31 protein-coding genes and 3 pseudogenes are annotated in these 45,782 nt (G+C 58.0%); 17 read left to right on the top strand and 17 right to left on the bottom strand.

Annotation, left to right across the window (positions count from 1 at the left end):
* The coding region (locus ACZYSM_RS24740) for a beta strand repeat-containing protein (protein ID WP_489075571.1) at positions 1-3,052 on the bottom strand (3,052 nt) is incomplete at its 3' end.
* Positions 3,053-3,141: 89 nt separating this feature from the next.
* Positions 3,142-3,531, bottom strand: coding sequence for a PilZ domain-containing protein (locus tag ACZYSM_RS24745; protein ID WP_489075573.1), 390 nt, complete (start codon positions 3,529-3,531; stop codon positions 3,142-3,144).
* 641 nt (positions 3,532-4,172) lie between these two features.
* Here ACZYSM_RS24745 and ACZYSM_RS24750 point away from each other — a divergent pair.
* From ACZYSM_RS24750 to ACZYSM_RS24760, 3 genes are read left to right on the top strand one after another with little or no spacing between them, the layout of a single operon-like run.
* Entirely contained in the window at positions 4,173-5,531 is a 1,359-nt protein-coding gene (locus ACZYSM_RS24750) for a TolC family outer membrane protein (RefSeq protein ID WP_489075575.1), read from the top strand.
* A gap of 18 nt (positions 5,532-5,549) precedes the next feature.
* Positions 5,550-7,712: a type I secretion system permease/ATPase gene (locus ACZYSM_RS24755; protein WP_489075577.1), complete on the top strand. Its 2,163-nt coding sequence runs from the start codon at positions 5,550-5,552 to the stop codon at positions 7,710-7,712.
* A 9-nt stretch (positions 7,713-7,721) separates the two neighbouring features.
* On the top strand, positions 7,722-9,089 hold the full coding sequence (locus ACZYSM_RS24760; protein WP_489075579.1) for an HlyD family type I secretion periplasmic adaptor subunit: 1,368 nt from the start codon (positions 7,722-7,724) through the stop codon (positions 9,087-9,089).
* A gap of 159 nt (positions 9,090-9,248) precedes the next feature.
* Here ACZYSM_RS24760 and ACZYSM_RS24765 read toward each other — a convergent pair whose 3' ends face one another.
* Together ACZYSM_RS24765 and ACZYSM_RS24770 are read right to left on the bottom strand one after the other, a co-directional pair.
* On the bottom strand, positions 9,249-9,851 hold the full coding sequence (locus ACZYSM_RS24765) for a tRNA-uridine aminocarboxypropyltransferase (protein ID WP_489075581.1): 603 nt from the start codon (positions 9,849-9,851) through the stop codon (positions 9,249-9,251).
* Between the two features lie 13 nt (positions 9,852-9,864).
* Entirely contained in the window at positions 9,865-10,758 is an 894-nt protein-coding gene (locus tag ACZYSM_RS24770; protein ID WP_489075583.1) for a LysR family transcriptional regulator, read from the bottom strand.
* A 367-nt stretch (positions 10,759-11,125) separates the two neighbouring features.
* Here ACZYSM_RS24770 and speB point away from each other — a divergent pair, with 367 nt between their 5' ends.
* From speB to ACZYSM_RS24795, 5 genes and pseudogenes are all read left to right on the top strand, one after another.
* Complete coding sequence (gene speB / locus ACZYSM_RS24775; protein WP_419114954.1) at positions 11,126-12,076, top strand: agmatinase; 951 nt, start codon at positions 11,126-11,128, stop codon at positions 12,074-12,076.
* Positions 12,077-12,132: 56 nt separating this feature from the next.
* A pseudogene (locus ACZYSM_RS24780) lies at positions 12,133-12,387 on the top strand (cytosine permease); the annotation flags it as partial.
* A gap of 92 nt (positions 12,388-12,479) precedes the next feature.
* Positions 12,480-13,859 (top strand): sodium:solute symporter family protein, encoded by a 1,380-nt coding sequence (locus ACZYSM_RS24785; RefSeq protein ID WP_489075585.1) that lies wholly within the window; start codon positions 12,480-12,482, stop codon positions 13,857-13,859.
* 101 nt (positions 13,860-13,960) lie between these two features.
* On the top strand, positions 13,961-14,686 hold the full coding sequence (locus tag ACZYSM_RS24790) for an MBL fold metallo-hydrolase (RefSeq protein WP_489075587.1): 726 nt from the start codon (positions 13,961-13,963) through the stop codon (positions 14,684-14,686).
* Positions 14,687-14,966: 280 nt separating this feature from the next.
* The gene (locus tag ACZYSM_RS24795; protein WP_489075589.1) at positions 14,967-15,218 is read left to right on the top strand and encodes an acyl carrier protein; all 252 of its coding nucleotides are present in this window, start codon (positions 14,967-14,969) and stop codon (positions 15,216-15,218) included.
* A 124-nt stretch (positions 15,219-15,342) separates the two neighbouring features.
* On the opposite strand, the gene ACZYSM_RS24800 is transcribed toward ACZYSM_RS24795, so the two are convergent.
* Together ACZYSM_RS24800 and ptrR are read right to left on the bottom strand one after the other, a co-directional pair.
* Positions 15,343-15,471: a PA1414 family protein gene (locus tag ACZYSM_RS24800; protein ID WP_489075591.1), complete on the bottom strand. Its 129-nt coding sequence runs from the start codon at positions 15,469-15,471 to the stop codon at positions 15,343-15,345.
* Positions 15,472-15,610: 139 nt separating this feature from the next.
* Positions 15,611-16,504 (bottom strand): putrescine utilization regulator PtrR, encoded by an 894-nt coding sequence (gene ptrR / locus ACZYSM_RS24805; protein WP_489075593.1) that lies wholly within the window; start codon positions 16,502-16,504, stop codon positions 15,611-15,613.
* A 103-nt stretch (positions 16,505-16,607) separates the two neighbouring features.
* On the opposite strand from ptrR, the gene ACZYSM_RS24810 reads away from it, so the two are divergent.
* Positions 16,608-17,798, top strand: coding sequence for an MFS transporter (locus tag ACZYSM_RS24810; protein WP_489075595.1), 1,191 nt, complete (start codon positions 16,608-16,610; stop codon positions 17,796-17,798).
* On the opposite strand, the gene ACZYSM_RS24815 is transcribed toward ACZYSM_RS24810, so the two are convergent.
* Together ACZYSM_RS24815 and ACZYSM_RS24820 are read right to left on the bottom strand one after the other, a co-directional pair.
* The gene (locus ACZYSM_RS24815; protein WP_489075597.1) at positions 17,746-18,675 is read right to left on the bottom strand and encodes a DMT family transporter; all 930 of its coding nucleotides are present in this window, start codon (positions 18,673-18,675) and stop codon (positions 17,746-17,748) included. The two genes, ACZYSM_RS24810 and ACZYSM_RS24815, sit on opposite strands and share 53 nt — an antisense overlap.
* A 29-nt stretch (positions 18,676-18,704) precedes the next feature.
* Complete coding sequence (locus ACZYSM_RS24820; RefSeq protein WP_150804402.1) at positions 18,705-19,541, bottom strand: CvfB family protein; 837 nt, start codon at positions 19,539-19,541, stop codon at positions 18,705-18,707.
* Positions 19,542-19,892: 351 nt separating this feature from the next.
* Between ACZYSM_RS24820 and ACZYSM_RS24825 the strand changes: the two genes are divergently transcribed.
* The 5 genes and pseudogenes from ACZYSM_RS24825 to ACZYSM_RS24845 all read left to right on the top strand — a co-directional run bounded on the left by ACZYSM_RS24825 (position 19,893) and on the right by ACZYSM_RS24845 (position 23,065).
* Positions 19,893-20,081, top strand: a complete 189-nt coding sequence (locus tag ACZYSM_RS24825; protein ID WP_017337097.1) for a hypothetical protein — start codon at positions 19,893-19,895, stop codon at positions 20,079-20,081.
* A gap of 213 nt (positions 20,082-20,294) precedes the next feature.
* Positions 20,295-20,553 (top strand): annotated as a pseudogene (locus tag ACZYSM_RS24830) (TorF family putative porin); the annotation flags it as partial.
* A gap of 143 nt (positions 20,554-20,696) precedes the next feature.
* A complete protein-coding gene (locus ACZYSM_RS24835) occupies positions 20,697-21,566 on the top strand; it encodes a DUF6279 family lipoprotein (protein WP_489075599.1) in 870 nt (289 codons plus the stop codon).
* Between the two features lie 146 nt (positions 21,567-21,712).
* Entirely contained in the window at positions 21,713-22,459 is a 747-nt protein-coding gene (locus tag ACZYSM_RS24840; protein WP_489075601.1) for a DUF899 domain-containing protein, read from the top strand.
* Positions 22,460-22,594: 135 nt separating this feature from the next.
* The gene (locus ACZYSM_RS24845; RefSeq protein WP_489075603.1) at positions 22,595-23,065 is read left to right on the top strand and encodes an AraC family transcriptional regulator; all 471 of its coding nucleotides are present in this window, start codon (positions 22,595-22,597) and stop codon (positions 23,063-23,065) included.
* A gap of 210 nt (positions 23,066-23,275) precedes the next feature.
* Here ACZYSM_RS24845 and ACZYSM_RS24850 read toward each other — a convergent pair whose 3' ends face one another.
* Complete coding sequence (locus tag ACZYSM_RS24850; RefSeq protein ID WP_489075605.1) at positions 23,276-24,670, bottom strand: MFS transporter; 1,395 nt, start codon at positions 24,668-24,670, stop codon at positions 23,276-23,278.
* An 832-nt stretch (positions 24,671-25,502) separates the two neighbouring features.
* On the opposite strand from ACZYSM_RS24850, the gene ACZYSM_RS24855 reads away from it, so the two are divergent.
* The 3 genes from ACZYSM_RS24855 to ACZYSM_RS24865 all read left to right on the top strand — a co-directional run bounded on the left by ACZYSM_RS24855 (position 25,503) and on the right by ACZYSM_RS24865 (position 28,688).
* On the top strand, positions 25,503-26,756 hold the full coding sequence (locus ACZYSM_RS24855; protein ID WP_489075623.1) for an OprD family porin: 1,254 nt from the start codon (positions 25,503-25,505) through the stop codon (positions 26,754-26,756).
* 167 nt (positions 26,757-26,923) lie between these two features.
* Positions 26,924-27,751, top strand: coding sequence for an NAD-dependent epimerase/dehydratase family protein (locus tag ACZYSM_RS24860; protein ID WP_489075607.1), 828 nt, complete (start codon positions 26,924-26,926; stop codon positions 27,749-27,751).
* Positions 27,752-27,800: 49 nt separating this feature from the next.
* Positions 27,801-28,688: an SMP-30/gluconolactonase/LRE family protein gene (locus tag ACZYSM_RS24865; RefSeq protein ID WP_489075609.1), complete on the top strand. Its 888-nt coding sequence runs from the start codon at positions 27,801-27,803 to the stop codon at positions 28,686-28,688.
* Positions 28,689-29,063: 375 nt separating this feature from the next.
* Here ACZYSM_RS24865 and ACZYSM_RS24870 read toward each other — a convergent pair whose 3' ends face one another.
* The 8 genes and pseudogenes from ACZYSM_RS24870 to ACZYSM_RS24905 all read right to left on the bottom strand — a co-directional run bounded on the left by ACZYSM_RS24870 (position 29,064) and on the right by ACZYSM_RS24905 (position 45,233).
* A complete protein-coding gene (locus ACZYSM_RS24870) occupies positions 29,064-29,963 on the bottom strand; it encodes a hypothetical protein (protein WP_489075611.1) in 900 nt (299 codons plus the stop codon).
* Positions 29,960-30,655: a hypothetical protein gene (locus tag ACZYSM_RS24875; RefSeq protein WP_489075613.1), complete on the bottom strand. Its 696-nt coding sequence runs from the start codon at positions 30,653-30,655 to the stop codon at positions 29,960-29,962. The genes ACZYSM_RS24870 and ACZYSM_RS24875 overlap by 4 nt, the downstream gene beginning before the upstream one ends.
* 205 nt (positions 30,656-30,860) lie before the next feature.
* Positions 30,861-31,253 carry a DUF2846 domain-containing protein gene (locus ACZYSM_RS24880; RefSeq protein WP_489075625.1) on the bottom strand — a complete coding sequence of 131 codons (393 nt, stop codon included), beginning with the start codon at positions 31,251-31,253 and terminating at the stop codon, positions 30,861-30,863.
* A 501-nt stretch (positions 31,254-31,754) separates the two neighbouring features.
* On the bottom strand, positions 31,755-31,964 hold the full coding sequence (locus ACZYSM_RS24885) for a hypothetical protein (RefSeq protein ID WP_489075615.1): 210 nt from the start codon (positions 31,962-31,964) through the stop codon (positions 31,755-31,757).
* 122 nt (positions 31,965-32,086) lie between these two features.
* Positions 32,087-32,800, bottom strand: a complete 714-nt coding sequence (locus ACZYSM_RS24890) for a transposase (RefSeq protein ID WP_489075617.1) — start codon at positions 32,798-32,800, stop codon at positions 32,087-32,089.
* An 84-nt stretch (positions 32,801-32,884) separates the two neighbouring features.
* A complete protein-coding gene (locus ACZYSM_RS24895) occupies positions 32,885-33,139 on the bottom strand; it encodes a MafI family immunity protein (protein WP_489075619.1) in 255 nt (84 codons plus the stop codon).
* 5 nt (positions 33,140-33,144) lie between these two features.
* A complete protein-coding gene (locus tag ACZYSM_RS24900; RefSeq protein WP_489075621.1) occupies positions 33,145-43,503 on the bottom strand; it encodes a two-partner secretion domain-containing protein in 10,359 nt (3,452 codons plus the stop codon).
* 25 nt (positions 43,504-43,528) lie between these two features.
* A pseudogene (locus tag ACZYSM_RS24905) lies at positions 43,529-45,233 on the bottom strand (ShlB/FhaC/HecB family hemolysin secretion/activation protein).
* Positions 45,234-45,782: the final 549 nt, after the last annotated feature.

Raw genomic sequence — 45,782 nt, forward strand, 5'->3', positions numbered from 1 at the left:
CGTCATCGACATCGGTGTCATTGGCCAGCACATCGAGGGTCAGGGTCTGGTTCTCTGTGCCAGCGGCTACATCGGCCACCGCTACCGGAGCGTCATTGGTGCCGGTGATCGTTACGTCCACCGTGGAACTCGAGAGTGCTCCGTGTTCATCCTGCATCTGGTAGCTGAGTGTCACATGCTCGATGACGCCTTGCGCCAGGTGGTCGAAGTTGGTCCCCGGGTTGAACAGCAGCTGGTTGCCGACCACGCTGGCGCTGCCCTTGTTCGCCGGCGCACTGACCGAGTTCAGCGTGAACAGGTGGCCGTCGTCAGCATCGGTGTCGTTGCTCAGCACGTCGAGGGTGAGGGTCTGGTTCTCTGTACCGGCGGCCACATCAGCCACCGCCACCGGCGCATCGTTGGTGCCGGTGATGGTCACCACCACGCTGCTGGTCGAGGGCGCGCCGTGCTCATCGGTCATGGTGTAGCTGAGTGTGACGCTGGCCGTGGCGCCTTGCGCCAGATGGTCGAAGTCGCTCCCCGGGTTGAACACCAGCTGGTTGCCGACCACGCTGGCCGTGCCCTGGCTTGCCGGCGCGCTGGCGCTGACCAAGGTGAACACATGGTTGTCATCGACGTCGGTGTCATTGGCCAGCACGTCGATAGTGAGGGTCTGGTTCTCTGTACCTGCGGCCACATCAGCCACCGCCACCGGAGCGTCGTTGGTGCCGGTGATGGTCACATCCACCGTGGAACTCGAAATCGCCCCGTGTTCGTCCTGCATCTGGTAGCTGAGCGTCACGTGCTCGACCGCACCCTGCGCCAGGTGGTCGAAGTCGGCCCCCGGGTTGAACACCAGCTGGTTGCCGACCACGCTGGCGCTGCCCTTGTTCGCCGGCGCACTGGCCGAGTTCAGCGTGAACAGGTGGCCGTCGTCAACATCGGTGTCATTGGCCAGCACGTCGATCGTCAGGGTCTGGTTTTCCGTGCCAGCAGCCACATCGGCCACCGCCACCGGGCCGTCATTGGTGCCAGTGATCAACCATGACACCGACTCGGGAGTCGTGGCGATGCCGTCGGTAACACCAAAGCTTACCGTCACCGTCATCGGCGCGCCTGCTGCGAGGTGTTGGTAGGCAGCGTTTGTCGGGTCAAGCGTGAAAGAATGCGTTGCCGCGTCATAGCTCACGCCGGCAGGCAGAGAGGCCTGGACGTTAACGACAGAGAGTGTCGTGCCATGATCGACATCTGACGCGTCTGCTAGCGAGTTCAACGTGACGCTTTGCCCGTCCTCGGTGGCGTTGCCGGTTACTGTGCCCGTCACCACCGGCGCGTCGTTGGTGCCGGTGATCAACCATGACACCGACTCGGGAGTCGTGGCGATGCCGTCGGTAACACCAAAGCTTACCGTCACCGTCATCGGCTCGCCTGCTGCGAGGTGTTGGTAGGCAGCGTTTGTCGGGTCAAGCGTGAAAGAATGCGTTGCCGCGTCATAGCTCACGCCGGCAGGCAGAGAGGCCTGGACGTTAACGACAGAGAGTGTCGTGCCATCATCGACATCTGACGCGTCTGCTAGCGCGTTCAACGTGACGGCTTGCCCGTCCTCGGTGGCGTTGCCGGTTACTGTGCCTGTCACCACCGGCGCGTCGTTGGTGCCGGTGATGGTCACATCCACCGTGGAACTCGAGATCGCTCCGTACTGGTCCTGCATCTGGTAGCTGAGCGTCACGTGCTCGACCGCACCCTGCGCCAGGTGGTCGAAGTCGGCCCCCGGGTTGAACACCAGCTGGTTGCCGACCACACTGGCGCTGCCCTTGCTTGCTGGCGCACTGGCCGAGTTCAGCGTGAACACATGGTTGTCATCGACATCAGTGTCATTGCTCAGCACATCGAGGGTCAGCGTCTGGTTTTCCGTGCCGGCAGCCACATCGGCCACCGCCACCGGAGCGTCGTTGGTGCCAGTGATGGTCACATCCACCGTGGAACTCGAAATCGCCCCGTGTTCATCCTGCATCTGATAACTGAGCGTCACATGCTCGACCGCACCCTGCGCCAGATGATCGAAATTGGTCCCAGGGTTGAACACCAGCTGGTTGCCGACCACGCTGACGGTGCCCTTGTTCGCCGGCGCACTCGCCGAGTTCAGCGTGAACAGGTGGCCGTCATCGACGTCGGTGTCATTGACCAGCACGTTGATCGTCAGGGTCTGGTTCTCCGTACCGGCGGCTACATCGGCCACCGCTACCGGACCGTCGTTGGTGCCGGTAATCAACCATGACACCGACCCGGGAGTCGTGGCGATTCCGTCGGTAACACCAAAGCTCACCGTCACCGTCATCGGCGCGCCTGCTGCGAGGTGTTGGTAGGCAGCGTTCGTCGGGTCAAGCGTGAAAGAATGCGTTGCCGCGTCATAGCTCACGCCGGCAGGCAGAGAGGCCGGGACGTTAACGACAGAAAGTGTCGTGCCATGATCGACGTCTGAGGCGTGTGCTAGCGCGCTCAACGTGACGGCATGCCCGTCCTCGGTGGCATTGTCGGTTACTGTGCCCGTCACCACCGGCGCGTCGTTGCGACCCGCAAACTGCACCGTCGCAGTGGCCCAACTGAGCGTGCCGTTACCGAGACGAATCGCATAGGTAAAGCTGTCCGTCAGGGACTCGCCAGCAGCAAGCGCCTGGAGTTGTGCCTTGAAAGCATCCGACAAAGTAGCGGCGTCGTATCCGACCTTGCCATCCTGGGTGATCCAGATCTTGGCACCCTGGTGACTGTGGTCACCACTGAGCGGATCAAGCGCCTCAATTCTGCTCGTGTCTTGGGTCAGGAGGTCGGCAGGGGCATAGATCTTGGTCGCAGTGGAAGCGCTGAGCGCATCATCAAGCGACCAAAGCGTTTTCGCGTTGCCGCCGAGATCATTGGACATGACGTCCAGATACACGATCCCCTGCAGATCTTCAGTGATGGTCGCGCTGCCCGTGCCAATAACACCCGTAGTGAAGATGTCATCCGTTGCCTGCGGCGTGTTGGAAAACGAAGTAACGGTTCCGCCGCTGGTAGTTGTGGTGGTGGTAGCCATGTCTTACTCCCGAGAATGCCAGTTCTTTTAAGAGTCGCTACGGACTGCCAACAGCCACAAAACGGACTCTTCCTTAATTCACGAACACCTTACGCCGCAGGCACCATCCGGCTGGCGAGCAGCTTCACGCCCACCCCGGTCCGACTGCCCTGTGGCTCGATGCGCACAATTTGTCCTTGCGCCCTGAACTTCATAGGGTCGCCCGGAGTGTCGAATACGATCTCGAAGTCAATAAACCCACCCACCTGTCGCTTGCTATCGGTTGCAAAATACCAACCGGATGGGCTGACGTTATGGGTGACGCCGCGGCCGACTGCCAGGCCTGACGGGATGGGCGCTGCCGGTAGAGGGGCGCCGGTATCGTGAAGGTGGAGAAGTTCGCCGCGCTTGAGGAGCGAGCCGCAGGACAGGTTGGGCGAACGTGGGGTCGAGCCTGCGGCTGCGCTGCGCATGGCACGCAATAAACTGAGAGCACCCATATAAAAGGGACTCCTGAAATAATGGCTGGGTGGGGCCGTGTCTTGAAGTAGCACTGACTCAGGGAGACGGCCTTTCCTGATATCAGTTTGATAGGTGTTTAGTTGTCGGGTCAGGCTTTGTAAAGGTGTTACCCGATGGGAAATGTGCAATGCGCCAATATTCCGACAGATGGGTGTTATTGCGCTGATACTGCGCCGTTATTTTGGCGATCTATTTTTGGCGACGGGGCTCGCAGGTGGGTTGTTTCTCCTAAGGCAAAACCGAATGAAATCAGCTTCTCGCCAGGACAGCCCTCTTGCAAAAGCAGCGTCACGTTTTTTTGAGAACAGTGCCAAAAAAATGCCAATCAAAAAAACGTCATCGCCTCCCCCACTTCCCTGCCCTATATTGAAAAAGTGATGAACTTTCGTTCAGACCGCCAAAGCTCCCTAGAGCTTATAAATCAAGGGGTCTTCGGTTTGAACAATGTGCTGGATTTAGCAGAGCGCATACGTTTTTTTGATATAGGCCTTATGAGAAATTCTTCTTAGCTTCTCTCCAAGATGTTCTTAGCTCTCTGTTACAAACCTGAAACGGTTTTACCTATAAAAGTCGTCAATTATTTGGCGACCAATAATAAGCACCATCAGGATCAGGGACTATGGGCGTTTTGAAACCCCTCTACAGCGCGATTTTATTGGCCATGGCTTGTTCATATCAGGCCCAGGCCATGTCACTGACCGAAGCGATTCAGAGCACACTGGATAACCATCCGGAACTGCATGCCAGTGAGAACAATCGCTTGTCTGCCGATGAGGACGTGAAAGTCGCCAAAGGAGGCTTCTACCCTAGCGTCGATTTGAATGCCGCTTACGGGCGCGGCTACAGCGACAACAGCACCACCCGCGCGCTGGGTAATCACAACACTGAAACCCTGACTTACACCCGGTCGGAACTGCGTCTGCGGCAAATGCTGTTCGATGGTTTCAATACCACCAATGAAGTCGGGCGGACCCAATCAGTGGTCAACTCCCGGGCTTACTACACCCGTGGCACTGCCGAGAGCCTGGCCTTGCGCACCATTGAGGTGTACCTCGAAGTGCTCAAGCGCCGTGAACTGGTAACCCTGGCCAAGAACAACCTGCAGGCGCACTTGCGGATCAACGATCAGATCGGCCTGCGCACCGAACGCGGTGTGGGCAGCAACGCCGACCGCGATCAGTCAAGCGCCCGTCGGGCACTGGCGGAAAACGACTTCGATACTGCAGAAGTCGACCTGGCCGATGCTGAGGCGAATTTCTTCAGCGCGGTCGGGCGCATGCCCGATGAGCTGGAAACCCTCCCCTCGATCAGAGGCGAAGTCCCCGCCACTCTGCCCAATGCGCGGCAAAGCATGCTGGAGAACAACCCGTACCTGAAATCCGCCCAGGCTGACGTTCATGCCGCCGGGAGCCAGTACGAGGTTGCCAAGTCACCGTTCTATCCACGCTTCGATGCCGAAGCAGCAGTCGGTGCCAACGACAATATTCAAGGCGACAAGGGCCACGACAATGAATGGCGGGTCGGCGTGGTGATGAACTACAACCTGTTCAAGGGCGGCAGTGACAAAGCTCGCCTGCAATCGGACGCACACAAAATCAACCAGGCCATGGACATCCGCAACAACGCCCTGCGCATGCTCAACGAGAACATCACGCTGGCCTGGAACGCCATGGTCAACGCGAAGAAACAAACCCCGACCGCCCGTGAATACGCCGAAACCACGACCCGCGTGCGGGCTGCGTATCAGGACCAGTTCGGCCTTGGCCAACGGACCTTGCTCGACCTGCTGGACAGTGAAAACGAGCTGTACAACGCTAACCGCCGCTACACCGAAGTGCGCTACACCGAAGAGCTCTCCATGTACCGCGTTCTGGCGAACATGGGCGAGCTGTTGAACAAAGAAAAAGTGGTGGTACCTGCTGAAGCGATCGCGCAATCAGAAGTGAGAAGCGAAGCCCGTTTGCCAGAAATGAAGTAGGTAAAAGGAGAACTCAATTTGACCAGCATGGAACACGGTAGTAGCCCTGGTGTCGATCCGCGCCTGAGCTTCGATGACCCACTGTTGGACGGATTATTGATCCTCTGCAAACTTCACGACTGCACCGTCAGCCGTGCCAGCCTGAGCGCCGGGTTACCGCTGCCCCAACAGCGTCTGAGCCTGGACTTGCTACCGCGTGCCGCTGCGCGCGCCAGCTTGCAAGCGCGTTTACTGCGCCGAGAACTGGGGGCTATCTCGGCACTCAACCTGCCGGTGCTGTTGATCCTCAAACATGGCCGCTGTGCGGTCTTGCGACGCTGGGGCGACGACGGCAAGGCGCTGATTCTGCCGAGCGAAGCCGAGGGCGGTGAACAATGGGTCAGCCGTGAAGAGCTGGCCAATGACTACAGTGGCCAGGCGCTGTTCGCCCGGCCACGGCATGAACTCGAAGACTTGCGCGCGCCACTGGTGCCACGGGTCGAAGCCTGGTTCCGCGACACGCTGAAGCTGTCGCGCTGGCTGTACAGCGATGCGATTTTGGCGAGTTTCCTGATCAACCTGCTGGGGTTGATGATGCCGTTGTTCGTTATGCAGACCTATGATCGCGTGGTACCGAATCAGGCGACTTCGACGCTTTGGGTGCTGTCCATCGGGCTGTTGATCGGCACCGGTTTCGAACTGGTGCTACGGGTAGTCCGCGCCCACCTGCTGGACCAGGCCGGGAAGAAAACCGACATCATCCTTTCCGCCACCTTGTTTGAGCGCATCACCGGCATGTCGATGAAGGCGAAGCCTGCGACCATCGGCGGCTTTGCCCAGAGCATCCACGACTTTCAGGGCCTGCGGGAATTTCTCACCGCCGTGACCCTGACCAGCCTGATCGACCTGCCGTTCGCCGTGCTGATGCTGGTGGTGATCGGCCTGCTCGGCGGCTGGCTGGTGGTAATCCCGTTGCTGGCCTTCCCCATCACGATTCTCTTCGCCATGCTGATTCAGGTCCGCCTGCGCGACACCGTGAAGAAAAGCCTGAGCCTGGGCGCCGAACGCCAGGCGCTGCTGATCGAAACCCTCGGCAGCCTGGAAACCCTCAAGGCTTGCAGCGCCGAAAGCGAACGCCAGCACAAATGGGAAAGCACACACGGCGCGCTGACCCGACTGGACAGCCACGCGCGCAACCTGTCGGCGCTGGCCGCCAACGGTACATTGTTCATTCAGCAGTTCTCCGGCATGGCGACCATTGTCGCCGGGGTCTACAGCATCATCGCCGGCAACCTCACCGTCGGCGCCCTGGTGGCGAGCTACATGCTTGGCAGTCGGGTACTGGCTCCGCTCGGGCAAATCGTCGGGCTGATCACCCGCTATCAACAAGCCCAACTGACCATGCGCAGCACCGATGTGCTGATGTCGCTGCCGCAAGAACGCGACGCCAAACAGCGGCCGCTGGAGCGCACTCAATTGCAGGGTGGGCTGGATGTCAGCCAGGTCACCTTCCGCTACAACGGGCAAAACGCACCGGCTCTGGCCAATATCAGTTTCAGCATGAAACCCGGTGAACGAATCGGCATCATCGGCCGCAGCGGCTCGGGCAAAAGTACCCTGGCGCGGTTGGTCATGGGATTTTATGCACCGCAGGAAGGCCAACTGCTGCTCGACGGTCTCGACCTGCGGCAACTGGATGTCGCCGACCTGCGCCAGCAAATCGGTTATGTCGCCCACGACCTTCCGCTGCTGGCCGGCAGCCTGCGCGACAACCTGACCCTCGGCGCCCGCTATATCAGCGACTCGCGGATGTTCGAAGTCGCCGAGCTGACCGGTGTTACTGAACTCGCCCGCCAACACCCGCAAGGCTTTGACCGGCCTGTGGGCGAGCGCGGCCAGTTGCTTTCCGGAGGTCAGCGTCAAGCGGTGCTGCTGGCCCGAGCGTTGTTGCTCGACCCGCCGATCATGGTGCTCGACGAACCCACTAGCGCCATGGACAACAGCAGCGAAGATGTTCTGCGCCAACGTTTGCACAAGTGGGTTCAGGGCAAGACCTTGCTGCTGGTCACCCACCGCACCTCGATGCTCAGCCTGGTGGACCGGCTGGTGGTGCTGGACAACGGCCGGATCGTCGCCGACGGTCCGAAAGAAGCGGTCATCGATGCACTGCGCAAGGGCCGTGTCGGCACTGCGGCTGTTTAGGAGTCGCCTATGTCTGGTTCATCGCCTGCTTCATCAAGACCACGCGGCTATTTCAGCAGCTTCAGCAAAAGTGCGGAAAGCGAATTCATGCCCGACGTCGCTGGTGCATCGCTGCAGGATTCGCCGCGCTGGTCGCGGATGACAGTGTGGATCTCCGCGGCGCTGATCATCACCGCGCTGGTCTGGGCCAAATTCGCCGTGCTGCAAGAAGTCACCATGGGTGAAGGCAAGGCCATACCGTCGAGCAAGGTTCAGGTGATCCAAAACCTGGAGGGCGGCATTGTCACCGAGATCTTCGTACGTGAAGGGCAAATGGTAAACAAGGGCGATACCCTGCTGCGCCTCGATGACACACGGTTTCTGTCCAATAAGGGCGAGAGCGAAGCGGATCGCCTTGCCTTGATCGCAAAGGTCGAGCGGCTGTCTGCCGAGGCCGAGGGTCGGCCTTTCAAGCTCTCCGACGAGGTCATCGCCAAAGCCCCGCAAGTGGCAGAAGACGAGCGTTCGCTGTTCGAACAACGGCAACGTCGCCTGGCCAGCGAGCAACGCACACTGACGGAACAACTTCGGCAAAAAACCCAGGAACTGGTAGAGTTTCGTTCCAAACAGAGCCAGTTCAGTTCCAGCCTGAGTTTGCTGCAACAGGAAATGAACATGTCGGCGCCGCTGGTGGGAACCGGCGCGGTTTCACCAGTGGAAATCCTTCGTCTCAAACGCAGTGAAGTGGAGATTCGTGGCTCGTTGAACGCCACCACCCTGGCCATTCCACGGGCCGAATCGGCGATCAATGAGATCAAGAGCAAGCTCGATGAATCGGTGCAGAGCTTCCGCTCGGACGCAGCCAAGGAGCTCAACGAAAAACGCACCGACCTGTCGAAAATCACCGCGTCGAGCATCGCCATCGATGACCGGGTGACCCGCACCACGGTGGTTTCACCGGTGCACGGGGTGATCAAGCAATTGAAGGTCAACACCATCGGCGGCGTGGTCCAGCCAGGCAGCGACATGGTGGAAATCGTGCCGCTTGAAGACAACCTGCTGATCGAAGCCAAAGTCCGGCCACAGGACGTAGCCTTCCTGCATCCCGGGCAGAAAGCCATGGTCAAGTTCAGCGCCTATGACTACACCATCTATGGCGGCTTAAGCGCCAGACTCGAACTGATCGGCGCCGACACCATCACCGACGACAAGGGCAACAGCTTCTACCTGATCCAGGTGCGCACCGACAAAAACCACCTGGGCGGCGACGTCAAACCGTTGCTGATCATCCCCGGTATGGTCGCCACCGTGGACATCATCACTGGTGAGAAAAGCGTGCTGGATTACTTGCTTAAACCAGTGCTCAAAGCCAGGACCGAGGCGATGCGCGAGAGGTAGATTTTTGCCGGAATCCGCTGCGATTGGTCTATTGTTATCGCGAGCAGGCTCGCTCCCACAGTGGATCTCCTGTGAACACAATATCTGTGACCACCGCAGATCAAATAATGTGGGAGCGAGCCTGCTCGCGATGAAGGCAACTCGGTCCTACCTTCAAAGTTACCGCCCCTCCCCACCATGATTTTTCTGAAAAACCTCCTCCCCCATCGCCGCAATCTGCCCTTCGATCAATGCCTCAAACGGCCGCAACAGCGGCTCGAACGAGGTGGGTGCTTCAAGGGTTTGCAATGCCTGGACGATCGCTTCCAGCGTTGACAACGCCCCTGGCCCCGGTGCCTTTCGCAGGCGATAACGCGACACCGCGTCCTCAGCCAATGTCACGCGCGGCAACGCCGCCAACAGCGGATTGAGGTGCAGCAACTTGCGTGCTTTGCGCCAAGTGCCGTCCGGGACCACCAAGAGCAGCGGTTGATCCGACGAGGTGTAGGCCTGCAACGGTTGCGCATCATCCGCCGGAAACAGCAGGCGCACTTGATAGCCGGGTGGGTTCAACAGCGCAGGCAAATCCTCGAACACCTCCCCCACAATCAACTCTGCATTGATCAAGCCCAATGCTGCCAGACGCGCGGTGTTCAGCGCATGGTTCACCTCGCTTGGATGCTGCAATAGCAGCACCCGGGTGCGGCTGTCCATTTGCGGGATCAGCGGGCACAGGCAGTGGGCTTCAGGGCGCAGGCATCGGGCGCATTGTCTTCTGGACATGAGGTTCTCCCGATCAGACCTGGTTAAGCTGTGCTTTGAGCAAATCGCGGAAGGTCTGGATCAGAGGTTCACGGCTGCGACCACGGCGCACGATCATCGAGAACGGTGCCTGATAACCAAAGGTCGCTGGCAGCAGCACGCGCAAATCACCCTTGTCGGCCCAAGCCTGGGCGTAATGCTCCGGTAAGTAACCGATGTAGGCGCCGGACAGCACCAGAATCAATTGCGCCTCCATACTCTCCACCGTCGCCGCACTGTGCTTGAAGCCGTGGCGAGCCAGTTCGGCCTGGCTCCAGTAACCGCGACCGACCATGCGCTGCTGGGTGATGACTTGCTCGGGAATGCGCCGCTCGGTGAACAATGGATGACGATTGCTGCAATACAACCAGTGCTGCTCGCGGTACAGCGGCATATAGACCAGCCCGCTCATGCGCGTGGAGAACGCACCGATGGCCAGGTCCAGACGGTTGTCCTGAACGCCAAGCTGCAGCTCATAGGGACTCATGACGGATAAATGCAAATGCACCGCCGGGTGTTCCTGGCTGTAGGCGCCAATGGCTTCGGCAAACGGCAGGGCCTTGTCGCTGACGGTCGAGTCGATCACCCCAAGATTGAGCGTGCCACGCAACTCGCCCTTGAGGGCGGCAGCGTATTGCTCGAAGCCTTCCAGCTCGCCGAGCAGACGCAGGGTTTCCTGATGGAACAACTCGCCTTTGCTGGTCAGGCTGAAACCGCCCCGGCCGCGATGGCAAAGCACCAGACCCAACGCCGCTTCGAGCTGACTCATGTAAGTACTGATGGCCGACGTCGACAGGTTGAGCTCCTGCTGAGCATTGGCAAACCCCTGATGCCGCACCACGCTGATGAAGATGCGCAATAGTTTCAGGTCAGGTAAAGCGTTGGCCATGGGGGGGCTCCAGTTGGAAAATGTGCTGTCTGTCAGAACCACCCCTCACCCCAGCCCTCTCCCCACAGGGGAGAGGGGGCTGACCGAGGTGGATTCGGCAGATACTGCGACCTGAAACATCGAGTCGAACTCAGGTTTGAAAACGACAAGGATCGGCTCCCTTTCCCCCTCTACCCCGTGGGGAGAGGGTTGGGGTGAGGGGTCGATCTTGAACCTGCCACCAATCTCACTGCCACAAAGTCTATCTTTCCCCACTCCATTAGTTTAGAAAAATCTGAACTAAGTATTTGCCGGTAGCGATTCTTCTCGCTCACTACATTTCGCAGAATCGCCCCCTGACAAATAAAACAACGATGAGGCCCTACCCGTGGACAAGATTCTTCACCAACCACTGGGCGGCAATGAAATGCCGCGCTTCGGCGGCATCGCCACCATGCTGCGACTCCCCCATTTGCAATCCGCTGCCGGCCTGGACGCTGCCTTCATCGGCGTCCCGCTGGACATCGGCACTTCGCTGCGCCCTGGCACCCGCTTCGGCCCACGTGAGATTCGCGCTGAATCGGTGATGATCCGCCCGTATAACATGGCCACCGGTGCCGCGCCGTTCGACTCGCTGTCGGTCGCCGACATCGGTGACGTGGCAATCAACACCTTCAACCTGCTGGAATCCGTGCGCATCATCGAAGAAGCCTACGACGACATCCTCGAGCACAATGTTATCCCCCTGACCCTGGGTGGCGACCACACCATCACCCTGCCGATCCTGCGTGCCATTCACAAGAAGCACGGCAAGGTCGGTCTGGTGCATATCGACGCCCACGCCGATGTGAACGATCACATGTTTGGCGAGAAAATCGCCCACGGCACGACCTTCCGTCGCGCCGCGGAAGAAGGCCTTCTGGACTGCGACCGCGTGGTACAGATTGGTTTGCGGGCTCAGGGCTACACCGCTGAAGACTTCAACTGGAGCCGTAAACAGGGCTTCCGTGTGATTCAGGCCGAAGAATGCTGGCACCACTCGATGGCACCACTGATGGCTGAAGTGCGCGAAAAAGTCGGTGGCGGCCCGGTGTACCTGAGCTTCGACATCGACGGCATCGACCCGGCTTGGGCGCCTGGCACCGGCACCCCGGAAATCGGCGGCCTGACCACCATTCAAGCAATCGAGATCATCCGCGGTTGCCAGGGTCTCGACCTGATCGGCTGCGATCTGGTAGAAGTCTCGCCACCTTACGACACCACCGGTAACACCTCGCTGCTGGGCGCCAACCTGCTGTACGAAATGCTCTGCGTACTGCCGGGCGTTGCCCACCGCTGAGGAATGACCATGAGCGAACGTGATCAGGTGTTGAAAGCTGCCGCCGAACGGGTGTCGGCCTAGCTACCTGGATCCCGGGCGCACGGGTCGGTCTGTGCTTCGTCAACCTGCCGGGACAGTTCCTCGGCCCGCTGGGAAACCTGGCTGGCGGCATCGATATCAGCTTGCCGGTGTCCCCTGGTCTGCCTTCGCTGGTGTAACTGACACTGCTGAGCCTGTTCCCTGAGCCGACATTGGTTTTCAGCCCGAACGACCCACGCAGCATGCGCACGGATTCGCGCGCCAAACCTGTAATACGACAAACATCCTGATTCAAGCACATGACCTGAGGGAACGGGCTAGCCCGTTCCCTCAGGTTCGAGTTTGGTTTCACCATAAAAAAGACAATCGGAGACACGCTGTAATGGCTTTGGATTTATTTGTTGTTCTCATCTATGCCGCCGGCATGCTGGTGCTCGGCTACTACGGCATGCGCAAGGCCAAGACCCATGAAGACTACCTGGTGGCCGGTCGCAACCTCGGCCCTACCCTGTACATGGGCACTATGGCCGCCACCGTACTCGGCGGCGCGTCGACAGTCGGCACCGTGCGCCTGGGTTATGTCCACGGGATCTCCGGTTTCTGGCTCTGCGCCGCACTGGGCTGCGGTATCATCGCGCTGAACCTGTTCCTGGCCAAACCGCTGCTCAAGCTGCGGATCTTCACCGTCACCCAGATCCTGGAAAAACGCTACAACCCGATGGCCCGGCAGGCCAGCGCGGTGATCATGCTGGCGTACGCGCTGATGATCGGCGTGACCTCGATCCTCGCCATCGGTACCGTGCTGCAAGTGCTGTTCGGCCTGCCGTTCTGGATTTCGGTGATGCTCGGTGGTGGTGTGGTGGTGGTTTACTCGACCATCGGCGGCATGTGGTCGCTGACCCTGACTGATATCGTCCAGTTCGTGATCAAGACTGTCGGCCTGATGTTCGTCCTGCTGCCGATCTGCCTGTACCGCGTCGGCGGTTGGGATCAGTTGGTCACCAAGTTGCCAGCGTCCAGTTTCAGCTTCACCACCATCGGCTGGGACACGATCATCACTTACTTCCTGATCTACTTCTTCGGGATCCTGATCGGTCAAGACATCTGGCAGCGCGTGTTCACCGCCAAAAATGAAAAAGTCGCGCAATACGCAGGCACCTTCGCCGGTTTCTACTGCATTGCTTACGGCCTGGCCTGCGCCCTGATCGGCATGGCCGCTCACGTGCTGCTGCCGGACCTGGACAACGTCAACAACGCCTTCGCAGCGATCGTCAAAGTGTCCTTGCCAGACGGTCTTCGCGGCCTGGTGATCGCCGCAGCGCTAGCAGCGATGATGTCCACTGCCAGTGCCGGCCTGCTGGCCGCCTCCACCACCCTGACCGAAGACCTGCTGCCAAGATTGCGCGGCGGCAAACAGTCGAGCCTGAACATCAATCGCCTGTTTACCCTGCTGACCGGTCTCGTGGTGCTGGGTATCGCACTGGTAGTCAACGACGTGATCTGTGCCCTGACCTTGGCCTACAACCTGTTGGTGGGCGGCATGTTGATCCCGCTGATGGGTGCCATCTTCTGGAAACGCGCGACCACTGCCGGGGCTATTGCCAGCATGTTTCTGGGCTTTTTCACTGCATTGGCGTTCATGTTCAAGGACGGTCTGGATGCCAATACGCCGATCTATTACAGCCTGGCGGTAGGTTTGATCAGCTTCGTATTCGTCAGCCTGTTTTCCCCTCGCCCGGTGGTAGTGGCCAACGCGATCTAATCTGAGAATAGAAACGGCTTAACCATTTTCTTCGATGGGTACGGCGTCGGTTGCCGTACCCTTTTTTTCGCCTGAAGGTTCTCCCCTAAAGGAGCCCCGCCATGAAAATCGTCAGCCGAGATCAATGGTTCGAAGTCAAAAACCTGAGCGATGGTGTGCGTCTGATTCACGAGCCGTACATCCGGCCCTTCTACCGCTGCAACCTGTGGCACATTCAGGGCCGCGACAAAGACCTGTTGGTGGACAGCGGCTCCGGGCTGGTCAGCCTGCGCGAGCAACTGCCCTGGCTTACCGAACGACCGCTGCTGGCAGTGGCCAGCCATTGTCATTTCGACCACATCGCCGGCCATCACGAATTCCCCGAACGCCTGGTCCACCCGGCCGAAGCGCAGATCCTCGCCGAGCCTAATGGCGACAACACCCTGGCCACGGCTTTCGTCGGCGACGACATGTTCGAGGCTCATCCCGATTGCCCGTTGTGCTATGCCGAATACCGGGTCAAGGCCGCGCCTGCCACCCGCCTGATCGAAGAAGGCGACGTGCTCGACCTGGGTAACCGCACGCTGCAAGTACTGCACACACCCGGCCATTCTCCGGGCGGTATCAGCCTCTGGGAAGCGGCCACCGGCACGCTATTCAGCGGCGACATCATCTACGACGGCCCATTGGTCGAAAACGCCTACCACTCCAATCTCGAGGACTATGCGAAAAGCTTGCAGCGCCTGCGCAAGCTACCAATCCGCACCGTGCACGGCGGACACTTTCCGAGCTTTTCCGGGGAGCGCCTGCGCGCACTGATTGATGAGTGGAGCCGTCAGCATGAGTAATGTGTGCGGTACTGGCAATTAGCGACTGCCGTTTTTTGCAGGAAGACGGTACAAGGATCGCTAGCGTCATTTGTGACAGCTATCGCGCAACCCTGGGACGGGCCAAAAAACAACGACAACCTCCCCTGCCAGAGGTGTGTATGAACCGCACTGAAACACAACCACTAATCTGCCACGCCATCGAAAAACAATGGGCACTGAAATCGCCGCCCTTCCTCCCGGTTCACGCCTGAAAAAACTGCTCTTGAGGAGCAGCATCTGAGCCGCGTGAGGAGTGAACATGAAAAGAGCAGCCGTTCGTAACGCCGTGCATCGCTTCATCAGTCGTCTGCTGGACGGCAACGATGAATTCGATGACAACGTAAGTCTCGAGCAATTGGGTTTGGACAAGCAGGATATAGAGGACATCATCTTCCATCTCGAAGACGAGTTTGAGCTGACCGCGTTTACCAATGAGGAAGATCAGCTGCTCAAGACCGCGACCACCGCCAACGACTTGTGCCGGTTTCTAGTGAGGATTTCCCGGCATTGATGTATCGCCGACAATCACCGGTATTTCGACGGTAGACCATGCGCCTGGCTGGATCGCGCACAGTCTGTGGGAGCGGGCCCGCCCGGGAATGCTTTCAAGCTTGCCACACTCCCCTGCTCAACGATTACCGGCGGCGCTGCTCGCGGCGCCGTTGCTCGTCGTCAGTGCGGATTGGCACGGGTTGCAGAGGCGGTTCAATCAGGCCCAGAGCAACACCGAGGTCATGGAGCCAGTTTTGGATTTTCTCTTTCATGGTGCCCCCTTCAGGGTAGTGCTTAGCGACCGGGATTCTGTAGCCGCTTCATACAGATAATAGTCCGAAGTCCTACGCAATGCTCGCCCGGTATGACAATGATCTGTTACAGAATTAATTCGAATGTGTCAGGTCATACTCAGGCGCTGGCCCTGACTTCCAGTGGCTGAACCGGCCTGGCCGCCTGTTGCAACTCGATCCAGGCATTGAGGTTGGCGCCGACCATGCCCTTGCGCCACATCAGCCAAGTGGTCGCGCTGGCGAACGGCTCGGCCAACGGGTGCACCGCCACGCTTTCACGCCCCGGCAGGCTGGCAAGCATTGATTCCGACATCAGCGCCACACCGGAACCGGCAATCACACAGGCCAACATCCCCTGATACGACTCGATCTCCATCGCCCGGCCCATGGCCGCGTGATCATTGGCAAACCATGCCTCCAGACGCATGCGGTAAGAACAACCCTGACGAAAGGTGAACACGGAGCGCCCCTGCACATCCAGGGCGCTACGCACCGGCGGGTGATCGGCCTCGCTGATCAGCACCAGTTTCTCGTCGCACAGCGGCACACCGTCAAGCCCGGCCAGCTCCAATGGGCCGTCCACCAGTGCCGCGTCGAGTCGACCGGTGAGCAAGCCTTCCAGCAGCTCGCCGCTGGGACCGGATTGCACCTGCAGGTTCACTGCCGGGTAGGTGCGGTGATAATGCGCCAGCAACGCCGGAAGATGAATCGCAGCCGTGCTGTACATGGTGCCTAACACGAAGTCACCGGCCGGCTGGCCGCCCTGCACCGCAGCGTGAGCTTCGTCGTGCAAGGCAAACAGCCGCGCGGTGTAGTCCAGCAAGACTTTGCCCGCAGGCGAAAGCTGCAAGCGCTGACGCTCGCGCAGAAACAGTTCGACACCCAGTTGCTCTTCCAACTGCTTGAGCCGGGTCGACAGGTTGGACGGCACCCGATGCAGCCGTTCGGCCGCCCGGGTGATGGAGCCTTCCTCGGCAACAGCCTGGAAGATGCGCAATTGGCTGAACTCCACACCATTCTCCAAATATGAACAAGTTACTCACTATTATTCATTTTTAAAGAAAGTCAATCAGTCCTAGCCTGACGGTCATTGCTCCTTTGCAGGAATCCAGACCATGTCACCTCTGATTCGCTTACTTGCCAGTTTCATTGCCTTGATGATGGCCATGGGTATTGGCCGCTTCGCCCTTACCCCGCAATTACCGCACTTGATCAGCGAAGGTCAGATCGATCTGACTGCCGCCGGGCTTATCGCGGCGGCCAACTACCTCGGTTACTTCATTGGCGCAGTGGACGCGATGTTCGCCCGCCGTCCCGAGCAGGTTCGTCGTCGTTTGCTCAGTGGTTTGTGGTTGTGCGTGCTGCTGACACTGGCTTCGTTCTGGGCCACGGGGTTCTGGTCGCATCTGCTGCTACGCTTCGGCACCGGCGTGGCCAGTGCCTGGGTCCTGGTGATGATCACCGCGTTGAGTCAGCCGCTGGCCCTGGCAGCCGGACGCCCACGGCTCGGGGCATTGGTATTTGCCGGGCCAGGGATGGGGATTTTTCTGACAGGATTGCTGGCGCTGGGTTCGAATTTGATGGGGCAAAGCTCAGCCACGCTGTGGCTGGTATATGCCGGTGTGGCGCTGCTGATGCTGCTGGTGATTTTGCCGATTCTGCCGCAACCGGCAGCGAGTGCGACCGCGGCGCCCACTGCCGTGACCTCAGGCAACGCCGGAATCCCCCGGCTGGGCTTGATCTACGCCTTATACGGTCTGGGCTACATCATTCCCGCTACTTTTCTCTCGCAAATGGCCAATGTGCACTTTCACGGGCAATGGCAGGCCGACCTCTTCTGGCCGTGCTTCGGCCTGGCCGCGGCCACCGGCGTGGTGCTGGTCAGTTTGCGTCGGTACACCCCTAATACAACCCCGAATACCACCCGCCATTGGTTGATCGCGACGTTATGGCTGCAAGCCGCCGGAGTGTTCGCTTGCCTGCTGGGCAGCGGTCTCGGGCTGGCGTTGGGTGTGATCCTTTGCGGCACGCCGTTTTTGGCCTGCATGCAACTGGTGATGCAACGTTCGCGAGAACTGGCGCCCCACACCACCCAACGCAACGCAGGATTGCTGACGGCTTGTTTCGCCGTGGGTCAGCTCAGCGGGCCATTGCTGGCAGCACTAAGCAGCCATTTCAGTGGAGGATTGCAGCCAGCGTTGATGATTGCCGGTAGCGGGTTGCTGCTGGCTGGCGGATTATTGTTGCGCCCGGTCATTGCCCGAGCGCTTTGCGCAAACGACGTCGCACCCACTGTTCTGCGCTGACGAATGTGATGCCGAGCAACACCAGTACGGCACCGACCACGAAGTTGAAACTCAGCGGCTCACCCAACAGCACCACACCGAACGTGACGCCGAACAACGGCGTCATGAACGAGAACACCGCCAGATTCGCCGCCATGTAGCGGCGCAGCAGCCAGAACCAGGTCAGGTAACTGAAAAACGACACCACCAGGCCCTGGAACAGCACACTGGCCACAGCCACCGTAGTCAAGCTGACATGGCTGATCTGTCCGCTGAGGGCGGCAATCACCAGCAGACCAACGAAGCCTACGATCAGTTGATAAAACAGCGTCAGGGTCGCCGGCGCTTCAGACAAGCGTGAAGCGCGCACCACCACCGTGGTCGCGCCCCAAGCCGCCCCGGCCAATACGCCTAACGCATCACCCAGCAGCATCCGCCGATCAAGATTGTCCAACGACACACCGCCGGCAAACGCGAAGCTGATACCGACAAACGCGAGGAAGATCCCCAGCCATTGCAACGGTCGAAGCCGCTCGCTTGGTAGCAGCCAGTTCACGCCCAATGCCGTGAAGATCGGCGCGGTGTAGAGGAACACCGACATATGCGCAGCCGTGGTCAGTTGCAGGCCTTCGGAGATACACAGAAACTCCAGGCCAAACAGGCTGCCAGCGAGCAGACCGCCCCGCCAAGTGTTACCGACCTGGTCCCAACCACCCTTCCAGCAAATCAGCAAAGCGACCAAGACCGCAGCGATTCCAGAGCGTCCGGCAGCCTGCATGACCGGTGCGATGTCTGCGGCCGCCCATTTGATCATCACCTGCTGCACGCCCCAGATCAGGCACAGACCCATCATCACTTGCAGGGCAAAACCATCGGCGCTGCGCCGTTCAGCGCTCACCGCAAGACCTCGAAGACAGACAGAAACACTCAGCTCAGCTCGATACGATCGGCATGAATCACGATCTGCCCGTTCTTGTAGAGCGCACCAATGGCCTTTTTGAAGTTGCCCTTGCTGACGCCGAACAAGCCGCTGATCACTGCGGGGTCGCTCTTGTCGCTGACCGGCAAGGTGCCGTTGTTTTCGCGCAACTTGCTAAGGATCTTAGAGTTCAGGCTGCTGGACGCTTCTTCACCCACCGGCTGCAGGCTCAGGCTGATCTTGCCGTCGGCACGAATCTCTTTGATGAAGCCTTTTTCTTCCTTGCCGGCGCGCATGAACTTGAACACTTCGTTCTTGTGGATCAAGCCCCAGTGTTTGTTATTGATAATGGCCTTGAAGCCCATATCGGTCGCTTCGGCCACCAGCAAATTAACTTCCTGACCGACCTGGTAGTTAGCCGGGGTTTTGTCCAGGTAACGGTCCAGGCGCGCGGTGGCGGTGATGCGGCGGGTGTGCTTGTCGAGATAGACATGCACCACACAATACTCGCCGGCAGTCATCTGACGCTTTTCTTCGGAGTAAGGCAGCAACAGATCTTTAGGTAGACCCCAATCAAGGAAAACCCCGATGCTGTTCACTTCAACGACTTTCAGACTCGCAAAATCACCGACCTGAACTTTCGGCTTTTCCGTGGTTGCGATGAGTTTGTCATCGCTGTCCAGATAAATAAAAACGTTGAGCCAGTCTTCATCTTCGCTGGGAATATCTTTGGGGATGTAACGATTAGGCAACAGAATTTCGCCGTCCGCCCCACCGTCCAGGTACAAACCAAAGTTAGTGTGTTTAACCACTTGCAAGCTGTTGTAGCGCCCGACTAAAGCCATTTCCAATACCCTCATTGCGTGGGTGGCATTCTACCCGAGTTTGCCGGTACAGTTCTGCGGCCAGCCAAGTGGCCGATGAAAAACCTCTGCGCGCCTTGGTTTTCCTGACCCTGGGAACCCGCTTTGGTCCGCTCGTCAGACCGATTGGCCGGTTTTACTCTGCTGCGGCGCCGCTCAGCACCGATAGTTTTTACAGAGTTTTTTAATTAAAACAGCAGGTTAGGCGTTTATTCCGAAGATCAACTTATACTTAGTCGAGCTGTGTGCTCGGTTATTTCAGGGAGATATTTACCAAGCAATTGTCAAGTATTTCCTGTACGATGCTTGGCCAAGTTAATTTTCTACAGGTTAATGGCCGCCATGCGTGTAAAAGCATCCAACAGCAAAGCAAAGCCAGCTCCAGCCGTTGAAACCAGCGAATCGATCAACAACCAGATTGCTGCGTTCCTGAAATCCGGCGGCGAAATCCAGCAAATTGCCAAAGGCGTCAGCGGCCAGACTTTCGGCCCGTCCAAGCAAATTACTCTTGGCAAAAAATAATACCCTCGCATCACCCCCTGGTCCCTAAGCGCTTTGAGCCTCGAAGCGCTAGGACTAGAGTCCTCCCGCAACACCCCCAGCCGTAAATCAATCGCGTAAAAATAGACCAACGGACCTCTCTGTCGAGAATTCGCCGTTATGTTTGCACACGTCTAGATTGGGCGTTTCAGTAGGTTCCGCGGTCCCTGCTCCTCGCTTTCAAGGGAGTGAAGCATGCTCAAACCCTCCATTTTGCTGGTCAGCACCTTGCTGGCGTGCTCTGCCGTCAACGCGCAAATCTTCCAGCGCGAATTGGGCGACTTCGACCTCAAACTCGGCACTTCGCCCAGCCGCAGCATGGCTCAGGGGCTGGTCAAACCGTCAAGCTCCGGCTCGTTCCATGGCGGCCTGGACCTGAGTCACGACAGTGGTTGGTATGTCGGCCAATGGGCGCCCAGCATGGGTCTGAGCCCATCGAACAACCTGGAAAGCGAATGCTCAGCCTACTCCGGGCACAACACCGAATGCGACAGCCTGCTCACGTTCAAGGCCGAACGCTCCTTCTATTGAATGGCTGAACGGTCGGGCTCATTCTAGATTCAGATGCAGGACCTACGCATTCGCAAGGACTCGCCCATGTCGCGCCGGCTGAAACACTTCACGTTGCTGCTGATGTTAAGCCTCGTGCTGTCTGGCTGTAATCGCGTGAGCCTGACCTACCGCAACCTCGATGTGATCATCCCCTGGACGCTCAACGACTATCTGGACATGAACACTGAGCAAAAAGGTTGGCTCAACGAGCGGCTCAAAGAACACCTCAGCTGGCATTGCAGCACACAACTGCCTGGCTACCTCGACTGGCTGGATCGCCTGCAACACATGATCGAGACCAACCAGATCACCGACGCCGCACTGCAAGCCCGAACCCTGGAAGCCAGGCAGGCCATTGCGCAAACTGCCCGGGAAATCACCCCGTCGGCCATCGAGTTGCTTCGCAGCCTTGACGATCAACAAGTCAAAGAAATGAACGAGGCATTTGCCAAAGACATACGCAAACGCCAAAAGGACCACCTCAAAACGCCCCTGGAACAGCAGATAAAACAACGCCGCGAACGGATGAGTAAACGCCTGAATGCCTGGCTGGGCCCGCTCAGCGCAAGCCAGGAACAACGCGTCGCTGTCTGGTCGAACGTCTTAGGAGAACAAATTCAACAGGCGATCGCCAACCGCGCCCATTGGCAAGCGCTATTCAGTGCTGCCGTGGAGCAGCGTCAGAGCAGCGACTTCCCACAACGTGTCGAACAACTTCTGGTTAATCGCGAGAGCTTATGGACTCCCGTCTATCGCCAAGTCTACCGCCAGACCGAACAAGCAGTCCGCAGCCTGCTAGTGGACCTGATGGCCGAAAGCACACCGGATCAACGCCAGCATTTAGTGAAGAAGATCGATGGCCTGCGCAGCGACTTCAACGCATTGACGTGTTTGAAGGCGGCGCGACAGCGGTGATTCAGGGGGACGATGTCCCCAAAAGATCGTCCGAACGCGTCTCGATAAAACCGCCTGGTGCCTTGTCGATTTCGGACTTGGCCAAACGACTAGGCTGTGTAAACAGTCGCCCGGCAAGCGCTACAACCGTCACAGGAGGAAAGATCATGAACGCCTCGCAACAGCCCAAGGTCGTGTCCCGTGAACAATGGCTCGCGGCACGCAAAGAGCATTTGCTTCACGAAAAAGCCTTCACCCGGGAACGGGACAAACTCAGTGCCGAACGCCGGGCACTGCCGTGGGTAAAAATCGACAAACCCTACAGCTTCGAAGGCCCCGACGGACGGCTAAGCCTGGCGGACCTGTTCGGTGGCCGCAGTCAGCTGATCGTCTATCACTTCATGTTTGCAGCAGGCTGGAAAGAAGGCTGCCCAGGTTGCTCGTTCCTGTCCGATCACATCGACGGCGCCAACCAGCATTTGGCCCACCATGACGTGGCGCTGGTGGTGGTTTCCCACGCACCACTGGCCGAATTCCAGCCTTTCAAAAAGCGCATGGGCTGGAAGTTCAACTGGGTGTCTTCGGCCGGCAATGACTTCAACGCGGACTTCAAAGTGACCATCAGCGATGAAGAGCTCGCGGCCGGTACCGCCGTCTACAACTACGAAAAAAGCACCAGCACCGAAGGCGAATTACCTGGCCTCAGCGTGTTCTATCGCAACGATGCTGGTGAGATCTTCCACACCTACTCCACCTATGCGCGGGGGCTGGACATGCTGGTCGGTGCCTACAACTACCTCGACCTGACGCCCAAAGGACGTAACGAAGACCAGGCCATGAAATGGGTCCGCCATCATGATCGTTACGAAGAGCAACCGACGGCCAAGGGGGCGTCCAGCTGTTGTTCCGAGTGAGGCCATCGGTCCTGTGTTGCCTGATCAATCGCCATCGCGGGCAAACGAAACGCCACCCGCGAAGACGCCCTGACGGCCAACCACAAAAAACTGGCTGAAGTCGACTCCTTGCGACTCAAAAAAAGGAAAACAATAATGAATGTCACCCTGAAAGAACTACCACCCGCCCGCGTGGCTTACATGCGCTACACCGGCCCTTACGGCCCGGGCATCGGCACGTTCTGGCGCGAAACCGTCGCTCCATGGATGGTCGAAAACAACCTGCTGCAACGGGTGCGCTACGGCATCGGCCACGACGACCCAAAAACCACCCCACCCCATCGCTGCCGCTACGACGCCTGCGTCGAAGTCCCCGACACCTTCAACGCCGCCTACCCCACCGCCGTCACCACCCTGCCCGGCGGCCTCTACGCTGTTGCCCACTTCAAAGGTTCCGGGAAGGATATCGCCGCCGCTTGGGGCGAACTCTGTGGCACCTGGATGCCCGGCAGCGGCCTGCAATATGACTCCCGGCCCAGCTTCGAACGCTACCCGGTAGACGCGACCTACGATGAGAAAAACGACGTGCTGGAGCTCGAAATGTGTATAGCGATAAAAGCACGCTGATCGACAAACGTCTGAAGGAACTGGATAACGCACCGGCAAGGCTGACAGCTGATGAAGCGAAAAGATCAAAGCCTGCGATCTTCCTCATGTCTGGTCCTGAAACAGGTGTAAACCTGTTTCAGGACCAGACAACATTCGTCGTGCAACGCACTACGACAAACTTGCATCGCATTTTGCCCCGATTGTCAGCTCACTGGTCGTACCAGCCGCTTACAGATCGGTGATTTCCTTATGGCGTGGCACCAGCGCCTTCATCACGCCCCACGCCACCAGGTAGGCCAGTGCACAGAGGGTAAACATGATCATGTAGCCGGTACGGATATCGCCGATCATTTTGTAGTGGTCGAACACCCAGCCGCCGATCTTGGTCAGCACTACGCCGCCCAAGCCGCCCGCCATACCACCAATGCCGACCACAGAAGCGACGGCTTTTTGCGGAAACATGTCGGACACGGTAGTGAAGATATTGGCCGACCAAGCCTGATGCGCCGACGCGCCAATGCCAATCAGCACTACCGGCACCCAGAAACTGATGTAACCGAATGGTTGCGCCAGCAGCACCAGCAGCGGGAAGAGGGCTATCACCAGCATGGCTTTCATACGGCCGTCATACGGCGCGTCGCCGCGTGACATGAAATAGCTGGGGAACCAGCCGCCACCTATGCTGCCCACCATGGTCATGCTGTACAACACGGCCAGTGGCACCACGATGGCCGCGCCCTTCATGCCGTACTGCTCCGACAGGTAAGTCGGAAGCCAGAACAGGAAGAACCACCACACTCCATCGGTCATGAACTTGCCGAAGGTGAAGGCCCAAGTCTGGCGGTATTTCAGCAACTGGAACCACGATACTTTTTTGACGTCGACGGCCGACGCCACTGTGCTAACGGGCTGATCGCTGCGGATGTAGTCCAACTCCTGCGCCGACAGGCGCTTTTGCTGCTCCGGTTTTTTGTACAGCGCAATCCATACGCCCATCCAAATGAAGCCCAACAGGCCGATCACGATGAAAGCCGCTTGCCAGCCCCACATGCCGGCGATCAGCGGCACACAAATCGGCGCCAGGATCGCGCCCACATTGGCGCCGGAATTGAAGATACCAGTGGCGAAGGAGCGCTCCTTCTTCGGGAAATATTCGGCGGTGACCTTGATCGCGGTCGGGAAATTGCCCGATTCGCCTACCGCCAGCACAGCACGCGACAGCATGAAGCCGGCGATCGAGACCGGGATGGCGACAATGCCAAACGCGCCGCACACGGCGGCGATGCCCTCGCCCATCGGCACCGAAAAGGCGTGCATCATCGCGCCGCTCGACCAGATGCAGATCGCCACTACAAAGCCGGCCTTGGTACCGATCTTGTCGACTACGCGGCCGGCGAACAGCATGGAAATCGCGTACACGAACTGGAAGGCGGCGGCGATGTTGGCGTAATCGGTATTACTCCAGCCGAATTGCGTCGACAGATCCGGCGCCAACAGACTGAGCACTTGGCGGTCCAGGTAATTGACGGTGGTGGCAAAAAACAACAGTGCGCAGATAGTCCAGCGATATTTGCCGACGGCCTGGCCAACGCGTTGCGGGTTAATGGACTCGTTCAGATTCATGGCATCACTTTATTGTTGGATTGTGGTGATGATCTCTCGGTTTCCACCGAGATCAATTGGGCCGTAGGCCATTGCCCAAACGCGATAAGTCCACGGCGAGGCAAGTCAGATTCCGGCGCGGCTCCCGATCAACTTATTGGAGGCGTACGTTCGCCATGCCCAGCGGCTGGAGTTGGCCTTGTAGCAAGTGCGATCAGGTGCCAGGTGGGGCAGTCGCATACAACGGGCCCGACAGTGCGGACGGGCAGGCCGTCAAGGTCGAACCATAAGGGGAGGCATTCAGGGACGTGAGTAAGCAGATTGAATTCATGCGGGGCCGACACTCTTTTTTATTTTTAGGGTTGAAGAGTCGAGATGTTATCTGTCGTCGTACAACTATCCGTTTTATATCCAGTTCGACCCCAGGCTGTCAATCGGAAAAATAACCGTTCTTCTCGACAAAGACCGCCCGCCCACATTCTAGCCTCGCACAAGCATTGCTGACCGGGGCCGTCACCTTTTGATTTTTCGGGTGTTGACAGCGGGGTAGGGATGTTTTGATAATCAAGCAATGTTGTACGACAACATATGTCTTAAATAAAAATAAAAACAGGACCTTTCATGACGAATCCCCCACCTCAACCCCCTTCCTCTCACCGGCGCCAAAGCGGTCTTTCGCTCCGTATAGCGTTGACTCCATCGCAATCGATTTCGTGAATCACTTCGCACGCTAATTCAGGCACGACTCAACGCCCGTGCAGGTCGCAGTCGTGGCTACACACCGCTTTGCGCTTACAGAAGGCCATTCATGGCCCAAACGGAAGGCGCTTGTTTAACAAGGAGCACAACAACAATGACAATCCGCAATGCTCGACTCACCACTTCGCTCGCGGCGGCAGGCTTGGTCTTTGCCCTCCCGCAGATGTGTAGCGCTGAAGGCTTTCTCGATGATGCCCAAGCCAACCTGAATCTGCGTAATGCCTACTTCAACCGAGACTTCACCAACCCGGCTCATGCGCAAAGCACCGCCGCGGAATGGACGCAGAGTTTCATTCTTAATGCCCGCTCAGGCTTTACATCCGGGACAGTCGGTTTCGGGATGGACGTTCTGGGTCTGTATTCGGTCAAGCTGGACGGCGGAAAAGGCACCGGCGGTACGCAACTGCTGCCCTTGGACCACGACGGCGAGCCTGCTGATAACTTCGGTCGCCTGGGTGTGGCCGCGAAGGCAAAGTTTTCCAGTACTGAACTGAAAACTGGCGAATGGATGCCTGTCCTGCCAATCCTGCGCGCCGACGATGGTCGCTCGCTGCCACAAACCTTTCGCGGCACACAGATCACTTCAAAAGAGATCGAGGGACTGACGCTGTACGGCGGTCAGTTTCGCGGCAATAGCCCGCGCAACGACTCCAGCATGGGGGATATGTATCTAAACAATGCGCCCAAGTTTACCTCTGACCGCTTCAACTTCGGCGGCGGTGAATACCAGTTCAACGACAAGCACACTCAGGTGGGCGTCTGGTACTCGCAACTGACAGATATCTATCAGCAACAATTTTTCAACCTGGTGCACACCCAGCCGTTGGGCGACTGGACGCTCGGCGCCAACACGGGCTACTTCACCGGCAAGGAAGATGGCAGCGAGCGGGCGGGAAAGCTGGACAACAAAACCATTTTTGCCCTGCTGTCGGCGAAAGTCGGAGGCAACACATTTTATGTTGGCCTACAAAAATTGACCGGGGATAACGCCTGGATGCGAGTCAATGGCACCAGCGGCGGCACACTGGCCAACGACAGCTACAACTCCAGCTACGACAACGCTAAGGAGCGCTCGTGGCAGCTACGCCATGATTTTAATTTCGCGGCGGTCGGCGTCCCTGGCTTGACGTTGATGAACCGCTATATCAGTGGCGACAATGTTCACGCCGCAAGCAGGGATGATGGCAAGGAATGGGGTCGGGAATCAGAGCTGGCGTACACCGTGCAGAGCGGAACACTCAAGGACCTCAACGTGAGATGGCGTAACTCGACCATCCGCAGCAACTTCACTATCAACGGATTTGATGAAAATCGTGTCTTTATCAGCTATCCAATTTCCCTGCTCTAAGCGGCAGACGCCGGGATCAGAATGATGAAACCTCGGCTGTGAACTACCGGCGGCCGAGACGTCCTCCTCCCAAGGCGCGTTGACAGCGGTGAAAAAGGCTGTCGATAATCAGCCATGTTGTACGACAACCCATAACAAGCATAAGAGCACGAGAGAGCGAACCCTAAATGACTACAGCAAAGACTGCGCATCAACCTTTCAATCGCCTTCTGTTAACAGGCGCTGCCGGAGGACTCGGCAAGGTGCTTCGCCAACGTCTGCGCCCTTTCAGCAGGATTGTGCGTCTCTCCGACATCACTGAAATGGCGCCAGCCCTGGACGAGAGCGAAGAGGTCCAGCCATGTGATCTTGCCGACAAACAAGCCGTTGACCAATTAGTCGAGGGCGTTGATGCCATCCTGCATTTTGGCGGCGTTTCGGTGGAGCGATCCTTCGAAGAAATACTCGGTGCCAACATCTGTGGCGTGTTCCATATCTACGAAGCAGCACGTCGCCACAATGTAAAACGAGTGATTTTCGCCAGTTCCAATCATGTTATTGGCTTCCACAAACAGGACCAGCGGCTGGACGCACACTCCCCGCGCCGCCCTGACAGCTACTACGGCCTGTCCAAGTCTTACGGCGAAGACATGGCCAGCTTCTATTTCGACCGCTACGGCATTGAAACCGTCAGCATCCGTATTGGCTCTTCGTTCAGCGAACCGAAAAACCGCAGAATGATGAGTACCTGGTTAAGTTTCGGTGATCTTACGCAACTGCTGGAGTGCGCGCTGTACACGCCGAACGTAGGCCATACGGTGGTCTACGGCGTTTCCGACAACCAAAACGTCTGGTGGGACAATCGCTACGCAGCGCATCTGAATTTCAAAGGCCAGGACAGCTCCGAGGTCTTTCGTGATCAGATCGAGGCTCAGCCCATGCCGGCTGCAGATGATCCCAACATGATTTATCAGGGCGGCGCCTTCGTGACGTCAGGACCGTTCGGAGACGACTGAGGCCATTGCAAAAGACTGCCTATAAAAACAACACATCACTGGAACGGCCATGGATGTTGAACTGATTCTCGACGCACGCAATGCCACTGGCGAAAGCCCCGTCTGGAATAGTCAGGAACAAGCGCTGTACTGGGTCGATATCCCAGCCAGACGCTTGTATCGCTGGGACCCGGAAAAACGTTGCAGCCAAAGCTGGGAAGCGCCGGAGATGCTCGCGTGTATTGCCGCCAGCGCCGATGGCAGCTGGATTGCCGGAATGGAAAGTGGCTTGTTTCGACTGAGCGCCAGCCTGGACGGCAATCTGCAAAGCACTCGACTGATCGGCGTAAACCACGCCCTGCCCGGCATGCGCTTCAATGACGGTCGCTGCGACCGCCAAGGGCGTTTTTGGGCCGGCACCATGCAAGTCGACATGACCTCCAGTGCAACTGCCGGTGCGTTGTATCGCTATGACGGCGGACAAAATGTCGCACTCGCCCCCCGGCTTGACGGCCTCATTGTCCCCAACGGCCTGGCGTTCAGCCCCGACGGCAAGCTGATGTATCTATCCGACTCCCATCCGTCGGTACAGCTCATCTGGGCCTTCGATTACGACATCGACAGCGGCACTCCGTATAACCGTCGCGTTTTCGTCGACATGAACCGGTATCCAGGCCGACCGGACGGTGCGGCCATCGACGCCGAGGGTTGTTATTGGATATGCGCAAACGATGCGGGGTTGATTCATCGTTTTACCCCCCAAGGCCACCTGGAGCGCTCCATCGCCCTGCCGGTGAAAAAACCGGCCATGTGCGCCTTCGGTGGCAGCAACCTGGAAACCCTATTCGTCACCTCAATCCGCCCGAGCGGAGATCTGAGTGATCAGCCACTAGCAGGCAGCGTTTTCGCTATCCAGCCCGGCATCAGTGGCTTGGCAGAGACCTTGTTCGCCGGATAGAGCCTCGGGAGTGCCTGACTGACAGTCTTGGCGTCTACCTACATAACCCAATCAAAAAAAGAAGCCCGGACAATGTCCTAATGCCGATCAGTTAAGCGCAATCCCTGTGGGAGCGGGCTTGCTCGCGAAGAGGGAGTGTCAGTCGACATTAATGTTTACTGACACACCGCCATCGCGAGCAAGCCCGCTCCCACAAGGTATTGCGGCGTTCCAATCCTTAACTGACTAGCATTGGGACAATGTCCGGGCTTTTTTGTTGAATCACTGCGGCGCTTTATTTAGAGAACAATCGGTGTCCCTTTTTCCTTTAAGGGAAACACCCTGCCGTGAAAAAAGGATCAAACAGAGGGGAGACCCATTTCTTTGTTTATGCCCTCACGGTGAAAGGCGATGGGTCGTCCCGTTCTCGAACGGCACCGGTACCGACTTGATCGCGCCGTCCAGGTTGCGGTAGCGGTGGTATACGCCCGAGGCAGGCAACAATCGCCCGCGTTCGACCACTCGATGGCCATCGAGCACGTAGCGTACTGTCTGCTCCTCGTCGCCAGAGCCACTGTCGGCAGCGTTCAGGTCCTGCGAAAGTACGCGCATGGCTTCGTCGATGCATTGCTCCAGTTGCCCGTTCACCTTGGCCAGCTCCAGGTGCCCGTCGTCGATGCACTGCGCGCCACAGCTGCGAAACGACTTCCCGACCACGTCAATCCGCCGCTGATAGAGCACCGAACCGGCGATGTCCTGGACCTGTACCCGGTTGACCAGAACAAAGCTGCTCCGGTCCGCGCTCAGCACCAGTTGCGGCTCGATCAACAACCGACCGCTGACCTGCCCCTGCGCCGCCGGAAGGCCCGCTGCCTGGCTGGTCTGCCGATAACGCCGTAGCAAAACATCCTCCAGATCCTGATCGACGAGCAGGGCAACCATCGGCCGGGCGTCATTCTGCGCACTCAGGCGGGCATCGCGCTCCAGCGCACCAGTGCCGGTGCGGGTGTTGATAACGCTGGCCATCAGTAAGCCAACCACACCACCTGCGGTGACCGCGCTGCGGGTTACATTGTCGCTGGTCTGCATAGCGTTCTGCGCTGTCTTGGTATCAATCACCATCGATGCGGTGACAAAACCCTCAGTCGGTAATTGCACCTCGACTCTCACCCCGTGGGCATTGATATAAGACAGGGCTGATGGATTGTTGAAGCTGGGCTCAGGCACCTGATGCTGGGCGCACGCCCCCAGCAACAAGCCACCGGCTATGAGCAGGACACAACCCAGCCCCTTCATTGCGCGAACGGGATGATTACGAGTTGGCGACTGCTGTCCACTGCCTGGTAGAACGCGTTAGACAAGTTGTTGTAGTTGGGTTGGTCCCATTCGCCCTGAGCTGGCTGAACGGCGGCGAACGGCTTGTACCACAGTAAGTGATTGTCACGCAGGTCGACCACCACACCGATGCCGCCGACTTGCGGTGTGGGAACGCTGGTAGGCACCACACTGTAATAGCTACGAAACGCACCGCTCGCCGTGTAGGAAATCAACAACAGGCGATCCACGTCGAACTTCGCTTGCAACGGCGTCAGGTCCCGGCCAAAAAAGCCTTCACGAAACTTGGTTTCCTTGTATTGCTTGAGGTCGACCACCTCGTCCACCCGCTTGGCCTTGTACCCCTTGGCCAGCAGCTTGGCGACAATTTCGTCGGGAATAGTCGCGGTGTCGTGCAGTTTCCAGGTGCTGATCTGGGTGCTGAGTTTACTGTTGACGCCCTTGTTAATGGCCAGATCGAGCAGTCCTTGGTTGCCAATCAGCGCTAATTCCGAGGGGGGCAAGGTGGTCATGGCAACGCCAATGGTCTGGTTCTTGTCACCCCAAAACTGTGAGTCGAGTTCGATGGGCTTCTGGACTGTAGACGCACAGCCAATCAAGCCGGAGCATACGAACAGCAAGGCAATATAGTTTCGGAAAACACGGAACAACATGGGCAAATCCTTTTGAAGGATGAAGGTCAATTTTCACAATGGACACACCTCTTGTGAGGGCGTCCGCATAATATGGACAGATTGGAAAACAGGGGGCAGAAGACGTTTTCCAAGTCCGGCAACTGGGAAGGTCAGAACCAGCTCCAACTCCTTTTTCAGCAGACGTTACGAAGTAGACTGAGATGCGTTACCGACAATCAGAGACTTACTTACTCTCTTTAGCGACCGTGCCGAGCGCTGCGTCCTTCACCAGATAACGGCCTTCCACATCACTCAGCACTTTCAGGCTATTGCGCGCCATCACCACACCCACTTCCACTTCCTGCTTGAGGTAAATGACCTCACCCGCCTTGGCCGTGACGGTCACATCCGCCCAGTTTTCAGCTTTGGAACTGATCACGTGCTGCCCTGGCGACACATAGAAGTAAATGTATTGGTTACCACGGTTGTAACCCATTTCCGACTCCGCCTCTTTATCATCAAGGAAGACATTAAAACGCACCATCATCCCGGCATTACTGGGGCGAACAACGTACACCAGCCCTTTATCCGCAACAGCTGGCTTGGGTAGCGAGTACTGCGCGACCTCGGCTTGCATTTTTTCCATCGATGGGACCGACGCGCAGCCATAAAGCAGCGCGATCGAGAGAACAGCAACAGTCTTGTAGAGGGTCTTGTTCATGTGAATAGTCCTTATTGGGTTGTGGATTTCTTTGTTATCGGCCAATCAGTCCGGGGGATGAACAAATTGGGCCAAGATCACTGTAAGTCAGTTGGATAGATGACCCATGTTATCAAGCAACAAACCAATCTCTTGAAGTAAACCGACTACAAGATCATGGCCTGCACCGATCCGCGACTAAATCTCGAACACGGCTATCCCGTTACATATTTCATTTAAATCCGTATTCAATAGTAAATAGGGGACACCCACGGCTTCGCCTACCCATCAAAAGAATCGTGGTCTGTCCCCCTATTTCCTACTATTTCCTATTTCGTTGACGCAGGACCGGCTAATGGGTGCCCCCTATTTCGGCCCCCTATTTCTCGAAACAACACCGGCACGAGGCCGGTGTCTGTGGAACAAAGTCATCGCAGATCAGTTGGGTAGATGATCCATATTATCAAGCAACGAACCAATCCCTTGAAGCAAACCGGCTACAAACTCACGATCTGCACCGATCCGCGTCTCAAATTCGAACACATCTACCCCATTACATATTTCATTTAAAGCTGCGTTCAAGACCAAAAGCTCATCTCGGCTAAAGCTAACATTCGCCAAATCGCGCGAAGAGTCAATCATCTCCACAGTAACTACCTCAAACTATCAAAGTAAGCTTGCCCATTCACAGGGCGGAAAGCAGTGCCGCCATCGACTGCTTTAGAAAAAACAGGAAAAAACAGGAAAAAACAGGGGACAGACCACGTTTTCTAAAGCAGAGGTTCAACGTCGAAATCAGCAGCTTTCTTAGGCCGCCCCGACTTACCTCTTCCCACCCGCCGCCCCAGCGCCCCCTCTACCTCCGAAGCAAATTTGGTCCCCCCAAGAACGTAATTACCGTTAGTAGACGCTCGAATCTGATCAACCAAACCTGAATCAAGTTGATGTTTGAAAAGCCCGCGATAGGCTTCAGAACTCAGCGTACCCACATTACCCAGAGCGCTGTACTGGGCATGAGGCGTGATGAGTCTTGACTGCTCACCCTGACCATCCACTCGATAACTCGACCAGCGATATTCAGCAGGATGCTCCACGAGCCCTGCTCTGACCGGGTTCATCTCGATGTAGCGATAACAAGCCAATACGTAACGGTCCTCCTGCACCAGGCAGGAGCGGAAGCGGCCTTCCCATAATGTTCCACTGCGCTGGTACGTACGATTGATGTATTGAACATACCGCTGACCAAGCCCCTTCATCAGCAAGCTCGCGCCAGTTGAATGACTAGGTGTCAGAAGCAGGTGGACATGATTGGTCATCAGACACCACGCATGGATCTCGCAATTATGCTTTCTTGCCTGCTCAGCCAAATGCTCCAAATAAAAAAGGTAATCCTCCTCAGAATAAAAACAGGCCGAACGGTTCTTCCCTCGCTGAATCAGATGCAGAGGGACTCCTGGCATCAGTACGCGTGCTCTACGCGGCATATGGAAACTCCTTTTCCAGTTTATGACGTTTGAACCCTAGCTAAAAATTTAGAAACCGTGGTCTGCCCCCTATTTCTCCCTTTTTTATTTCTTCAACCCCAACAAATGCTTAAATGGACCTTCATCTAAATCAAGTCCAATATCTAGAATTAGTCGAACAGCCTCATTGTATTCTTCGTCCGTGATAGAAATATCATATTCGCAAATATGATCGCACAAAATCTCAAAGGCCAGGCTCTCTTCGTTATACGCAACATAATCCAAGGCTCCTTGGAGAAGGTCGGGATCTAATCGACCTTCAAACTTTCTTCCGAACTTAATGATACGATCTGCGAACATAAATTCTACTTAATAGGCTTGTAGGGTGGAATAGGAGCATCATCAGGAAAGGCAGTAATAACCTTTCCTGTAGCCGGTTGATATACAACTCGCATTCGCACACCATCACGAGTTTCATAAGCAACCCATTTAGCAGCATCTCCTTTAGCTGTATAAGCCCCACCGATTCCAGTTTGCGCGTACCACTTAGTGCTCGGAGATGTCGTGATATCGCCAATCGCGCCAACAATCTTATCTCCTGACCAACTTTCAGGAAAGACTGTCTTTCCTTCCTGTCCTGGCCACATATGTCCACCGCTACCTGGCTTATCGCCGTACAAAATATGTTGCTTTGCTTCAGGAGAAAGAATGTCAACGTAGTCCTTTCCAAGACCTTTTGCACCGGCAGCCTTCCCAACCCCAAAGAGTATAGCCGACCACTTCGCAAAGCTCCCCGCCGTTTCGGGCTCGACATCAATACCAAACTGCCCTGCAAAATCAGTAGCAGCTTGCGCAGCTCCCAACGCTAGCCCAGTTTCTACAAGACGTAGCTGAGTGGTTTGGTTCATCAACTGAGCAGTTGCCAGTACCCGCTTCATCTCCTCCGGAATACCATCGGATACACGAGCTTGAGAAATGAGCTCGTGCGTCTTGTTGTAATCCGCTACCAAATCCTGAAATGCTGCTTTACACCCGCTTGGATCAGCGTCGCAAAACGACTTCAGCCGTTTCTCGTTGGCATCATTCAAATCTGCGTATTTGTTTCTAACCTGATCACAGGTATTGGTGGCGGCACAGGTTCTGGACTCGTCTATTAAGCCCTCAACCTCTTTGTGGTTTAGGTAGTTGTTAACCGTTGCCTGCTGCGCCACCCATCCTGCTACTTGCTGATCCTTGTCACTGCCGCCAGCCGCAGCCGCAACCGTCATACCCAGCAGCTGAGAGGTCATGGCCAGCACTTGCTCATGAGCTTCGCCAGGGAATATCTTGTCCCCCACCAGTTGGATCAGCGCTTTGTTTGCTCCAGCCGCCAGTGCCGACGTGGTGAAGTCTCCGCCTGCCGCCTCACCGATCAGCCCCCCCACGATGGCATGAACCGCGACCCTGGTCGGTAAGCCGCTGCCCAGCAAGTGATCACCAACCTTGTCATAGATCGCACCACTGAGCATATCGGCGGCCAAACCCACCGCCGCCTGGCTCAGGTTGTCTTTGAACTTCCCTCCATTGACGACCGTCTTCAACGCGGAGTTGACCGCCAAACGAACACCGATGTTCGCATTCCCAATACCGCCACTTACCCCTGCCACCACATAGTTTTTCAGGCTGTCGCTAGAGGTAACATCTTTAACAACGGCGCCCAGGTTGCCCTTGTTGTTGATCGTGCTGATTGCTACACCGCTGGCGGCTGACGTGAGAACAGCCGTGGCGGCGACATTGCCCCAGCCCGCTGCAGTGAACGTCGCGCCCGCAGCTAAGGCCTGGGAGGTGGTCGCCGCCGCCATCGCAGTGCCGCTACCAGCAGTAGCACTAGCCGTAGTCCCCACCGCAGCACTCCCCGCACCTGCCGTCAGCACCGTCACAATAATAATGATCGCCAGCATCGCCCCCTGGCCGAGGCTAGAGTTGCTGTACTTGAAGGAGTCATGCATCTCCTTCACTTGCCGCCAATCCACATCCCCGCGCTTCTCGGCGTCCTTGAGCCAAGCCAGTTGTGGGTCGGCCTGCACCATGGCGTCGATGGTTTGGCTGACGGTTTTTTGGTTGATCTGTTTGATGTCGATTTTCAGGCCATCGACGGCCTTGATTGCCAGTTGTCCTTGAGCCACCAGTTCGCTCTGGCGCAGGGTTTCGTCGGTGTTGCCCTTGCCCTTGGCGCTGTTCCAGGCCAGGTCACTGCTGCTTTTCTCGTGGCTTTCCTGATGCAGGTCCTTGACCGCCTCAAAGGTCACCTCGCCGCCGCTGATGATGGTCAGATCCTTGCCACTCTCCAACTTGGCAACCTGATACCGCTGATCCCCGCCACTGACCAGTGTCAGGTCCCCCCCGGTCCTGATCTCACTCCCGACATTGGTGACCTGCGTCACCTCATCACGCTGGGTTTCCTTACTGCCCCAACTGCCTTTTTTCTTCATGTCGTACAGCGAGTAATCGCTGTCTTGGGCGGCCAGCAGTTCGATGTTGTTTCCAGCGACCAGGTAGGCTTCATCGCCCGCGCTGACACGGCTGGAGATCAGCGTCAGGTCCTTGCCGGCACTCAGCACAACGTTGCCACCGGCCGTCAGGTTGGTAGATACCTGACTGACATGGTCTTCCTGACTCGTCACCTTCTTGCTCTTGCTGTACGAGTGCTGTTCATCCGCCGCCGAGGCCAGGGTCAGGTTTTCGGTGGCGGCCATGGCGATGTCGCGTTTGGCGTCGATCTGGCTGGCGATGGCGGTGAGGTCACGGCCGGCGTTGATCGTCAGGTCGCGGCCGGCGTCGACGCTGGAGCCGCTTTGGGTGATGGTTTGATCGCGGTGGTTGGTGCCGCGCGCGTTGCTGACAACCTGCTCGGCGGAGGTGATGTTGACGTCTCGACCGGCGTTGATCGTGGTGTCGGCGCCGCTTTTCAGGACACCGCCGCTGTTGTTGACGTCGCGGCCGGCGTTGAGGGTCAGGTTGTTGGCCGCTTCGATACGAGCGGCGTTGTCGACGAAGTCACGTTGCTCGCTTTTGTAGCCGGTGCTGCTTTGGTGGGTGGTGACGGTGCGTTCGTTGATCACATCGCCATTGATGGCGGTCAGGCTCACATCGCGCCCGGCGATGATGCCGCCGGCCTTGTTGATCAGGTTGTTACCTGCCAACAGATCCAGACGATTACCGGCCTCTACCAAGCCGCTGTTGACCAGGTCGTTGCCGGCGGCGGCAGACAGGTTATTGCTGGCGCGCAGAGTGCCGACATTGTTCAGGTCCTTGCCGGCGATCAGGGTGACATTGCTGCCCTGGATCAGCGCGCCATTGGCGGCCAGGCGATTGTTGGCGTTGGCCAGGTACAGCACGGGTACCAGCAGTTGCTCGCCATTGACCTCGGCATTTTCCATCCAGACGATGTCATGGGTCAGGGCCGCGACTTGTTCGGAGGTGAGCGTCACGCCGAGCGCCAGGTTGAGTGTGTCCTGGCTGGCGATGGCGTTGTTCATCAGGTACTTGAACAGCGCTTCGTCCGAGGTCTGGCCATCGATGAAGCGCTGGCCGGTACGGGCGACTACCGCCTGCTGAATCAGCTTCTGTTCGTAGAAACCGTCACCCAGGCGCTTGGCACTTTCGTCGGGGTTGTAGCCCAGGTTCGCCAGCAGGTAGTCCGAGCTCATGAACTGCTTGAGGTCGGTCAGCACCGGGTTGGTTTCGATCAGGTATTTCTGGGGTTTGGACTGGCCACTACTGGCCGGTAAACCCTGGACACGGTTGACCGTAAAGGCCGTGGAGCGGCCGGGCAATACAGCGGCCGATGGGTCTGCGTCTGGAGTGCTGGCATTGATTGCGCTGGCATCAACGCCACCGTTGACGACCTGACGATCAGCTGGACTTAGATCAACGGCACTGGCAGAAGCCTGAGCGATGCTGCCCAGCTGAATGTCCCGCGCCTGGCCGGTAGGGAGTGGTTGCTGGCGCTGCGCCGGTGTGAGGCTCGCGCTGCCCATGGTCCAGCTTTGCGGGCCGCTGGCGACGGGTGTGCTGCTGCCTTGCCCGCTCAGGCGAAACAAGCCGTTCTGGCCGGTGGGCAGGCTGAAGCCGGGGAGTGCCAGCGGGTTGACTTGCTGCTGCGCGAGATCCGGTGGCAGCTGTTGGTTAAGCGTGATGCGGGTCGAGTACTGGCTCCCTGAGGAACCGGTGCCAGTTGTTGGACCACTGCTGACGTAGTTGAAACCGGGGCGTACGACACTGTTGTCGACGTTGTTCTGGGTGTTGATGTTGACCGCACCGGCCGCCTGAATCACGGCGGCGTAGCTTTGGTCGCTGGAAGCGATTTTTTCGGTCTTGCGAAACTGGGTCAGCTCCCTTTCGGTCATGCCAATAAAGCGGCTCATCCCCGCCTCAAGACCACCCAGGTCATTGGCGTTGTAGCCGCTGCTTTGATACCAGTACTTGTCAGTAAAGGCGCCGGCGGCGCTGTACCAGCGCGCCGCATTCCTAGTGCGCTCGGACATGAAAGTGCGCGAGGTTTCGGTTTCTCCAGTCTCGATGCCGCTGTTTGTCAGGTTGGCGAGCACCGCGGTCAGACTGCCGCCGGTGGCGATGGTGCTGCTTTGGTTGAGCAAATCCCCACCGTTGATGCTCAGGTTTCCGCCCGCCGTGATGCTGGAAGCGGCGCTGGCAGCGGTGACCTCAAATTTATCGCGCTGGAGTATTTTCCAGACGTGGTTTTCCTTGCCGCCGCCGCAATCACCCGCGTTGTACCCTTCGATGCATTGCATCTCGGTAATTGATGCGGTGTAGATGCCCTGATTGTTGGTGGTCAGCACCGCACGGATATTCTGAACCGTGCTCGCCGCCAGGCTCATGCTGCCGTCGCTCTGAATCGATGCAGAACTGTTGACGATGCTGCTGGCCAAGCTTCCTTGCCCATCACGGTCGATGCTGAGATTGCCCAGGCTGTAGATATTGGCGTAGCTGTTGTTCAGGGCATTGACCCGAAGGCTCATGTCGCCGCCGCTGAAGATCAGTCCGTGATCGTTGACCAGTGAGCCGGTGGTGACGGTCAGTTGCTGTCCGCTGCCCAGCGTCCCGAGGTTATTGATCCCGCCTGCGGTCAGATTCAGGTTGGCGGCCGAGGTCAGGCGACCGACGTTGGTCAGCTGACCACCGACGTTGATCGTGGTGTCACCGCCACCGGCGATGCTGGAGACGTTATTCAGGTTCAGTTGCGCGGCGCTTAGGCCGAGCGTACCCAGGCTGCTGACCCGACCATTGCCCCAGTAAGTGCCGCCCAGATTCAGACTAAAGCTGCCGTCACTGGCGATCAGGCCATCGTTGTACCAATTGCCACCGCTGCCGACGAAACTGTCGGAGGCCAGCAGTTGGCCATCGGCGGTCTGGCTGAAGTGGTTGACGTTGACGTTCAGGCGCCCGGCCTGGATCACGCTGCTGTTGGCCCAGCTGTCGGCGTTGAGGGTCAGGCCGCCGCGGGTGACGATGCTGCCACCGGCGCCGGTGACGTTGGCCGTGGAGATGTCGAAGGTGCCGTTGCCGACGTGCAACAGACTGCCACCACCATTGAGGAAGCTGCCGACACCCAGGCTCAGGTCGATGTTGGCGCTTTCCAGGGTGCCGTTACGGTTGTCGAACAGGCCGCCGATCTGGAAGTCGGTTTTTCCGCTGGTGCCCAGAGCGCGCAGTTGACCGTTCTGGTTGTCGAGGCTGGCGGCCTTGATCGCGAGGGTGGTGTCGCTCTCGATGATGCCCAATCGGTTGTTCAGGGCACCGGTGAGATTAAGATCGATTTGGTTGCCGGCGATCTGGCCGCCGCTGTTGTCGACGTTGTTGCCGGTGACTTTGACCTGGCCCTTAGCGTAGAGGCCGCCGTTGCGGTTGTCGAAGTTCGTGGTAGTGATGATCGCATCGCCGGTTTGTGCAGAGATGCGCCCACCATAGTTATCGATGCCCGTCAGCGCGGTCAGGTTCAGGCGCTGGGCCTGAGTGATGCCGCCCTGGCGGTTGTTGTTCAGGTCGTAACCGTTTTTCAGCACCCCGGTCAGCTGGGCAGTGAATGCACCTTGCAGGCTGGAGAGCACACCACCCCGGTTGTCGAGGTTGCCAGCGCTGATGGACAGGTCACCGGATTTGGCCAGAATTCGACCGTTCTGGCTGTCGATATCACCGTCGACCGTGAGGCTCAGGTTGCCCTGGCTTTGTAGCGTGCCCTTGGCATTCGCGAGGCTGGCGGCGTGTACGTGCAGATCACCGTTCTGACTGTAAATCAGACCGTCGCCGCTGTTTTGCACAGCCCCGCCGGTGGTGAGGGTCAGTTGATTGTTGGCCGCGACCGTACCGCGATTGCGGTTATCCAGGCCACCGGTGAGCAACGTCATCAACCCTTGACTGGCGAGTTGGCCGCCCTGGTTGTTGATCTGTGTCGAGCGCTGAACAACCAGAGGGCCGGCGCTGGAAAGCTTGCCGTTGGTGTTGGTCAGGGCGCCGAGCAGGTCCAGGGTGACTGCGCCGTTGCCCACCAGAGTGCCGTTGCTGTTGTCCAGCGTGGTACCGATGAAGCTCAGGGCTTGTTGCGCGTTGATGGTGCCGCTGGCATTACCCAGGGTCATTGCCTGCATGGCCAGGGTTGCACCGCTGTCGATCAACCCGCCCTGGGCGTTGTTCAGCAGGCCGCTGAGCGTCAGGGTCTGATCGCTGCCGCTGGAGAGGATGCCGCCGCTGCTGTTATCGAGACTCGCTGCAGTGACAGTCAGGGCCTTCTGGCTGACCAGCGCGCCTGCGCCACTGTTGAGAATGGCGCCGCTGACATTCACGTCCACATCGCCGTCGCGACTGGACAGCGTGCCTTTGTTACGGTTGTCCAGGCTCGCGGCATTCACCCTCAGCCCCTGCCAACCGGAGATCAGGCCGCCCTGGTTGAGCAGGCTATCGGCATTCACTGTCAGCAGGTTATTGCTGATCAGTTTGCCGGCGCTGTTGTCCAGGGTGCGGGCGCTCAGGTTGACGCTCTGGCTGCTGGAAATTTCACCGTTCTGGTTATTCAGGTCCCGCAGGTGGTTGATGCTTAGCGCGCCGTCAGTGGTGATCAAGCCGGCGCTGTTATTCAGGTCGCCGGTGGCCACTGCGAAGTCGATGGCAATGGCGCTGCCCAGCAGGGAACCATTCTGGTTGTTCAGACCGGCGCTGTTGATGTTCAGCGCGGTCGTGGCGTTGATCAGGCCCTGATGCTGGTTATTCAACTGACCGTCTATATTTAGGTCGAGGTTTGCGCGGCTGGTCAGGGTGCCGCCGCTGTTGTCCAGGCTGGCGGCCTGAACGTCGAGGGCCGCAGCGGCGATCAGGCCTTTGACGTTGGTCAGCGCCTGATGAAGGCGCAGGGTCAGACTTTGGTTGCTTAACAGTTTGCCGTTGCTGTTATCCAGGCTGTCGGCAGCCAGTGTGAAGACTTGGGTACTGGAGATTTCACCGCTCTGGTTGTTGATGCCATTGAGGTTATTGAGCATCAGCAACGGCGTGTTGATCAAACCGTTCTGGTTGTTCAATTGGCCGTGGTTCAGGTTCAGGTTCAGCGAGGTGTTGCTGAACAACTTGCCACCTTGCTGCTCAAGACCGGTAATGCTGGCGGTCAAGGCTTTGGCACTTCCGATGCTACCGGTGTCCTGGTTGGTCACTTGTGCGGCCGTGAGATCAAGGCTGTCGCCGCTGTTCAGGCGTCCGGCGTGACTGTTGTCAAAAGCACCAGTATTGACGACTACCGCACCTTTGCCGCTGATGCTGCCCTTGTTGCGGTTGTCGAGGCTGGCGCTCTTCAACTCGAGGCTGGCCTCAGTGACTATCTCGCCCCCTTGGTTGGCCACCGCACCTGCGCTGGTGAGCGTCAGCACACCCGCACTGGAAACGCGGCCCAAGGTGTTGGTCAGGCTGGCGGTCTTGATGCCGAGGGTACCCTCGGCGCTGAGCAGTCCCTGACTATTATCCAGGTCGCCCGAGAGATCGACATTGAGGTTTTGCTGGGTGATTAGTGAGCCGCCGCTGTTGTCGAAATCGCGGCCCGTCAGTGTCAGCCCGGCCTTACCCGAGAGCTGGCCTTTGGCGCGGTTGATCACGTGATCGACAGTCAAGGCCAGTGTGGCATCGGCGAACACCTGGCCACCGTCGCTGTTGTTCAGTGTGTTGCCGATCAGGCTCACGTCAGCCTTGCTCGACAGTTCGCCAGCGCGGTTGTCGACAGATCCCACCTTCAGCTGCAACGCGTTGGTCGCGCCGACCAGACCACCCTTGCGGTTGTCGAGGCTGGCGCCCGTCAGTTGGAGCCCGCCGGTTGCAATCAGTTGACCACCCTGATTGTTCAGGGTGGCAATGTTGGCCGTAACATCGGTTTTACCGGCGATTTGGCCGTTGCTGTTGTCGAGGTTGTAGGCGCTCAGTTGCACATCACCGTCAGCAATCAGGGTCCCGCGCTGGTTGACGAAGTTGCCATCCACGCTCACGCCCAGCGTGCCGTGGCTGCTGATCAGCCCGTCGGTGTTATCCAAGCTGGCGCTGTGGAGGTCGAGGGACTGGGCAGAGATCAGGCCTTTGACGCTGGCCAGCGCCTGATTGATGCGCAGGGTCAGTCCCTGGTTGCCGATTAGTTTGCCGTTGCTGTTGTCCAGGCTCTGAGCCACCAGGGTGAAGGCCTGGGCACCGGAAATCTCACCGTTCTGGTTGTTGACGTCCTTGAGGTTTTTCAACATCAACAGCGGAGCGTTGATCAAGCCGTTCTGATTGTTCAGCTGGCCTTGGTTGAGGTCCAGGCTCAGCGAGGTCTTGCTGAACAGTTCACCGCCGTGCTGATCGAAACCGGTCACGCTGGCGATCAGCGCCTTGTCGCTGGCGATACGGCTGGCAACACCGTTGCTAACCTGGGTCGCGGTCAAATCGAGGGTGGCGCTGCTGATCAAGCGAGCGCCCTGAGTGTTGTCGAACGTGCCAGTGGTGACGCGAGTCGCGCCCTTGCCGCTGATCGAACCGCTCTGGTTGATGAGCGCGGCGCGGGTGGTCAGCGACAGCGCGTTGGCACTTGTCACACTACCCGCAGTGTTATCCAGGCTGGCGGCGCTGAGATTCAATGTGCCTTCACTGCTGATCAGGCCTTTGATATTGCTCAGGGTCTGGTCCAGGCGAATGTCCAGACCTTGCTGCGTGACAACGCTGCCATCACGGTTGTCCAGGCTCTTGGCCTTCAAAGTCGTGTTGCCGGCGCTGGAGACTTCACCAGCGTGGTTATTCAAGTGGCCGAGGTCGGCGCTGAGGTTGCCATTGCTGCTGATCAAGCCTTGGCTGTTGAGCACCTGATCAGCTTTCAAGTCCAGCGTGGCGTGGCTCAGGACTCGACCTTTATTCTGGTTATTCAGCGTTCCGGCGGTGATCTTGGCGCTTTGCCGGGCGCTCAAAGTGCCGGCCTGGTTATTCAGGGTCTGCGTAGTGTTAATCGTCAGGTTGCGGCCGGCGATCACGCTCTTGCCGCTGTTGTTGAGGTTGTGTGCGCTAAGGCTGACGTCGCCGCTGGCGTTGCGACTGGTATCGGCGTTGACCCCGGCTTCGATGATGCCGTTGTTGGTCAACTGACCGCCGGCACTCAGGCTGATGCTGTCGCGAGCGGCGAAGGTTTGCTGGTTGGTCAGGTCACCTTGAGTTTGGACCTTGAGGGCGGTGCCGGCGTAGACCGGCCCCTGGGCGTCGAGGCTGGCGGCTTTAACATTCACCGCTCCGCTTGCCGAGGTTTCAGCCAAGCTCAGATGGCCGCTGGCATCGAGTTGAATATCGCCGCCACTGGCGATCATTTTTCCGGCCAGCTTCACCCCCACACCGGCTTCGGTGCCGACCAGTTTGATTGCCCCGGCGTACATACCACCCAGGGCCGAAGAGTCGATGGCCAGTTCCGGTTTGGCGCTGCCGTCATTGGCCCGAGCGGTGGCGTTGAGCGTTTGTGCATTGACGTCGTTACGACCAGCGACAATGGTCAGGTTTTTCGCCTGGATCTCGGCGTTGATTTTCGCCGAGCGAGTGATGATTTCGAAGCTGTCCACATTGTTCGCATTAAGCCCCGCTCCATCGATCGAGACGCTGCCCTGATCGACCTGATAACGGTCCAGTCGACCGTTATCCAACACCGGCTTGCCGGTGGTCAGGGTGACGCGCGGCGTGTTGATAAACCCGCAACCGTTGCAGCTGATGCCGTACGGGTTGGCGACGATCACCCGTGCCGACTGCCCCGCCACTTCGGTGTAACCACGCAACTGACTCGGGCTACCACCGTTGACTTCATTGAGGATGGTGTTGGCCGCGGTGCCCTTGAGGTTCGGGTTGCCGAGGATGATTCCGCCCAGCTGGGTCGCTTGGGTGCGGTGGGTGGCGTTGTTGAGGATGACCCCGTTGGCACCGACGTTGTAGTCGTGGAACTTGTTGTGCGAGAGACCGCTGGCGTTGGGTGCGGCGATGTTGACGATGGGGACGCCATTGCCCGCCTGGCCAAGGCTGGTGCCTGGCGCGCTGACCACAATGCCATCGGCCTGAGCCAGCAGCGGTTGCCAGAACATGGCGTTGGCCAGGATGAACGCCAGACCGCGTTTGGGCATACAGCAGAAATGCTCGCGGGAAATCAGGGCCGCAGAAGGCTGGCTGGCCAGGAAGGTCAGTTGACGAACATCCATATCAAAAATCTCAAAAAAGCGAAAATTAGAGGAAGAAGTCCAGACGGAAATAGATCGGCGCTTCGCGCTCGGTCAGCGCATCCGGTCGTTCCAGGGAATGGGCAAAGGTCACGCTGGTGGCCAGGTACTGACCGCGAGCAAACAACTCGATCGAGTTGCTGGACATCCGCCCATGCTGGTTGCCGTTGTAACGATCGCCACGAATCACGCCCCGGTCGTACCCCAGGCTGGTGCCGTATTCGGCGAACACCGGATGCATCCATTCCCAGGTCACTGGACGACTCCAGCGCAGGTCGTTGCGCCAGTAGCCACCGCTGTCGCCAGACAGTGACTGATCCTTGTAACCACGGATCGACGACTGCCCGCCGAGGCTGGTGCGCTGCGGGCTAAACAACACGTCTTCGCTGCGCTGACCGGTCATCAAACTGCTGAAGCTAAAAGACTCGCCCCACAGTTTGAACGGCAGTAGGTAACTGGCCGTGGCGGTGTATTTTCGGTAGCGCGCATCAGGTTCGCCGGGGCCGGGATGACCGTTGGACTGGGCGTCGAACGCGCCGATGCCGTTCTGCATACCGAGGTCGAGGTTGACGAACCCACTGCCGATCCGCCGCCCGTGGTTGATGCCGAACTGCGCTTCGCTGAGACGGTTACTGCTCAGGGCCAGCTTGCTGTCTTCAATGAAGTTGTTGGTGCGCAGGTAGGCCAGGCCAGCGCTGAGTGAGGTTTTGCTCAGGGCGTCACGGTGGATCACCCGCTCAGCACGCAGCTGATGGTTCTGGCTGTCGCCAGTCTGTTTGAAGTTGAACCCGTTGGCCTGCGCTTGCGAGCGGTAATCACTCTGGCTGTAGGTGTAACTGAAGTTCCACCAACCCCACGGCAGGTTGTAATAGAGCATGGCGTTGTTCGAGGTGTGCTGGTGATCGCTCACGGCATCGTGGCCACCGCGTAGCATCAGCTGATCGGCCAAGCCCAGCGGGCTGTCCCAGTCCAGTGTGGTGCCCCACTGCTGTTCGCCGGTGCTTTTCTGGCCATCGTTACTGCGCGACAAACCTACGCGCCAGGGTTTTTGCGGGGTGTTTTTGACCAGCACCTCGCTGCCGCCAACGGCCTTACCGGGAGCCAATTCCATCAGCGCCTGATTGGAGGGCAGACGGTTCAGTTGATCAACCAGTTGTTCGATTTCCCGCAGATTGACTAGCTCGCCGGTCTTACCCGGAAACGCCATGGCCAGCTCACGGTCGGACAGCTGACTGCCTTCAGCGCCTTTCAATCCTTCGAGCTTGCCCTCGACCACCAAAACCCTCAGGTGACCACTGGAAAGATCCTGCTGCGGCAGATAGGCGCGGCTGGTGACCAGGCCTTTCTCAATGTAGTGATCAGTGATGACCTTGAGCAGTTCGTTGAGCTGAGTAACGCCCAGACACTGGCCGATATGAGGTTTGAGCAAGCGCGCGCGCGGCGGCAGACAGGCTGTCGGCGCCCTTGAGTTCGATGTCTTGGATGGGGAAGCAGCGGGTATCGGTGGGTACGGTGAGCGTGGTGGGTACGGCCTCTTTGCCCGGTAGCTCTTTGAGCTCTTTGAGACGGCGGCGTTGCTCTTCGAGCAGTCGATCCTGGCGGTCGCGGATCAGCTCTTGCTCACCCGGGGTGGGGGCGGCGTTTGATGGACTTATCGTACTTAGACACAGTAAAACCAAGTACAACCTCGCCCTGAGCGCAGGTCTTAACATGTTCAATCCCTTGATACGACAAATTCAATCGAGAGACTAAACGGCCAAAGATTCACACTTCTATCAGGCGTTTCTGAGAGTGCGCGAGGAAGTTTCCGATCAAGTAAGCACTGGCACTAACAGGATATTGTCAAATATTGATATCGGATCACGACCGACTTTAGGGCTGAAGGGCTTTCACCTATTGCGGCAAGCTTCGGTTGGAGGATTGCTCCATCGAGCGGCAGATGAGGGCGCAATGCTAAATCGTGTTCCACCGAAGAACCCATAGGACGCGGTCCTACAGACCCAAGAAAAACTCTGCATTCGCGACAAACCGGGTCAAAACACCTTTTTCGTTCTAAGCAACTTGCCCGTCTGGACCTGCACCCCGAAAGAAGCTGCGGTCACGCACGAACAACAGGCGCGGCCTGCAATTTTTTGAATCGAGTAGGAGGCGGGGTCACCCCCGCCGTCCTCTCACACCACCGTACGTACGGTTCCGTATACGGCGGTTCAAGCTATGCGGCTAAGCCGGTTTATCGTATCCAGTATTGAGACCAGCCCCAG

It is taken from the genome of Pseudomonas sp. F220, from assembly GCF_057813935.1.

Coding starts and splice junctions, on each gene's coding strand:
- ACZYSM_RS24850 (WP_489075605.1), bottom strand. CDS start 24,670: ATGAATCTGAACGAGTCCATTAACCCGCAACGCGTTGGCCAGGCCGTC.
- ACZYSM_RS24855 (WP_489075623.1), top strand. CDS start 25,503: ATGACAATCCGCAATGCTCGACTCACCACTTCGCTCGCGGCGGCAGGC.
- ACZYSM_RS24865 (WP_489075609.1), top strand. CDS start 27,801: ATGGATGTTGAACTGATTCTCGACGCACGCAATGCCACTGGCGAAAGC.
- ACZYSM_RS24750 (WP_489075575.1), top strand. CDS start 4,173: ATGGGCGTTTTGAAACCCCTCTACAGCGCGATTTTATTGGCCATGGCT.
- ACZYSM_RS24765 (WP_489075581.1), bottom strand. CDS start 9,851: ATGTCCAGAAGACAATGCGCCCGATGCCTGCGCCCTGAAGCCCACTGC.
- ACZYSM_RS24860 (WP_489075607.1), top strand. CDS start 26,924: ATGACTACAGCAAAGACTGCGCATCAACCTTTCAATCGCCTTCTGTTA.
- ACZYSM_RS24800 (WP_489075591.1), bottom strand. CDS start 15,471: ATGAAAGAGAAAATCCAAAACTGGCTCCATGACCTCGGTGTTGCTCTG.
- ACZYSM_RS24760 (WP_489075579.1), top strand. CDS start 7,722: ATGTCTGGTTCATCGCCTGCTTCATCAAGACCACGCGGCTATTTCAGC.
- ACZYSM_RS24880 (WP_489075625.1), bottom strand. CDS start 31,253: ATGCAAGCCGAGGTCGCGCAGTACTCGCTACCCAAGCCAGCTGTTGCG.
- ACZYSM_RS24825 (WP_017337097.1), top strand. CDS start 19,893: ATGGCCGCCATGCGTGTAAAAGCATCCAACAGCAAAGCAAAGCCAGCT.
- ACZYSM_RS24770 (WP_489075583.1), bottom strand. CDS start 10,758: ATGGCCAACGCTTTACCTGACCTGAAACTATTGCGCATCTTCATCAGC.
- ACZYSM_RS24870 (WP_489075611.1), bottom strand. CDS start 29,963: ATGAAGGGGCTGGGTTGTGTCCTGCTCATAGCCGGTGGCTTGTTGCTG.
- ACZYSM_RS24890 (WP_489075617.1), bottom strand. CDS start 32,800: ATGCCGCGTAGAGCACGCGTACTGATGCCAGGAGTCCCTCTGCATCTG.
- ACZYSM_RS24785 (WP_489075585.1), top strand. CDS start 12,480: ATGGCTTTGGATTTATTTGTTGTTCTCATCTATGCCGCCGGCATGCTG.
- ACZYSM_RS24795 (WP_489075589.1), top strand. CDS start 14,967: ATGAAAAGAGCAGCCGTTCGTAACGCCGTGCATCGCTTCATCAGTCGT.
- ACZYSM_RS24840 (WP_489075601.1), top strand. CDS start 21,713: ATGAACGCCTCGCAACAGCCCAAGGTCGTGTCCCGTGAACAATGGCTC.
- ACZYSM_RS24875 (WP_489075613.1), bottom strand. CDS start 30,655: ATGTTGTTCCGTGTTTTCCGAAACTATATTGCCTTGCTGTTCGTATGC.
- ACZYSM_RS24895 (WP_489075619.1), bottom strand. CDS start 33,139: ATGTTCGCAGATCGTATCATTAAGTTCGGAAGAAAGTTTGAAGGTCGA.
- ACZYSM_RS24790 (WP_489075587.1), top strand. CDS start 13,961: ATGAAAATCGTCAGCCGAGATCAATGGTTCGAAGTCAAAAACCTGAGC.
- ACZYSM_RS24820 (WP_150804402.1), bottom strand. CDS start 19,541: ATGGCTTTAGTCGGGCGCTACAACAGCTTGCAAGTGGTTAAACACACT.
- ACZYSM_RS24900 (WP_489075621.1), bottom strand. CDS start 43,503: ATGGATGTTCGTCAACTGACCTTCCTGGCCAGCCAGCCTTCTGCGGCC.
- ACZYSM_RS24835 (WP_489075599.1), top strand. CDS start 20,697: ATGTCGCGCCGGCTGAAACACTTCACGTTGCTGCTGATGTTAAGCCTC.
- ACZYSM_RS24845 (WP_489075603.1), top strand. CDS start 22,595: ATGAATGTCACCCTGAAAGAACTACCACCCGCCCGCGTGGCTTACATG.
- ACZYSM_RS24745 (WP_489075573.1), bottom strand. CDS start 3,531: ATGGGTGCTCTCAGTTTATTGCGTGCCATGCGCAGCGCAGCCGCAGGC.
- ACZYSM_RS24810 (WP_489075595.1), top strand. CDS start 16,608: ATGTCACCTCTGATTCGCTTACTTGCCAGTTTCATTGCCTTGATGATG.